Origin of the sequence: Flavobacterium sp. ZB4R12 (genome assembly GCF_048276375.1) — a bacterium.
Lineage (GTDB): Bacteria > Bacteroidota > Bacteroidia > Flavobacteriales > Flavobacteriaceae > Flavobacterium > Flavobacterium gawalongense.
Window position 1 is genome coordinate 57,533 of sequence record NZ_JBLNKS010000016.1, and the last position, 57,671, is coordinate 115,203.

Genomic DNA, 57,671 nt, shown 5'->3' on the forward strand with positions numbered 1-57,671 from the left:
TTATAGAGGGTTTTTATAAACGAACAATTACCCAAATCAACAAGGATCAGGCACTGGTTCCGTCAAAATGCACGGTGCTTCACAATCAGGTAGGTACGGCGCCTGGCATGTGGATGAAAAAAGAAAATACCGTTTTTATTTCGCTTCCCGGAGTCCCTTATGAAATGAAATATTTAGTGGAACATGAAATAATCCCAAAAGTTGTCCGAGAATACAAACGCCCTTATATTATTCACAAAACAATTCTTACCTACGGTCAAGGCGAAAGTCTAGTGGCCGAGCGAATTGAAGATTGGGAAAATAACCTTCCGGAATTCATTAAATTGGCTTATTTACCAAGTCCGGGGAAAGTGCGTTTGCGTCTTTCGGCTCGAGGTACCGATAAAGAAAAATTAGAGGCTGCTATTGAGAAAAATGTAAGTTCGCTGGATGCAATAATCCATGATATTATCGTTGGTTTTGAGGATGATGAAACCTTAGAGGTTGTAGTAGGAAAAATACTGACAAAACAAAATAAAACCATTTCAACTGCCGAAAGTTGCACAGGAGGAAAAATCGCGGAAGTTTTGACTTCGGTTTCAGGTTCTTCCAAATATTTTAAAGGGAGTGTGGTTTCGTACGCGACAGAGGTTAAAATTAACGTTTTGGGTATTCCGGAAAGCATCATAAAAGAGCATTCTGTTGTGAGTAGAGAAGTAGTTTCGGCGATGGCTTTAAGTGTAAAACGAATCATGAAAACGGATTATGCAATTGCTGCAACTGGAAACGCAGGACCGTTAAAAGGGGATTCAAATGCTGAGGTTGGAACAGTTTTTATCGCATTGGCGACACCGAGTGAAGTAATTGTTGAAGAATTTAATTTTGGTCAACCCCGTGAAAAAGTGATAGATAGAGCGGTAATTAAAAGTTTAGAGCTATTACAGAAAGAAATTTTGAAAAATGTGTAATATTTTCTTTGCTTAATAGGTTTATTTTTCTTTTCTTTGCACCCTGATTTTGAATAACGATAAAAGATAAGTATAATGTCAAGAGTTTGTGACCTTACAGGTAAAAGAGCGATGGTAGGAAATAACGTTTCTCACGCTATGAACAAAACTAAGAGAAAATTTTCTGTAAACTTAGTTAAAAAGCGTTTTTATCTTCCAGAAGAAGATAGATGGATTACTCTAAGAGTAGCTGCATCTACGATAAAAACAATTAATAAAAATGGAATCGCTGCGGTTTTGAAAAAAGCGCAGTCAGAAGGATTTATTAAATAATCTCTTCCAAAATAAAAAAATAGCAAGATGGCAAAGAAAGGTAATAGAATCCAGGTAATTTTAGAATGTACTGAACACAAAACATCAGGTGTTGCAGGGACTTCAAGATACATAACAACAAAGAACAAAAAAAATACTCCGGACAGATTAGAGATTAAAAAATTTAATCCAATCTTGAAACGTGTAACTGTTCATAAAGAAATTAAATAATAATTAGTCATGGCAAAGAAAACAGTAGCATCGTTACAGACATCTTCTAAGAGATTATCAAAAGCCATTAAAATGGTGAAATCTCCAGTAACAGGAGCATATACATTCGTAGAATCTATTATGACTCCAGAAGCAGTTGATGAATTCTTGAAAAAGAAGTAATTTACAATAGCATTATATAGAAAAGCTACTTTCATTCGGAAGTAGCTTTTTTATTTTTTATATTTACCGTCAGAAAATAGTATTGAGTTATTTTACTTTATACTTCATTCTTAATACTATTTATAAAATGAGTTTTTTTAAAAGAATATTTTCTTCCGAGAAAAAAGAAACATTAGACAAAGGTCTTGAAAAATCAAAAACAAATTTCTTTTCGAAGTTAACTAAAGCTGTCGCCGGAAAGTCAAAAGTTGATGATGAAGTTTTAGATAATTTAGAGGAAATCCTTGTTGCCTCAGATGTTGGGGTGAATACCACATTGAAAATAATCACCCGAATCGAAAACCGTGTTGCCTCAGATAAATACCTGGGTATTGAGGAACTCAATCAAATACTGCGTGAAGAAATCGCCGCTTTATTATCGGAGACCAACTCAGGTGAAGCAACCGAATTTGTAATTCCGACTCAAACAAAACCTTATGTTTTAATGGTGGTAGGTGTAAATGGAGTTGGGAAAACTACCACTATTGGTAAATTAGCGTATCAATTCAAAAAAGCAGGCTATAAAGTGGTTTTAGGTGCAGCGGATACTTTTCGTGCCGCAGCCATCGATCAACTGCAAATTTGGGCGGATAGAGTGGGTGTTCCTATAGTAAGACAAAATATGGGGAGTGATCCTGCTTCTGTAGCTTTTGATACTTTACAATCGGCGGTGGCACAAGATGCCGATATTGTCATTATTGATACTGCAGGACGTTTGCACAATAAAGTGAATTTAATGAACGAATTGACCAAAGTAAAACGAGTGATGCAAAAAGTGGTTGCTGATGCGCCACACGACGTATTATTGGTTTTGGATGGTTCAACCGGTCAAAATGCTTTTGAACAAGCCAAACAATTTACTGCCGCTACAGAGGTTACTTGTTTAGCAGTTACGAAACTAGACGGAACTGCAAAAGGTGGTGTTGTAATAGGAATCTCAGATCAGTTTCAAATTCCGGTAAAATACATTGGTGTTGGAGAAGGAATTGAGGATCTTCAGGTTTTTAATAAGTATGAGTTTGTAGATAGTTTTTTTAAATAATAATTAGAATGGATTTTTCTTCTTTAAAAAATACACCTCCGATGTATCTCTATCTAGTGAGCATCATTTCTTTTATATTGGCAAATCTTGTCCGAGATAAAAGTCTTGGTTTCTATTATTTTTTGTTGGTAATAGGTTTGGTTTTCTTTGTCTTAGGTTTTATGAAACGTTTGAAAAATAAGTAAATTTATTGATAAAAAGCACTGATTTTTTGCCACAAAACTTCATCAAAATCGGATAAAGCAAAAGTTGGGTTATCTGGATTCGCAGCATCTCCCATTCTGATTATGACCATTTTCTTGCTTGGAATAACATAGATTTTCTGGTCGTTTTTGCCTAAGGCCATATACATATCGGCTGGAGCTGTCGGTATTAAACTACATTGAACTGAAGTTGGCTTTGTGGCAAATGATAACTTGATTTTCCATTCAGCCACCATAAATAGCCATATCCCAGATTTATAGTTTGTGAAGTGTTTGTGGCTTCATTAAGATAATTCTCATTCAATATGGTATTGCTTTCCCATTTTCCTTTGTTGTAGATTAGCAAGCCAAAGCGTGCCATGGAGCGAGTATTACTTCCATAAACGGAATTATTACCTAGTTGAAACCATGCGCCATCCATTCCTATTTTATCTTTCAATTTGGTATTGAAATAGGTATTCCAAGTTTGGCCGCTGACTTGAGCAATCACATCCTGTAATTTTACATATACATTATGATACGCCCAACGTGTTCCTGCATCCGCTTTATATTTTAGGCTTGCTGGATCAACATCATCCGTACTGTCATCTAATCCGGAAGTCATATTGAGTAGATGTTTGTTTGTAATCAAGTTTTCTTTGGCTAAAGGCAAGCTGGTCCAACCAGTTCCTATATATTGCGAAACTTTATTGTTGATGTTGATTAGGTTTTCTTGTTGAGCAATTCCTGTTACAGTTGATGTCAGTGTTTTTCCGGCGCTTGCCCAATACCAAAAAGCATTAGTATCATGACCATTGAAATAATTTTCCATTACGATTCTTCCGTTGACAAGAATAATGAAAGATTTTGAATTTTTGAGTTCCAAATAATCTAATAGCGGTTGCACGGCGGATTGTTTCCAACCTAAACTCGCAATAGATTTTGTTTCCCAAGTTGTACCATTTAATGGTGGGAAATAGATTGTTTCTGCAGGTGTTGGTTCAGTAGTTTCGGAACTGCAGCTACTACAAAATAATACGATGATGAGACTGTAGATTATTTTTGACATCTTGCTAATGATTTATTTCTAATTCCTTTAAGACCAAAAATATAGAAAATAGTTTAATGTGTTTCTACTATTTTTTGTTTTCTTTGAATTTAATAAGAGTAACTTTGTATTTAGAATAAACGTGATTTAACCCGAATTTCCTAGCCCTGATGGAAGCGGCATCCCACGCTTTTTTTGCGTGGATATAGCGGACAGCAGGAAACAGCTCCTAAAAATAATAATTATATGAAAAACACATTTAGCATTCTTTTTATAGCATTCCTTTTTGTAGGATGTCAGCAAAATATTAAGCCCGCAGATATTGCTAAAATAAATGGATATTGGGAAATTGAAAAAGTTGTTTTTGAAAAAGGAAAAGATAAGGAATATGGGATGAATGAAAGTTATGATTTTTTCAAAATAAGCAACAATAAAGGAATTCGGAAGAAAGTGATGCCACAATTGGATGGGACTTTTTTGGTGAATGATGTTTATGAAAACGTAACGGTGCGATTTGCCGATAATAAAGTATTTTTAGATTATTCGACACCGTACATGAAATGGAGTGAGGAATTAATTGCTTTATCAGAGGAAGAATTAGTATTGTTGAACAAGGAAAAAACGGAATATCATTACAAGAAAGCAACATCAATAAATTTACTGGGCGATGGCAAAAAGGCTAAATAATCAGAGTACGATAGGGGATGTTTTGAAACAAATTATCCAAGTGAATAAACTCCAACCTGGAATGGATCAAATTGACGTTAAAGATGCGTGGAAAAATCTGATGGGGAATGGTGTGAATAATTACACTAAAAATGTGGTTTTGAAAGGAAGCACTTTGTATGTGGAATTGAGTTCTTCAGTATTAAGAGAAGAATTAAGTCATGGAAGATCAAAAATCGTTGCCATGATTAACGAGGAACTTCGTCGTGATGTGGTTAAAGATGTTGTTTTGAGATAATGAAGAAGTGTTCAGTATTCAGTTTTTAGTGATCAGTTTCGGTTTTCAGGTTCATAAAAAAATCCCATTCGTCTTGACGAATGGGATTTTTTTATGAAAAGTTGTAAACTGTTTTCAGTGCTATTTTTACTGAACACTAAAAACTGAACACTGAATACTAGAACTGCTCTCTTCCAGCAAAATGGAAAGCACCTTCGATAGCTGCATTTTCATCGCTATCAGAACCGTGAACTGCATTTTCTCCAATAGAAGTAGCGTATGCTTTGCGGATTGTACCTTCAGCAGCTTCAGCAGGGTTTGTAGCACCAATTAAAGTTCTGAAATCTTCAACAGCGTTATCTTTTTCTAAAATAGCAGCAACAATTGGTCCTCTTGACATGAATTCCACTAATTCACCATAAAATGATCTTGCAGCGTGAACTTCATAAAATGCTTGAGCATCAGCTACAGTTAATTGTGTTAATTTCAAAGAAACAATTTTGAAACCTGCATTGGTAATCATCGCCAAAATATTTCCGATGTGTCCGTTAGCAACAGCATCAGGCTTAATCATTGTAAAAGTTCTATTCGTAGCCATTTTTTGTATTTTTATATTTGGGTGCAAAAGTAGACTTTTTTATGTGTTTAATTTAATAAAGCGCCAATTAAAAGGTGTTTATTTATGATTAATACGAATTTTTTGAAATTTAAACGGTAAAGATTAATTTATGTTTATAAAACAGTCCTAAAATGAAAGACCAAATAGTTACATAAATTAAAGCTCCGGTTAAGGATGCCGTCATAGGATTATTGAAAACGGGTGCAATCCAAAAACTATACAGATAGTTTTGAAGATTGATTTGCTCGGAAGGAATTTCTGGATTTTGAAATTGAATCATTTCTAATCCTTGCGGAATGATCTCTGTAAAGAAGAATACAATCATGGGATTTACGCCCCAAATAAGAAATAGCTTTATCCATTTTTTATAGTTTGCGATATCAATAACATAATAAAAAAGAGTCAAGGAAAGTATTGCCAGTCCTGATATATATAAAACAAACGAGCTGGTCCACAGTGATTTGTTAAGTGGAAATGCAATAGACCATAAAAGCGCTACAAGGATAAGGCTGATTCCTGCGATTCCCATTTTTTTTGCAATTTCAATCTTTGGCAAAGGACGATTGAGCAATTGTCCAGTAAGTAGTCCAATTATTCCGGAAGCAATTGCGGGTATAGTGCTTAGAATTCCTTCCGGATCCCAAGTTTTTGTTACTGCCCACACATGATTTTTAGTAAAAAACCGTCAATCCAAGACGCCAAATTAGTGCCTTTTTCAAGGTTTGCTAATCCAATTCCAGGAACTGGCACCAGTGTCATTATTCCCCAATATCCTAATAAAATAGCTGATGCTACTATAACTTGCGTTTTTTGGGTAGTTTTTAAATACAAAAGGGATATTACAAAATATACAATTGCAATGCGTTGTAAAACGCCCGGAAGCCTCACGTCTTGATAGGCTTCAATTCCGCTAAAAGCCAGAAATACATACGCGCCAAGTATTGAAAGCATCAAATAGGTTTTGTTTTTTAAAGAAAAATTACCCATTAGTGCATAGCCCACTCCAATTGTAATGGCTAACCGTCCTATTAATAAAGGAATTCCTTCTAATCCGAATAGTTGTATTTTTCCAAAAAAATTAAAAAATACTCCCAAACAAAACATGCGCAGTGAGCGAACCATTATTTTATTGAAAGTGGTGCTGTCAAAAGTTTTAGTAGGCATTGCAAATGAAACCGCCACGCCCATAATGAAAATAAAGAACGGAAAAACCAAATCGGTGGGAGTGCAGCCATTCCAATCAGAGTGTAATAAAGGAGGGTAAACCGTATCCCAGCTTCCGGGATTGTTGACAATGGTCATTAATAAAATTGTAAATCCTCTGAATACATCAAGTGAAATCAGGCGTTCTTTGGTCATTCTTTTTTTGGTAGTTAAATTTTTTTAAAGCTTTTATGGAAGTATAATAATATCAAAATTACACTCTAAAGGTTTTAATTGATTTATTAATTTAGGAATTAAACGCTCTCCGTTTTCTAAATAGAATTCCGAAAAATTAGCTTGACGTTCCTGTAAACTTTGGTTAGGAAACAATTCGTTTTGCAATTCAGTGATGCGTTGCAATACATCGCTCAATTTTCTTTTTTGTGCTTTCAGCAAACGTTTTTCCAGATTTTCCAATCCTTTTATTTGCTTTACTTCTTGCGCTTTTACAGCTCCAGCGAAAGATTCATCCGTTTGATTTACAATTTCATGAAGTGCTCGGAATTGTTTTTGCAATTGTTCTTTTAAATTGGTTAAATCGATTGGAAATTCAGAAAATTGTTTGGTTTTGCTGTTTACTAAATCTGCTTGTTTTGAAAATAAATCTGCCAAATTAAAGTCTAATTTGTCTGCTTTTTTAGCTTGCTTTTCGGTTGCTAATAGTACAGAGTTTCTAAGTAAAAGTATAGGAAAAGTTACTTTTACGGATTCAAAAAAGGATTTTAGTTCTAACCAATATGCAATTTCTCCGCCTCCGCCAATGTAGCATAAATTAGGCAGAATCACTTCTTGATACAACGGACGCATAATCACGTTGGGACTGAATTTTTCAGGATGATTTTCTAAAAGGGATAAAATTTCTTTTTCTGAAAACTCAATTTTTGTATGATTTACTTTGTAGGTATCGTTTTCAAATATGATGCGTTCTCGTATATCATCTTCAATATAAAACAAATTGATTTCCCGTGGATTAACTTGAACCGTATAGTCTTTTAATTTTTCAGTGGTTTCCAATACCAATTTATGGGATGACTGTTGCAGTAATTCTTCTTTTATAAAAGGAATGAAGTTGCGTTTCAAATCCTGATTATCCGCGTCCAAAATGACTAAACCATACGCACCAAAAAGCGCATTTGCCAAAAATCTTGTAGCGTCGGCTAAATTATCATGATTAAGATAAGAATCTTCAAACAGTTTTTTTAGTGTATTTGCATTTGTACTGGAACCTAATTCCAGTGCGTATACTTCAAGGAAATCAGCTAAACCTTCAGTAGACAATCGACCAACAGGACCAGCGCTTTCTTTGTTCCAACGGAATTTTTTGCCTTTAAAATTAAAATAATTGATTTCTTCAAAATCATGATCTTCAGTTGCCATCCAATAAATAGGAACAAAATTATAAGTTGGATATTTCGCTTTTAATTCAGTTGTTAAATTAATTGTTGAAATGATTTTATATAAGAAATATAAAGGCCCGCTGAATAAATTTAATTGGTGGCCAGTGGTTATCGTAAATGTATTGGAATTGGCTAAAGTTTCAATATTTTGTTTAGTCAAAGTCGAAACTTCCAAATTTGAATATTGTTTTTCTAATGTAAAAACTAATATTTGTCTTTTGAGATTGCCATTGCTATTATCATTGAAATTGTTTTGCTTTTCCTGAATTTGTGCTTCAAAGTTTTCAAGATTAGGAAAACGATGGTATAAAGATTGAAGATTGTTTTTTTCCTCTAAATAATCATTCATTAAAGCAGAAAAATATCCGGAATTCTGATAGCTGATACAGTCGGTTGGCATGGGGAATTGTTTTATGTAAAAGTATAAAAAAAAGAAAAACTATTATTTTAGAAAACCATTGCTTCTAATTTCTTTGTGTATGGCAACAATATTGGTTGGTATTTCGCTTTCTAAAAGCCACTTTAGATCCAATCCGTTGTACATAGCAGTTTTTATTAATAGACGATTCTCTGAAATAAGTAAACCTAGTTTTTCTAAATCATTTTTAAATTCAATCTTATAATCTTCATGTAGCACATTAATAAGCATTAAAATTTTGAATGCACGTGCAATTACATAAATGCAAAAAGTATGCGCATCTTTTGGTTTTGAGTTTAATAGGTGTAATTTATTTAAGGTTAATATTTCGTTCAGCATTTGTATATTCAAACTAATTTCGCCGAATTTATCTTTGGTTATTTTTACATGTTCAGTAATTCGACCGCTTAATTCGCGCATATCCACAAGAAGATAACTCAAAGAATAAAATCGATTACTCGCTCTTTTTACCGCGATTGTCACTTCATTTTGAATTATTTTTCTGCGATCTTCAATACTTTGCGTACTTACCAATTCAAAAAGTAATCTGTTGGCTAAATCTAAATCCCGTTTCAGAAGCCTTAAAATTAATTTATCTTTTTCGGCACTTGGTAAGTTTTGGAGAGCGGTTTTAAATTCTTTTTCAAAAGTCATTTTATATCATTTTAGTTAATTTGAAATTAAATTCCTATATCATTAATTCCCTTTATGATTCTATCGGTTTCGTACAAAGCCATAATTATTTTTATTCTTGAAAGAATATCAAAACTCAATACAACGTCATTATGCTATTTCTGGAATGGTTGGCAACCTATTTAATGAAATAATTCTAGTCAATTTTGCTGACATTAGTTAGATATTATTGAATGGCCATTAGTCGTTTTTTAAGTTTTTAAAAGTAATAATAATATTTCCAAATTAAGAAAATGTGTGGATATATGGGGTATTATTTTTCCAAATTCTAAAATAGGTTACTTTTGCATAAAATAATCCCACTTTGAAAACCAAATTATTCTTAATCACGCCGCCTTTTACCCAACTGAATACACCGTATCCGGCAACCGCTTATATCAAAGGGTTTCTGGATACCAAAAATATTGAGTCTGTTCAGGCGGATTTGGGCATCGAAGTGATTTTGAAATTGTTTTCGAAAGCTGGGTTAGAGAATTTGTTTAAAGTTGCAAGTTTAAAATTTAAAGTTGAAGAAGTTTCAGATAACTCAAAACGTATTTTCGCTTTACAAGATGAATATTTAAAAACGATTGATCCCGTAATTGCTTTCTTGCAAGGGAAAAATCCAACCTTGGCGCTTCAAATTTGTCAGGAAGATTTCTTGCCGGAAGCGTCCCGATTTGCACAATTGGAAGAATTGGATTGGGCTTTTGGAACGATGGGAACACAGGATAAAGCGAAACATTTAGCGACTTTGTATCTGGAAGATATTTCGGATTTTATTGTGGAATGTGTCGATGCTAATTTTGGTTTCAGCCGTTATGCAGAACGTTTAGGGCGAAGTGCGAATTCATTTGATGAATTGTACGAAGCTTTGCAACAAGAACCAACCTATATTGATAGCGTTCTTCTTTCGATTTTAAAAGAAAAAATAGAAACCATTCAACCTACATTATTCTTGATTTCAGTTCCGTTTCCGGGGAATTTGTATTCGGCTTTTCGTTCCGCACAATGGGTGAAAAAGCATTATCCGAATATTAAAATTTCAATGGGTGGCGGTTTCCCGAATACCGAATTGCGTTCCCTTTCGGATGCTCGTGTTTTTGAGTTTTTCGATTTTATTACGTTGGATGATGGCGAAATGCCAATAGAAGAATTAATAAATGCTGTCACTTCGAGCGCAGTCGAGAAGCATTATAAAAGAACTTTTCTTCTGGAAGACGGAAAAGTAGTTTATAAAAATAATTCTATAAAACACGATTACAAACAATCGCAAGTGGGAACGCCTGATTACTCGGATTTGCTTTTGGATAAATACATTTCGGTTATCGAAATTGTGAATCCAATGCACCGCATGTGGAGCGACGGACGCTGGAATAAACTCACCATGGCGCATGGTTGCTATTGGGGGAAATGTACGTTTTGCGATATTTCATTGGATTATATAAAAGTGTACGAGCCCGTTGCAGCTAATTTATTGTGTGATCGAATGGAGGAAATGATTGCTCAAACAGGCGAAAACGGATTTCATTTTGTAGATGAAGCGGCTCCTCCGGCTTTGATGCGCGCTTTGGCTCTCGAAATTCTTCGCAGGAAATTAGCAGTGACCTGGTGGACGAACATTCGATTCGAAAAAAGTTTTACCAAAGACTTGTGTTTTCTACTAAAAGCCTCGGGTTGTATCGCCGTTTCTGGCGGACTCGAAGTCGCTTCCGACAGATTATTAAAACTAATAGATAAAGGGGTTACGGTCGAACAAGTTGCCAAAGTTACCCGAAACTTCACCGAAGCTGGAGTAATGGTTCATGCGTATTTAATGTACGGGTACCCTACACAAACCATTCAGGAAACCGTGGACAGTCTCGAAATGGTAAGACAATTGTTTGAAGTGGGCATATTACAATCGGGATTCTGGCATCAATTTGCCATGACCGCACACAGTCCCGTGGGCTTGTATCCAGAGAAATTTGGCGTGGTAAAAGAAACTGAAGCGATAGGAACTTTCGCCAATAACGATATTAATTATACGGATGCAACAGGAATCGATCATGATAAATTCAGTTTTGGACTTAAGAAATCCTTGTTTAATTTCATGCACGGAATCTGTTTTGATTATGAACTGCAGGATTGGTTTGAGTTTAAAATTCCAAAGACTAAAATTAGTTCTGATTTTATTTTTGACGCCTTACAAGAAGACGATGATTTCAATATCAAACCTACAGCCAAAATCGTTTGGTTAGGCGGGAAGCCATTTGTAGAGCATTTTACTAAATCCAAAAAAGGGAATTCTTGGGAGCTGATGACGTTAACTTTCCATGATAAAAAGGAAAGTTTCAGTATTCAAACAAATAAAAATGAAGGAGAATGGCTGGTTGAAATGCTACAGAAAATCTCGGTTTCGAATGCTAAAATCCAAACGTTTCAAGAAATAAAATTAGATTTCGAAACACAACTGGAAGACTTTGAATTGTTTTGGTACTCAAAACCAGTTAAAACCCTAAGAGAATTTGGATTATTAGTCTTGTAAAAGTGTTGTCGAGTTATTTACATAAAAACTTTAAATATTTAGGTGTTTTAAACCATATAAGAAATTGAAGTTCATATAATTTGAACCGAACATTAGCTTAAATGTAGTTATATTCCTTATATGGTTGTCAGAAAAATGCATGATGGTTTAATTCTCTAGAAAAGTAGTAGAACTATTTAATGCTAGATTTTATATGTTTTTTGTACAGTATACTTAATTTTGTTGTGCTTTTTTATTTAAGTAAGTTTTAATAATTATTTTTATATAACTATATCAAATTAGCATAAAAATTTTATTTTTCGATTACGAAAACGTTTTCTTTACTTATTTTTACAACCAATTAAATAAATACACGTATGAGTATTGGTTATAAAGTAAATGTAAATGATACTTTCCATTTTGATTTGGAAAAGGAAAGTATTTCTCAACTGGATGCAGTTAGTGTGGAAGCTAATAAATTTCATATACTACATCAAAATACCCCTTATAAAGCGGAAATCATAACTTCTGATTTTCTTCAAAAAAACTATACTGTAAAGGTGAATAACAACACTTATGTTGTGGCCATTTCAAATCCTTTGGACATTCTTATTAAAGAAATGGGGTTTGAAGTGGGACTTACCAAACAAGTCAATTTTATCAAAGCACCTATGCCTGGATTGATTTTGGAAATCAGTGTTGTGGTGGGACAAACTGTAAAAGAAAACGACAACCTAATTATTTTGGGTGCCATGAAAATGGAAAACAGTTTTCTTTCTCCGCGAGATGGCGTTATAAAAACGATTTCGGTACTGATGGGAGATGCTGTAGATAAAGGACAGTTGTTAATTGAATTCGAGTAGAGAGAAAAGAAACAAGATAAAAAGAACCAAGAATTTATATTTCTTTGCTCTTGCAGCGAAGCGGTTTTAATTCTTTTAGTCTTATTAAAATATGAAAAAATTATTAGTTGCCAATAGAGGAGAAATTGCCATTAGGGTGATGAAAACCGCACAAAAAATGGGCATTAAAACCGTGGCGGTATATTCTACTGCCGACAGAAATGCACCTCACGTAAAATTTGCAGATGAAGCGGTTTGGATTGGGGAAGCACCTTCGAGTCAATCCTATTTATTGGGAAGTAAAATCATTGAAGTAGCGAAAGCCTTAAATGTGGATGCGATTCATCCCGGTTATGGATTTTTAAGTGAAAATGCTGATTTTGCCGAAGAAGCAGAAAAAAATGACATCATCTTTATAGGTCCCAAGTCGAAAGCGATAAAAATCATGGGAAGTAAATTAGCGGCCAAAGATGCCGTTAAGCAATACAATATCCCAATGGTTCCCGGTTTTGACGAAGCCATAACTGATGTAGAAAAAGCAAAAGTCGTTGCCAAAGAAATCGGTTTTCCTATACTGATTAAAGCTTCGGCTGGTGGTGGCGGAAAAGGAATGCGTGTGGTAGAAAGTGAAGCCGATTTTGAATCCCAAATGGATCGAGCAATCAGTGAAGCGATTTCTGCTTTTGGAGATGGTTCCGTTTTTATCGAAAAATATGTGGGTTCACCAAGACATATTGAAATTCAGGTTATGGCGGACAGTCATGGCAATGTGTTGTATTTATTCGAAAGAGAATGCAGCATCCAGCGTCGTCACCAAAAAGTGATAGAAGAAGCGCCTTCCTCGGTTTTAACACCGGAATTGCGTAAAAAAATGGGCGAAGCAGCTGTTTTGGTAGCTAAATCCTGTGATTATTTAGGAGCCGGAACTGTCGAATTTTTATTGGACGAAAACAATAATTTTTACTTCTTGGAAATGAATACTCGTTTGCAAGTGGAACATCCCGTTACGGAATGGATTACAGGAACCGACTTGGTCGAATTGCAAATCAGAGTGGCAAGAGGAGAAGCATTGACAATCAAGCAAGAAGATTTGAAAATAAAAGGGCACGCCATGGAATTGCGTGTGTATGCCGAGGATCCGATGAATGATTTTCTGCCAAGTGTGGGTCATTTGGATGTGTATCAATTGCCAGAAGGCGAAGGTGTTCGTGTGGATAACGGTTTTGAACAAGGCATGGATATTCCTATTTATTACGATCCCATGTTGGCCAAATTAATCACCTATGGCGAAACCCGTGAAGAGGCGATTCAAATTATGCTCAAAGCCATCGAAGATTATCAGGTGGAAGGTGTGCAGACGACCTTGCCTTTCGGGAAATTTGTTTTTGAACACGAGGCGTTTCGTTCCGGGAAATTTGACACGCATTTCGTAAAGAACTATTACAATGCCGATGTATTGAAAAACCAAATGGCGCAAGAAGCCGAAATCGCTGCTTTGGTAGCGTTGAAACAGTATTTTGAAGATCAAAAAATCGTACGATTACCCAACAGTTAAAACGTCAGTTCGAGTTGAGTAATAATTTGCGATAGAAAATTTTTACGAAGTATCGAGAACCTTACATTTCATAAGGCTTCTCGATACAATTTTAAACATTAAAGCTACCGCATTACTGTTCAAAACCACTCGAAGTGACGAAATTTTAAAAAACAATAGTATCCAATTCAATAAAGTATGGAATCTAAAATAAATACATTAAACGATAAAATTGCCGAAGCTCATTTGGGTGGAGGTAAAAACAGAATTGCAAAACAGCATTCCAATAAAAAACTGACTGCAAGAGAACGCGTCAATTATTTGATGGATGAAGGTTCTTTTGAAGAAATTGGGATGTTGGTAACGCACCGAACATCTGATTTTGGAATGGAAAAAGAGCTGTATTATGGTGACGGAGTCATTACAGGATACGGAACCATAAACGAACGATTGGTTTATATTTTTGCTCAGGATTTTACCGTTTTTGGCGGTTCGTTATCCGAAACACATGCCGAAAAAATCTGTAAAGTCATGGATATGGCAGTCAAAATGGGAGCACCAATGATTGGACTGAATGATTCTGGTGGAGCACGTATTCAGGAAGGTGTTCGTTCTTTGGGCGGTTATGCCGATATTTTTTACCGAAACGTACAAGCTTCGGGAGTAATTCCGCAAATTTCAGCTATTATGGGACCTTGTGCAGGTGGAGCCGTTTATTCTCCTGCTATGACTGATTTTACCATGATGGTCGAAGACACCAGTTATATGTTTGTAACGGGACCGAATGTGGTGAAAACCGTGACCAATGAAACCGTAACTTCAGAGGAATTGGGTGGTGCGAGTACGCATTCTACCAAATCTGGTGTGGCGCATTGCACGTCAGCAAATGATGTGGAATGTCTGGAAGATTTGAAACGTTTGTTGAGTTATTTGCCACAAAGCAATAAAGAAACGCCCCGTAATTTACGGTACGAACTGAATGATGAGGTACGTACTAAATTAGCAACTATTATTCCGGATAATCCCAACAAACCGTACGATATGCACGAAGTCATCGGTGGGATTATTGATGAAGATTCGTTTTTTGAAATTCATAAAAATTATGCCGAAAATATTCTCGTGGGTTTTGCCCGATTGGGAGGAAAAAGCATTGGGATTATAGCCAACCAACCGATGATTTTGGCTGGTTGTCTTGATGTGAACAGTTCGAAAAAAGCGGCTCGATTTACTCGTTTTTGCGATTGTTTTAATATTCCGCTATTGGTTTTGGTAGATGTACCGGGCTTTTTACCGGGAACCGATCAAGAGTGGAGCGGGATTATCGTTCACGGTGCCAAATTGTTGTATGCCTTAAGCGAAGCAACCGTACCAAGAGTGACCGTGATTACGCGTAAAGCCTATGGTGGTGCGTATGATGTGATGAACTCGAAACACATTGGTGCCGACATGAATTTTGCCTGGCCAACTGCTGAAATTGCCGTGATGGGAGCCAAAGGCGCCTCTGAAATTATCTTTAAAAAAGAAATCAACGAAGCCCAGGACCATGAAGCAAAACTGTTGGAAAAAGAAGCAGAATATGCCGATTTGTTTGCGAATCCATATACAGCAGCCCAACGTGGTTTTGTGGATGAGGTAATCCTCCCGCAAGATACCCGACGCAAATTAATAAAAGCGTTTAGTATGTTGGAAAACAAAGTAAGTGTTACTCCTAATAGAAAACACGGAAATATTCCTTTGTAATTGTTGGATAGAATTGAAAAAACCACCTGATGAGGGTGGTTTTTTTATAATGTATCATATTTTGGTAGCTCGGAGATTGGTATAAGGCATTATTTTGTAATTAAGTATGCGTATAGATAATTAACTGCTACACCTAAAACTAGACTTCCAATTAATGTGAACAAATATTTACCCAATTTTCTTTTGTAGCTATTTAGTTTTTTGGTTTTGTTCTTTTCAGATTCGGGTGTTAGTATTATAAAACTTGGAGTGCCATAAAATTCAAATTCTTCCAAAATTATTAGTGTGATTTTTTGTAAAAAATAAATTCCTAAAAAAGAAAGAAATAATTTCCATAATGATGAATCCAATAAGTAGGATTATTTGAGTACTCTCCGGATTTAATTATTGTACTTGTGTTTATTAATGAAATTATTAAAGTTGTTGAAATTAAAAATGCGGATATTAAATGTCCAACTCTTTCATTATTAAATTTAAAAAAGTCAAGAAATTTATTTTCTTTTTGAATCATTGTTTGCAAGTTTTTTGTCAACATTGCTTCAATATCTGCTCCCCAAGTCCTAGCGGTATGAGAAATTCGGAAGTTTATTCCGCTATTAAAATATCTATGATGAACTTCACCATCAAAACTAGGTATTGATCCATTATTGTCTGTTATAAAAGATATCGATATTTCTTGTTTCTCAAATGTATCTTTATCTCTAAACTTTACAAGATATTGCCAAGTTAAGTGTACAGCTCTTGAAACTAAAGGTAATTTTTCATTGAAATGAACTAAATGTTCAAAACCATTTAATGTCACAGTTGTATTATCATTGTAATAAATTGAAGCACGAAATTGAATTAGTTTAGAGTCATTTTGTTGATATATTCTTTGGTTAATTACTTCAAATAAAGTTATAATATTCTCTTTGTTTATTTCGAATGTACCTTCTAAATGCTTTGAAATTGTTTGAGGCTTGCCTAACAAGCTAACTATAAAATCTTTAAATTGTTCATTATTAAACGGTAATGCGACTTGTCCACTAGTTTTAATACTTTGTGTTTCGTGTTTATTATGTTCCATATTTAGGTTTTATTACGTAATCAATTATGCTCTTTGTCAACTTGTATATATCATTAAACATATGCATGTTATTTCTGTAAAAATAGCTAAAACAATGGTAGCTTAAGAATTATCTTATTAACATGATTTTGTTAATTTACAAATTACAGCCACTTTTTTAAACATTCTTTACGGTTTTCCGTAAAAGAGTAAAATTTTTTTAATCAGGGAAGTTCACGTCTTGTGTTTCTTTGATTTATTAAAACACTGGTTGGTGTTTTTTATTACTAATTGACATTTTACTATCTTTCGCAACTGACTAAAAAACCTAAATTAGAATTTGATTAAAAAAACAAATAAATGAAATACAACAGATGTGGAAAAAGTGGCTTATTACTGCCACAAATTTCTTTAGGATTATGGCATAACTTCGGCTCGGTGGATAGTTTTGAAAATGGAGAAAATATTGTCAAAGCCGCTTTTGATAAGGGAATTACCCATTTTGATTTGGCTAACAATTACGGTCCGGTTCCGGGTTCTGCAGAGACCAATTTTGGTAAAATCCTGAAGAATAATTTTCAGGGAAACCTGCGCGATGAAATCGTAATTACGACCAAAGCCGGTTACACCATGTGGGATGGTCCTTATGGCGACTGGGGTTCCCGTAAATATTTATTATCGAGTTTAGACCAGAGTTTGAAGCGAATGAATTTGGATTATGTGGATATTTTTTATTCGCATCGTTTTGACCCGGAAACGCCTTTGGAAGAAACCATGATGGCTTTGGATTATGCCGTGCGAAGCGGAAAAGCGTTGTATGCTGGAATTTCTAATTACAATGCGGAACAAACAAAGGAAGCAACTGAAATTCTTAAACGATTAGGAACACCTTGCCTGATTCATCAAGTAAAATACTCGATGTTTGTTAGAGAACCAGAAGAGGGTTTACTGGACGTTCTGGAAGAAAAAGGAGTGGGATGTATTGCTTTTTCGCCTTTGGCACAAGGACTTTTAACGGATAAATACCTGAAAGGAATTCCGGAAAATTCAAGAGCTTCGAATCCAAATGGACATTTGCAATTAGAAGAAGTTTCTGAAGCAAAAGTGCAAAAGATTATAGCGTTGAACGAAATAGCGAAAGGACGAAATCAGTCTTTGGCACAAATGGCTTTGGCTTGGCTATTAAAAGACAACCGAATCACTTCTGTTTTGATTGGTGCCAGTTCTGTTAGTCAATTAAATAATAATATTGACAGTCTACAAAATCTGGATTTTTCCAAAGAGGAACTAGAGAAGATTGAAGGGGTTTTGGGACAATAAAAAGGGTGAAAGTTAACTTTTACTCTTTTTTTCAATATAATTTTCCAAAATTAATTTTTAGGCTTAATAATCGCAGCGATTCCACCACCAATTGCCAAACGAAAAATCAGCTAAGTCAGAGGGGAATTGGAAAGTGGAAGATCTTAAAGAATCAGGAATAAAGATTCGAGACTATTTGCATAAGTATAATGTGTGGTTTCTTCCATAACGATGTTTTTTGTGTATCGATATTTCAGGATGGGACAATATTGAAAATCCGAAATTTAGTACTGGCAACTGTTTTTTTAGATTTTTTGTCTAATAAATAAGCCCATTTTTCAGTACAAAACATAAGTTATTTTGAATCATATATTCATCTGCAATACTCATTGCTTGTGAAATAATAGCTAAACCGTACTCAATTTGTTCTTCATTTTAATCATTTTAGGAACAATAAAAAATATTTCCCCCCAACGATAAGGCGTATAATTCTAATTCTCTTAATTTAGCGCCAATCTTTTTATAACTTTATTAGTATTCAAAGGAGTCGTCAATTTATGAAAAAAGAAATTTTAGGGAAATACACTTTACAAACTCCTTTACCGGAACATGCAAAACAACAAGCGGAATTGCAAGAAATAGTTTTTCCTACTTTGTCTGCTGAAGAATTAATTACTGAAGAAAAATATAAAAGACATTTGGAGATTTTTCCAGAGGGACAATTTATTGTTTTAGATGGTGATAATGTGATCGCTTCTTGCACGACTTTGCTTCAAAATTACCACAAAGGACATCATACTTTTTTGGAAATTTCAGATGATTTATGGTTGGGAACACACGATCCTAAAGCCGAATGGATTTATGGGTTGGATGTTTCTGTTCATCCGGATTACCAAGGAAAAGGTATTGGAAGGGAAATTTATAATGCGCGTCAGGATGTGGCCAAGGCATTAGGTTGCAAAGGACAAATGACAGCTGGGATGCCTATTGGTTATGACAAAGTAAAAGGTCAAATGACAATTGCAGAATATTGTGATAAATTAATCAAAGGTGAAATCATAGACCCAACTGTTACGGCTCAAACCAAATGCGGATTCATTCCGGTGGAACCATTATTCGATTATTTAGATGATCCTAGAAGCGGAAATTGTTCGATACTGATGTTTTGGCCTTTGGATCCAAACACTAAATTAAGCGAGAACCATTAAATAGTGTTCAATCGTAATGAGGTCTTTCAAGGAATTTTAAACGAACAGCATTAAACTTTAAACAAAAAATAAAATGATATTCAAATCAATAAACCCATTTTCAAGAGCGATTATTGCAGAACACGAAGTGTTGACGAATGCACAATTGAATCAAAAACTGAAATTATCAGAAAGTGCTTTTAAGAATTGGCGGAATGCATCTTTTCAGGAGAGGGCTGATAAAATGAAAAAATTGGCTAATATTCTGAGAGTAAACAAAGAAGAGTTGGGATTACTCATTACCAATGAAATGGGTAAAATTCTATCTGAAGGAATTAGCGAAGTGGAAAAATCAGCCGGAAACTGTGATTTTTATGCGGAGAATGCAGAGAAAATGTTGAAGGATCAGCAGTATGACACGCCTTTCAGAAGCCTGTCTGTTTATGACCCAATGGGAGCCGTTTTTGCGATTATGCCTTGGAATTACCCTTTTTGGCAAGTACTTCGTTATGCCGCACCGGCAATTATGGCGGGCAATGTGACGCTTTTGAAACATGCACCAAATGTTATTGGCTGTGCCAAAGCTATTGAAAGTGCATTTTTGGAAGCTGGTTTTCCAGAAGGTGTTTTTCAACAAATAACCATAGATATTACACAAGTGGAAAGTGTAATCGCTTCGGATATTGTCTGTGGCGTAACTTTGACAGGGAGTGAAATGGCGGGTTCTTCTGTAGCTTCATTGGCTGGAAAGCACATCAAAAAATCAGTTATGGAGTTGGGCGGTTCGGATGCATTTATTGTTTTGAATGATGCCAATCTTGAAAAAGCAGCTACTATCGCCACTCAATCCAGAATGCTTAATGCCGGTCAGGCTTGTATTTGTGCCAAACGTTTTATTGTTACTGAAAAAGTTGCCGATGAATTTGCAGGCCTTCTTGCCCAAAAAATTAACGCATTGCAGCAAGGAAATCCATTGAAGAGCGGAATCAATATGGGGCCTTTGGCTCGATTGGATTTGGCCGAAAAATTGAGTCGTCAATTAGAAAAATCGTTGCAGCAAGGTGCGAAATTAGTGGTAGGAGGGGTGCGTGAAGATTGCAATTTCCAACCTACATTAATTGATTTTGTGGATTCCAATAATATTGCTTTTCAAGAAGAAATTTTTGGCCCATTGGCAACCCTAATTAGAGCTAAAGATGAAAATGATGCTGTTGCGATAGCCAATAATCATAGATATGGATTGGCATCGGCAATTTGGACCGAAGATCGTGAAAATGCATATAGATTGGCACGAAAAATTGAAGCAGGAAATGTTTTTATAAACGCATTGGTGCGTTCTGATTCCAGAATTCCTTTTGGAGGAATAAAAAAATCAGGTTACGGAAGAGAATTATCTGACATTGGAATAAAAGAATTTATGAATATGAAATCGATAATCATCGAATAATTTTAATTAAGAATAGAAATCGAATTTTAAAATTAACAACCAAAATCAAGCATGAAAAAAGCAGGACTTATTTTTGTATTAATGTTGACGAATAGCATACTATTTGCACAAGAAAATGCCATTGACACCGTAAAAGTTAAAAAAAAATGGGATATAAATCTCGATATTGCCAGTCGATATATTTGGAGAGGACAATCTTGGGGAGGTAAATATCCTGTAGCACAATTGTATGGAAATTATAATGTGAGTGATAAATTCTCTGTGGGTTTTTGGGCAACACACAATTTCAAAAAAGAATATTATGATGCAAATGGGGCTTCAAAAGGGTACCAAGAGTTAGATTTTATTTTTAATTATGCCATTACAGATTATTTGACTGTTTCATTGCAGGATTATTATTGGCCATCTACAGACAAACAAGAAGGCGTTTCAAATGATTTTTTCAATTTTGGGAATGATGGATCACAATCAATTGATTTGCAGTTTCTGTTTGGTTTTTCTGAAAAAGGGGTGCCAATTTGGTTTACTTTAAGCACCTTAATTGCAGGAAATGATTTTAGATATAAAGATGAAAAAGGAAAACAAAATTTCACTACTTATATGGAAATTGGATATGATTTTGAAGCTCCCTTAGGATTAAATATCGCTCCTGTTGTGGGAGCTGTTCTTAATAATAAAGCAGAATATTATACTTTTGCTGATTATAATAAACCCTCATTTGTTAACCTAGGATGTACTGTGTCAAAAGACATTCAATTAAGCGAAAGTATTACCATGCCAATTTGGTTAAATTATACTTATAATGCAGCTTCAAATAAAACTAATTTGGAACCATTTGGAAAACAATTTTTAGTAGCGGGTGTGACTTTTACGTATTAAAGAAACTAAATCAGAGTTTATAAAAAGAGGCTGTCTATGTTTTTAGACAGCCTCTTCCAGTATGGATGCAATACTTCTTAAAACGAAGAATTGTTGCTAATTATAATAGTAATAAGTACAAACGATTGCTTTTAGAATTTTAATTGATAAACTTGGTCCAAATCTTTTTCTGAACTGATATTGACATCCAAATCAGTTACGAAACCCGAATTCAATCCGTAAGCCCAACCATGTAAAGTTAAGTCCTGTCCGTTTTTCCAAGCAGATTGCACAATAGAAGTTTTGGCTAAATCAAAAACCTGTTCTTTTACGTTGAGTTCCAAAAACTTATTGAAACGATCCGTTTCATTAATAATGGAATCCAAATAAATATGATGCAAACGGTATACGTCTTTTATGTGACGAATCCAGTTGTCAATAATACCGATAGATTCATTTCCCATCGCAGCTTTTATACCTCCGCAACCATAGTGGCTACAAACAAGTACATGCTTTACTTTTAAAACATTCACGGCATAATCCAGAACACTTAACATATTCATGTCAGTATGGATTACCATATTGGCTATGTTTCTATGGACGAATACTTCTCCTGGTTTTGCTCCTACGATTTCATTAGCAGGAACTCTACTGTCAGAACAGCCAATCCATAATAATGGCGGTGTTTGGCCTTTAGCTAAATCTTCAAAATAATTTGGATCGCTGGCTAAAGAAGTTTCAACCCATTTTTTATTATTGTCTAATATTTTTTTATAAAAATCGCTCATTTTTTTGTTTCGTTAAAAATTATTAAAATCAATTTTTTTACTTAATAAAATAATTGAGATGAAAAAAGAGATTAATTAAAGGCTCGTTATTTATGATTTAATCATAAAATTCTTCAGTGACGATTTCTCTTTTAATTGTTTTTCTTTTTGCAGCATCATAATAGTGCTCAACGGTAACTTTGTTTGTCGTCTCCTCACTATTTTCTAACTGATACGCTTTTTTAAACCCTTTAAGCTTAACTTTTATATTGTCATTTTTGGCTTTTATGGTTTTAAATTCATGGATTAAGTCCAAAATATCATGGGCAATGTAAACCGTATCCTGTGCATTAATAATTACTTTAGAATTTTCAGGAATATGATTTAATGTTAACTTGATTGCTGCTTTATTTAAAAAAGAAACTTCTTGTGCTAAATCGATATGAATGACATCGCCATCTGCATACTCTTCTTTTCTAAAATAGTACGCTCGTTTAAGGTTGCCTTTCAAAATAAATATAATACTGATGACAATCCCTAGAGCCACACCTTTTAATAAATCGGGGAATACAACGGCTGATAAAGTGGCGATAAAAGGCACAAATTGGTATTTTCCTTTTTTCCAAAAATGCTTGAATGTTGATGGTTTAGCCAGTTTATATCCCACTAATAGTAATATGGCTGCTAATGTAGCCAATGGGATTTTATTCAAGATTAGTGGAATTGTAACAACACTTACCAATAACAACACGCCATGAATAATAGCAGACATTTTTGATTTTGCACCAGCATTGTTATTCGCAGAGGAACGAACAACAACCGAAGTCATTGGTAAACCACCTAAAAGGGAGCTGACAATATTTCCAATTCCCTATGCTTTTAACTCTACGTTGGTATCGGTGTAACGCTTTTGAACATCCATTCTATCAGACGCTTCAATACACAATAGCGTTTCTATTGAAGCAACAATGGCAATCGTCAAGCCTACAATCCAGACTTTAGGATTAGTAATTCCAGAAAAATTAGGAGTAACTATAATTTGTTTGAATTCTTCAAAAGTCTTCGGAACCGGTAATGAAACCAAATGTTCTTTGGCTATTGCCAAAGAGCTTCCCGTTGATGTGAAAATTTCATTTAAAACAACACCAACTATAACGGCTATAAGTGCACCCGGAATTAATTTTAATTTTTTCAAAAAAGAAAATTTATCCCAAGCAATCAATATGATTAATGAGATTACAGTAATAATTATGGAGCCCAATTGAACATAGTCAAATATGCCGAATAATGCAGAAAACGTATTGCTTCCATCCGTTTGCATAAAGGATTGATCGCTCTCAAAATCACTGTCGTAGCCAAAAGCATGCGGCAGTTGCTTCATAATTATAATAATTCCGATTCCGGCCAACATTCCTTCAATAACATTTGTAGGGAAATAATTTGAAATAGTTCCTGCTTTGATGAATCCCAATGCCAATTGGATTAAACCTGCAATAAAAACTGCGGTTAAAAAAATATCAAAAGCACCTAAATCAGTAATTGCAGTAAGAATAATAGCTGTTAAACCAGCTGCAGGTTCGGAGACACTTAAATGTGATTTACTCAAATAACCTACAACTATCCCGCCAATAACGCCAGAAATAATTCCCGAAAATAACGGTGCACCAGAAGCCATCGCAATACCTAAACACAATGGAAGCGCCACCAAAAAAACCACTAAACCAGACGCAAAATCAGATTTAAGATTAGCAAAAAGATTGATTTTTTTTGTCATAATACCTTACTAAAAATTAAACACAAAAGACTTGCTCACATTACAAAAATGAGAGAATTAGATTTTAAAATATTAAAATCCACGATGTGTTAAACCTGTTCGGGTGGGGGAATGAATATAGTAGAAGCAATTGTATCGTGTTTGGACAAATTCTCTGACAGAATAAGACTTGAAGTTAGTCCTGATGATTTGATTCCTTCATATATAGTATTATAATGAAAAATTACTTTAATCTGCTTGTGTGCTTGTTTTTCCTCAGAAAAACCATAGAAAATAGAAGTATCGGCACTTTTCTCTATGACACAAACAATCGTAGGTGTTAAAAGGAAAGCGACAAAAACAAACATTAATAAGTAATAGGAACGATATATTGTCGCATATTATAATGTCAAAACCTCAATAAAGACTGAGGTTGAGTTAAAAAACAAATATGACATTATTTCAATCTCATTACTTAATATTTTGAAAAAATTAATAATTGACCTTTTTTAATAAATCTAAAAATGGTTTCAAATGAATCAAAGTGTTTATATGTTTGTGTATTTTTGCAATCTTCTTTTTATTCAACGGGATTGATACAATAACCTGTCATTATTATTTAGGATCTTATATTTCTAATTAAAAAACGAGGTTAATAATAGTGTTGTTTGTTTTTCTATTAAATTTAAAAATAGTAATCAATGTGTTTTTTTAGTGGGGTATTTGTGTTTTTGTATTCAAAATATTGATAAAATGTCTTTTACAATAGATAGTTTTTTGTTTTAATACGTAAAAAAACAGGGGTTATGTAAATAAATGAATTATGAGATTTTTAAAATATATCATTAAAAAGATGGAAATATATATTATTTCCGAATGTTTCTTTGTTATCGATAATTCTTATCAAAAAGAGTCAAAAAAGTAATTATTATTTATTTAAGTAAAATAAAAGTTAATAAATTCGCCTCAGGAAAAAGGGTTTTGCCTACTAAATGAATAACTGTAAAAAAGGTTTTTTGATTTAAAAAAACACAACAAATAGTATAGATAAAAAATAATAACCAAACCAAATTAATAATTAAAACTAAACTTAAAGATGAAAAAAGCAGGACTAATTTTAGCATTAATGCTAACGACGGGCATGACATTTGCACAAGAAACGACACCAGCACCAGCTACAACTTTTGCAGGTTCAGCAGATATGTATTATAAATATGATTTTTCTAATCAACAAGGCAATGGTTTAACAAGTTTTACTGGCTCTCACAATTCATTTGAATTAGGAATGGCATCTATTGAAGCTTCACACAAAATGGGTAAAGCATCTGTTTTTGTAGATTTAGGTTTTGGAAGCAGAGCAAGTGAATTTACTTATAATGATGCCGCTAATACTTTTATGATTAAGCAATTAAACTTTACTTATGAGTTTTCGGATAAATTCAAAATGATAGCGGGTAGTTTTGGAACGCATATTGGATACGAATTATTAGATGCAGTAGACAACAAAAATTATAGTATGTCTTATGCTTTTACTAACGGACCGTTCTTTAATACCGGTGTTAAAGCACAATATACTTCAGGTAAGTTCAGTATCATGGCAGGTGTTACTAATCCAACCGATTTTAAATCAGCACTTGATGCAGGTTCTACTCAAAAAACGTTTATCGGTCAATTAGGATATGTTGGAGATACAGGAAGTGCATACTTTAACGTAACTTCTGGCAGTGTTAATCCTGTTTCTGATAAAAACGTAACTCAATTTGATTTTGTAGGTTCTAAAAAACTAAGTGATGCATTCTCTTTAGGATTTAATGGTACTTATGCAATGGTAGCGGATGATTTTGATAGTAATTTAGACGGAGAATGGTTTTCATTAGTAGGGTATGCCAGTTACGCTGTTAAAGAAAATGTTAGCTTAGCTTACAGATTAGAGTATTTTGATGATAAAGATGTACTTTCAGCAAATGCTATAGGTGGAAATATACTTGGAAATACTTTATCATTAAACTATAAAGTAGGAAACTTGACTATTATTCCTGAGATTAGATATGATAGTTCATCTGTAGATGTTTTCTCTGATAGCGATGCACTTCCGACAGGTTCAAACGCATATGTTTTACTTGCGACAACTTATACATTCTAATTTAAAAACAATATTTTTTTTTTTGCTGTCAAGATACTTTTAAGTGTTTTGGCAGCTTTTTTTTATTGAATATAAGTTAAAATTTTTATATAATGAGTTGGTTTAATAAAGGGTTTAACAACAAAACTGCTTTTTGAGTCTTGTGTAAATTGCTTTGCTTTCATGAAGCTTTTAAGTGCTTTGGCAGCTTTTTATTATTGAATAATAAGAGTGTCTTTATAAAGTAAGTTTGTTGGAAAAGGGGTTTAATAACAGCAAAGCGTCTTTTTGAACAATTCAAAAAGACGCTTTGCTGTTATTACTTTGGAACGAATAAGTTATTGTTTCTTATATATAGAGTAGATAATATTCTTAGTGTTTTCATCTACTATGTCATCAACTTGAGATTGAACATAATGCAATTTAAATGCTGTAATGGCTGCCAAAAGATTCTTTGTGTCGTATCCTATGATTTGCAATCCTTGTTGAACATTAAAATCGAGAGGAGCAGTCTCTAATATTTCATCAGACCAAATTCCAAATCCTTTTTCAGCTAAAATTTTCCAAGGGAACAAAGCGCTTGGATCTTTTTTTCTGGTTGGAGCAATATCAGAATGGCCAATGATGTTTTGGGCAGGAATATTGTAGTCTTTTTTTAATTTAGTCAATAGTGCCAGTAGACTATTCATCTGTAATTCAGTAAAAGGCTCTGTGCCGTTATTATCCAGTTCAATTCCTATAGATGTCGAGTTGATATCAGTATTTTTTCCCCATGAACCAGTTCCGGCATGCCAAGCTCTTAGATAATCATTCAACATTTGAACCACTTTGCCATTATCTGAAATTACATAATGGGCACTTACCTGCGTTTCAGTTTTTGTAAACGTTTTTACAGTTTGTTGTAGGGAATCTTGGGCAGTATGATGGATAATTATAAAGTTAGGCTTCCGCAAATTAAAATTTACAGTGCCTATCCATTCTGTATTGATACCATTTTGCAAAGGAGTAGACCCCATTTTTGAAATAGAATCTTTAAAAATATGCAATTGTTTTGCGTATAAAGTGTCGATACTTATTGCGGTTTCGGTAACAAAAGGCAAAGGCTGTGACTCTTTGGTTGAAATCTGATCCTTTAATGTTTTGAGTTTTTTGTCATATACTTTCTCACTGGCTTTGTAAGGATTAGTGGAGCAAGATGTAATTATAACAGCCGAAATTAGGCAGTAAAAGGATTTTCTCATATTTAAATTGCATTTTTATGTCCCAAAATACGGATTATCTGTTTTTTTTGGATTTTTTTGGATTTTTACTTTCTTGAGAAAATATTTTGTATTTTTCTTTTTGATCGTCGTTCAATAATTCCACAACCTTTCTTTCCGTATTTTCAGAAAGTATTTGGATATTTTTTATTTGATCGCTTTGATTCGTTTCTTGTTTTAATATAACCCCTTGTTGTTTTATGCTTTCTGTAAGTATGTTTGCAATAGCAATTTCCTGAAGTTCGTCAAGAACTAGGGCTGGTTTTAGTCTGACCATAATTTTACCAACAGTTTCTTCAACGGGAATTTCTTTTGGTTTTTCCTGGCTTCTACCTTGATCCATTCCACTATTCATGCGACCACTTCCATAACCGTTTCTACCATAACCTCCTCCGCCATAGCCACTATTTCCATATTGTGCGGAAATGGTATTAATAGATAATAACATAAATGCGCTCACTAATAATGACTGAACTATTTTCATATTAAATGTTTTAAAAAGGTTTTCAAAAACTATATTACAAATCTAAGCGGGCTCACCATACAAATCAAATTCTGTAGCCTCGATAATTTTTATCATCACAAATTCACCAGTTTTCACATAATGCTTTGAAGCATCAATTAAAACTTCGTTATCTACATCTGGACTGTCAAATTCAGTGCGTCCAACAAAATGACCACCTTCTTTTCTGTCGATGATACATTTGAATGTTTGACCTACTTTTTCTTGGTTCAAATCCCAGGAAATTTGAGATTGTAATTCCATAATTTCGTTGGCACGTTCTTGTTTTACTGTATCCGGAACATCGTCTTCCAATAAATACGCATGCGTATTTTCTTCGTGTGAATAAGCAAAACAACCCATTCTGTCAAATTTCATTTCTTGAACGAAATCTTTCAATATGTTGAAATCTTCTTGTGTTTCTCCAGGGTAACCTACAATCAAAGTCGTACGTATAGCCATTCCAGAAACAGCTTCACGGAAATCTTTCAATAATTTTGTTGTTTTCTCTTGAGTTGTTCCGCGACGCATCGATTTCAAAATAGAATCTGAAATGTGTTGCAACGGAATATCAATATAATTACAAATTTTTGGCTCGCGCTTCATGATTTCCAGAACGTCCATTGGGAAACCGGTAGGGAAGGCGTAGTGCAAACGAATCCATTCGATTCCTTCTACTTTTACCAAAGCTTCTAATAATTCACCAAGATTTCTCTTTTTGTAAAGATCCAGACCATAATAAGTCAAATCCTGAGCAATCAAAATCAATTCTTTCACGCCATTTTTAGCTAAACCTTCGGCTTCTTTTACCAATTTTTCAATGGTTTGTGAAACGTTTTTTCCTCGCATTAATGGAATCGCGCAAAAACTGCATGGTCTGTCGCAACCTTCGGAAATTTTTAAATACGCATAATTTTTTGGAGTCGTAGTCAATCGCTCACCCAGTAATTCATGCTTATAATCGGCACCTAAAGCTTTCAATAATTGTGGCAACTCAGTAGTACCAAAAAATTGATCCACATTTGGAATCTCTTTTTCTAAATCAGGTCTGTAACGTTCAGATAAACAGCCTGTAACGAAAACTTTGTCAACTAATCCTCTTTCTTTTTTATCGGCATATTCTAAAATCATGTTTACTGATTCTGCCTTAGCATTATCAATAAATCCACAAGTATTTATCACAATAATATTTCCTTCTTCAGCTTCTGGAGCTTCGTGTGTGACGTCTTTTCCGCTTGCGCGAAGCTGTCCCATAAGCACTTCACTGTCATATACATTTTTCGAACACCCAAGAGTGATTACGTTGATTTTATTCTTTTTTAAAGACTTCGTTCTCATAACATTATAGTCCCGATAATTTGGGAATTTTGCAAAATTACAATTTTTTATTCAAACTGAACTTGTTTCAATTTCTTTTCAATGTTTTTCATGAAGCTATTCCTGCTATACGTTGCAATCTCCCGAAAAAAATCGGGAGGATTTTCACTGCAAACGAAGTTCACTGAACTCAAATGAAAATGAAAATTAAGTGAAGTAATCAGGGCTAAAAAAAATCCGTTCCATAATAACGAAACGGATTTTTAATAGTGTTTTTTTGTGAATTACAATTCAAACAATAAAGTCATAGAAATAGTATTGTTGATAGAATTTATTTTAGCACCGTCTGTAAGTCCTTGACTAAAAAAACCTTGCTGAGAATTTCTTTCCGAAGATGAATACGATAAATCCACTTTGGTAGAACCGAAATTATAACCTAAACCTCCTGAATATCCTTTCAAATTACCAACAGTTGTTTTGTTTTTGTAGGGACTTTGTTCGTAACGGTATCCAGCTCTTAAGCTTAGTTTCTCAATTTTATATTCAGCACCCACTCTTACTTCGTTGGTTTTATCCAAAACTGAATTCATATAGCTGTTTACATCACTGAAATAAGAATCATTTTCTGGTTTGAATTTGGTGTTGCTATAATCTTTCATAGCATAATCAATACTTATCAGCCCTGATTTACCAAAAACATAAGCAAAACTTCCTGTCAGTTTACTTGGTGTTTGTAACTTGTATGGTGCGTAGTAATTTGTAATTTGAGGATCAACAACATCATTGGTGTCAGGTAGATTTGTTGCGCTACTCACGGCAACCAATCGTTGTGAAAACTCATCACTCAAGTGATACCAAGTTGATGATTCGTAGGCTAGTCCTAAACGAACTTCATTAGTGACTTTTGCAATAGCGCCGACTTGAAATGAAAACCCAGTTCCATAAGTATATAAATCATTGTCAAAACGCAATCTTGTTACGGTGTACTCATCAGTTAACGGGGCACTATTGTCTTCATAAAAACTGGTAGATTGTCTGTAATCGGTAAAATGAGAGTTTAAATTCAGTCCTATGTATAATTTATCTTTGTAAGATGTTGCAGCATTAAATGATAGTTTTCCATTATAGCCATTAGTGCTGATGGTGTTTTCTTGATAATAATTTCCACCTGCAGGAACATTTGAAATATATTGTGTGTTATTTGGGTTATTCTCATCTGCTGAATTTATTATATAACCCCAATGTCCTAAATATGCTTGTTGCGCTCCATGATCTAAATTTCCATAGCTTGAGTTTTTCAATACATTTAGGGGAACTCCATCAGCATAACTTAAAAAATAGTTATCAACTGAATTATTTGGATTCGTTCCAGCAGAAAATAGAGAATTATTGTAATTATTTACGTTATCATAATTCACTCCCACTGAAAACTTTTTCCAATTACTATTTGAATTTCTGTTGTTAAAAACAAAAACACCTCCAGCTTGATTTAAATCAAAGGAATTATCTTTCTCGGTGGTTTCAGTGCCAAAATAATTGGAATTGTTTTTCGTATTGTAACTGCTTAATGTCACCGCAATCTGATTATTTGAAAAAACAGCAGCCCCTGCAGGATTTATATTAATAGAAGATAAATCACCTCCTAATGCTCCAAAAGCTCCGCCCATAGCTCTAAAACGTGCTGTGCCATTCAAATTGTCCTGTGCATATCGGATCGCATCTGTTGTCTCTTGTGATTGTGCGGCACTAAAAGTGAAGCCTGTTAATAGTAGGAATAAATATTTTTTCATTTTTATTTCAGGTAAGGTTTAGCTTTTTATTCAAATAGACGTAAAAGTTATCTTCTTCCGCCTCCACCGCCAGATGATCTTCCACCGCCACCACTATTATTAGAATTATTTGAGCTTGGGCTATATGATCTTGAAGAATTACTTTCGCTTCTTGAACTTGGTGTGTAAGATCTTGTAGGAGAATTGCTTTCGCTGCGAGAACTGTTTGTGCTTGTTCTTCGGTTAGAATTACTGAAAGTATTATTCTGATTTTGATTTCTTGTGAAAGTAGGACTTGTTCTAGTACTATTATAAGTAGAATTTCTATTGTTTGTTCCTCTATAACTATTAGTTGGGTTTTGAGAATAATCCCTAGAAGTTCTGGTGCTATAATTTCTATTGCTGTTCACTCTGTTAGAATACGATGAACCTCTTCTGCTTGGATTGTATGAGTAATTGTTATAGTAACCAGATGAGTAACCTCCTCCATAATAAGGGTAATTCCAACCGGGATATCCCCAACCATAATAAGGATAGTTCCACCCGAAGCTAGAATAGCCATAACCATAATAAGGGTAGTTCCAGCCGAAGCCAGAATAACCATATCCGTAGCCATAATAAGGATAACCCAATCCATATCCTAACGAAAGACTCCAGTGATTAGGCGATACATTTATTATGGTTTCATGGGAATTGCTTCCCCATCCGCCATAATTGGAATAGGTTGCCTGAATGCTATCATTATCAGTATTGTAATTGCTGTAATTATCCACATCGGTAAAAATCTCAGCGGATTGATTGTTGTCCTGCAAAGAGCCAAAATAATTTTTGTAGTAATTATTTTGAGTATCTTGATTCTCTCTCACAATAGTTTTTTTAGCGGTATTTCCATAAATTCCATCCCCGTCGTAGTAAGAACTATTTTGGTAAGAACCACAAGAGGTTAACAGAATACTCAAAAACCCAACAACATAATAAATTGATGCGTTTTTAAGGGAAAAAGTACTAGTTTTCATATCTATGGGGTTTTTTATTGTTGGACAATACAAAAATAGTTAGTTTTGCGGAACTATTTAGTTAAAATTATTAAAACAAAATTTGTGCCAAACTATTCAATATGAGTAAGAACTTAACTACAAGATCAGAAGATTATTCAAAATGGTATAACGAGTTGGTTGTAAAAGCCGATTTAGCCGAAAATTCAGGAGTTAGAGGCTGTATGGTGATTAAACCGTACGGTTATGCCATATGGGAAAAAATGCAAGCTGAGTTGGACAGAATGTTTAAAGAAACGGGGCATCAAAATGCCTATTTTCCTTTATTTGTTCCGAAAAGCATGTTTGAGGCAGAAGAAAAAAATGCGGAAGGATTTGCAAAAGAATGTGCTATTGTAACGCATTATAGATTAAAAAACGATCCCGATAGACCAGGGAAACTTATGGTGGACCCTAATGCGAAACTGGAAGAAGAATTAATCGTTCGTCCAACTAGTGAAGCTATTATTTGGTCAACATACAAAGGATGGGTGCAATCCTATAGAGATTTACCTTTGTTGATTAATCAATGGGCAAATGTGGTGCGATGGGAAATGAGAACAAGATTGTTTTTACGAACTGCAGAATTTTTATGGCAAGAAGGACACACGGCTCATGCTACGAAAGCGGAAGCTATTGAAGAATCTGAAAAAATGATGCATGTATATGCTGAGTTTGCAGAGAATTTTATGGCAATACCGGTAATTAAAGGTTTTAAAACTGAAACAGAACGTTTTGCCGGGGCTGAGGAAACCTATTGTATAGAGGCTTTAATGCAAGATGGAAAAGCATTACAGGCAGGAACGTCTCACTTTTTAGGACAAAACTTTGCTAAAGCATTTGATGTTAAATTTGCTAATGCCGAAGGAAAGCAAGAACACGTTTGGGGAACTTCATGGGGGGTTTCTACTCGATTAATGGGAGCTTTGGTGATGACACATTCGGATGATAAAGGATTGGTTTTACCTCCAAGTTTGGCGCCTATTCAGGTGGTAATTGTTCCAATTCACAAAACGGATGAACAATTAGAGGAAATAACAACTGTAGTTACTGATTTAGTTTCTCAATTGAAGAAATTAAAGATTGCGGTTAAATATGATGATAGAACTACGCAAAAACCAGGATTCAAATTCAATGAATATGAATTGAAAGGAGTGCCTATTAGAATTGCTGTTGGTCCAAAAGATTTAGAGAATGGTACTTTTGAAGTTGCAAGAAGAGATACATTGACTAAAGAAATTGTTTCAAAAGATGGAATTGTAACTTATATCAGCGATTTATTAGAGCAAATTCAAATTGATTTGTTTGATAAAGCTTTAAATTATCGCGACACGCATATTACTGAAGTAAATAGTTTTGATGAGTTTAAACAAGTTTTAGACACAAAAGGAGGCTTTGTATCAGCTCATTGGGATGGAACTGCAGCAACTGAAGAGAAGATAAAAGATTTGACCAAAGCTACGATTAGATGTATCCCTTTGGATAGGGTAGAAGAAGCGGGAAGCTGTGTTTTTACTGGGGAAAGTTCAGTAGGAAGAGTGTTGTTTGCGAAGGCATATTAAAAAAAAATAAATTTTTTTGCATCTACTATTGTGCGTTTCAAAAATAGTTGTATTTTTGCATCCGCATTAGAGAAGCAGGGCCCGTTCGTCTATCGGTTAGGACGCATGGTTTTCATCCATGTAAGAGCGGTTCGATTCCGCTACGGGCTACTATTTTTTTTGCAAGTTAAAGTTTTCCTGAACTTAGAGGGAAAAATGGCCCGTTCGTCTATCGGTTAGGACGCATGGTTTTCATCCATGTAAGAGCGGTTCGATTCCGCTACGGGCTACAATTTCAATTTAGATTGATAAAAACTTAGGAGGATAAGGTCCGTTCGTCTAGGGGTTAGGACGCCAAGATTTCGTCTTGGTAACAGGGGTTCGATTCCCTTACGGACTACAAAAAATAGTAAAAGATAAAAAAGCAATAAAATGGCAAATCATAAATCAGCTCTAAAGAGAATTAGAAGTAACGAAAAGAGAAGAGTATTAAATAGATACCAACACAAAACTACTCGTAATGCAATCAAAGCGTTAAGAATAGCTACTGATAAAACAGATGCGACTTCTAAATTATCAAGTGTAATATCTATGATTGATAAATTAGCTAAGAAAAATATCATTCATGATAATAAAGCTTCTAATTTAAAGTCTAAATTAACGAAACATGTTGCTAAATTGTAATTAGTACAATTTTCAAAATAATTATAAAAAAAGCTCTCAATAAAATTGAGAGCTTTTTTTATGACATATAATTTTTATATTTTGTTTTTTAAGTATTCAAGCATTGATGTAGTTATGGGCTTCGATAAAAAATCGATGACCATAGGATATGATCTTGCTTTTTCTAAGTCTTCAGGGTCTATTGTTGAGGAGAGAACAACCACTTTTATGGTGTTGAATTCGGAATAATCATCAGTATTAAAAATATCTAAAAACTCCCATCCTCCCATTACTGGCATATTTAAATCTAAAAAGATTAATTGAGGATGTTTTTTTAATTCACTTTCAGCGTTAGTATGTTTTAGTTTATTAAAGTAATCAAGTGCTTCTTCTCCATTTTGAGAAGTGATTATTTCGTTTGAAAAGGATGCTTTAATGATTACTTTTTTGCATAACATAAGTGTTATGGGGTCGTCATCAACGCATAAAATTTGATCCAACATTATTGTTTGTTTTTAAATGTTAATGTGAATGTAGTTCCTTTGTTTACCTCACTTTCAATGCTAATAGTTCCTCCCATAGTTTCAACCTGAGATTTCACAAGGTATAATCCCAGTCCTTTGCTGTCAGGATAATTATGGAATCTTTGGTAAAGCCCAAAAACTTTGTCTCTATTTCTTTCTAAATCTATTCCTATTCCGTTGTCTTTGAATATTAGATAAACAGTATCATCAACTTCATTAGCGTTAATTGTGATTTTAAGCTTTCTGTTTTCAGATTTGTACTTTATAGCATTTGTTAATAGATTTAACAATATGCTTTCTATGTAGGCTTTATTTGTGTTTAAAACAGAAACTTTTTCAAAATTAAGTTTAATTATAGGTTTGTACAGTTCTATTTGAAAGCTTAATTGATTAAAAACGTTTTCAAATATTTCTTTTAAAAGTACGGCTTCTTTTTGAATAGAAGGATTGTCCTTAATGATAATTACTTTTACTAAGTCATTAATCGTTTCATTCAATAAATGCGTTGATTTATTAAAGCCGTTTAAAATTTCCTTTAATTCCTGATTCTCTATAGGGATATCTTCAATTAGGTTTAAAAGACCGGTGAGGTTTGATAATGGGGCTCTAAGATTATGCGAAGTAATATAGGAAAACTGTTTTAAGTCCTTATTGTTTTGTGTTAATTCTCTAATAAGTTGCTCTTTTTCTTTTTCTTGTTTCTTTTCTTCAGAAACATCTCTTTGTATTGAAATCCAATGTGAAAGTTCATTTTCTGAGTTGTAAATAGGGATCATAGAGAAACGAACCCAATATTCCTCTTTGTTTTTTTTATAGCTGATAGTCTCAATTAAGCACTCTTCTTTATTTTTTAAAGCAGTAATCAATTTTTTATATTCTTGTTTGTCAGAATTTGGTCCTTTGAAAAGATTTGGAGTTTTTCCAATGACTTCCTCAGATTTATATCCGGACATGATAGAAAAAGCGGGATTAACATAAATTATTTTTGGTATCCGGGTATTGTTAGAATTTGCTTCGGTTATGATTATTGAGTCTTTGGATTGTGTAATTACGGTTTCTAATAATTTAAGTCTTTGTTCTTCTTCTTTTTGTTTTGTTATATCCTGTATTGCTCCAATCATTCTTATCGCTTTTCCCTCCTCGTCCTTGAGAAGAAATCCTCTGTCCAGGACATATTTATAAGAGTTGTCTGCACATCTAAATCGATATTGATCTTGCCATTTTTCTGTTTTTTGTTCTATAAACGAGTATAGTTTTATCGACATTTTAATGCTGTCTTCGGGATGAATTTTATCAAACCACCATGTTGAACTACCGCCTACCTGATCTTCTTTATAGCCAAAAACGTTTTCAATTCCTTTATTCCACGATAGATTGTCTTCTTGTATTTTCCAATCCCAAATAGTGTCACTTGTTGCTTTTGCTACAATGTCATATTTTTCATTCGATTCTTTAATTTCGTCATTTGTATTCTTTAATTTTTCAAAAACAGCGATGTTTCTATTGTCGTTTTTTGATAAAATATATTTGTAAGCTATGCCTGTCAAAGAAATAAATACTAAATCTTTTATAAAGTTATAATATTGGTAATTAGTATTGTGGGTGTAATTTTGTAATAATTTATGGCAAATAATGGCCATAAATATGGAGATGAGAATGTAGGTTAGAGTTATTTGATTGGTTTTGTTTTTCATTACTCAAATATAATTAAATAATACTTAATTATTAAACATCATCCAAAACTTATTTTAACAGCTTTTTTGTTGATTTTTTTAGGTCTAAAAGGTTAACAATATGTAAACTATTGCAGAAATATTTTTTATATCAAAATAAAGTGTACCTTTGCACCCATTAAAAATCACAGATGGAATCTATTAGAAACATTGCAATTATTGCCCACGTCGATCACGGTAAAACAACTTTGGTTGATAAAATTATGTATCACTGTCAGTTATTTCGTGACAACGAAAACACAGGTGACTTAATCCTTGATAACAACGACTTAGAGCGTGAAAGAGGTATCACTATTACTTCTAAAAATGTTTCTGTAGTATACAAAGGAACAAAAATCAACATTATTGATACTCCTGGTCACGCCGATTTTGGTGGAGAGGTAGAACGTGTATTGAACATGGCTGATGGAGTTTGTCTGCTTGTAGATGCTTTTGAAGGACCAATGCCACAAACGCGTTTTGTATTACAAAAGGCTCTTGACCTTGGTTTGAAACCATGCGTTGTTATTAATAAAGTAGATAAAGAAAACTGTACTCCTGAAGAAGTTCATGAAAAAGTTTTTGACTTAATGTTTGAATTAGGCGCAACTGAAGAGCAATTGGATTTTCCAACTGTTTACGGTTCTGCAAAAAATAACTGGATGTCAGACGATTTTAACGTTATGACTGAAAACATTGAACCGTTATTAGACATGGTTCTTAAAAATGTACCAGCTCCTAAAGTATCGGAAGGAACTCCTCAAATGTTAATTACATCTTTAGATTTCTCAGCATTTACAGGTCGTATTGCTATTGGTCGTTTGGAAAGAGGTATATTAAATGAAGGAATGCCGATCGCTTTAGTAAAAAGAGATGGTAAAGTAATGAAATCACGTATTAAAGAACTTCATACTTTTGAAGGACTTGGGCGTAAGAAAGTAGAGCAAGTAATTGCTGGAGATATCTGTGCTATTATTGGAGTGGAAGGTTTTGAAATTGGAGATACTATCGCTGATTTTGAAAATCCAGAAGCGCTGAAAACAATTGATATTGACGAGCCTACTATGAGTATGTTGTTTACAATTAATGACTCTCCTTTCTTTGGTAAAGAGGGTAAATTTGTAACTTCTCGTCATATTAGAGACCGTTTGACAAAAGAATTAGAGAAAAACTTAGCAATGAAGTTAGGTGAAACCGATTCAGCTGATAAATTCATGGTTTTTGGTCGTGGTGTACTTCACTTGTCTGTTCTTATCGAAACAATGAGAAGAGAAGGGTATGAGTTACAAATCGGTCAACCACAAGTTATCATCAAAGAAATTGATGGTAAAAAATGTGAACCAATTGAAGAACTAACAATCGACTTACCTGAAAACCTTTCTGGTAGAGCGGTAGAGTTTGTTTCTATCCGTAAAGGAGAAATGTTGAGTATGGAAGGTAAAGGAGAACGTATGATTATAAAATTTAATATTCCATCTCGTGGAATCATCGGATTGCGTAATCAATTGTTGACTGCTACTGCCGGTGAAGCTATTATGTCACACCGTTACATAGGATATGAGCCTTACAAAGGGGAAATTCCTGGACGTAACAATGGTTCATTGATCTCTATGGAAAATGGTAAAGCAATTCCTTATTCTATCGATAAATTGCAAGATCGTGGTAAATTCTTCGTTGACCCTAATGATGAGATTTACGAAGGTCAAGTAATTGGAGAGAACAGTCGTAGCGATGATATGTGTGTAAACGTAACTAAGGCTAAGAAACAGTCTAACGTTCGTTCATCCGGAAATGATGAAAAAGCAAGAATAATCCCTCCTATTCGTTTTTCTCTTGAAGAAGCTTTAGAGTACATTCAAAAAGATGAATACGTTGAGGTTACTCCAAAAAGTATTCGTTTGAGAAAAATATATTTGACAGAAACAGATAGAAAAAGATTTAAATTCTAATTTTCATATTTTACAATAAAAAAAGCCATTCGAAAGAATGGCTTTTTTTATGTATTTACTTTTTCTTCAAAATAAATTGTTGTAAAAAATTTTCTTATATAAAAATTTATGAAATATTACCTTTTCAAACTTAAAATTACCTTTTGCTTCCCTTCTGTCTTCTAATTTTATGGTAAACCAATAATCGTCCGTAGGTAGTTTGTGAAAAGTACCATCCCAACCAAGGCTTGAGGGGAGATAATTGTTTGAGAAGTTTTCCTAAACGATTAAAAACTAAGGTTTATCTTTTTAATGAAAAATGCCCTTTTATTATTCTTCCATCCTCAAAAGTTAAGTTAAACCAATAATCGTCTGAGGGTAATGTATATCCATTGAAAATTCCATTCCATCCGGAACTTGTTGAGCTAAGTTCTTTTAATAATTTACCATAACGGTCAAAAATCGTTATTTTAGATTTTGGCAGCAGATTTAGATTTTTAATTTCCCAAAAATCATTATATCCATCTCCGTTTGGAGTGAAATAACGAGGATAATCGAGCACATAAATTTGGAATGGATTTGATAGACCACAACCATTTTTATCTCGGACATAAACTAAATAATCTCCGGGAGCTACTGCATTGAAAAGCGGGTCGTCTTGAAAAAATGATCCATCAATTGAAAATTCATAATTGCCGACTCCCGTATATTCAATCAAAACTGAATTTCCATTTCCGTCAAAATCATTTATTGTCGCTCCGGTAATAGTTGCAATTCCAGATGCCGATACATTAAAAGTCTTTGTGGCGTTGCAGCCATTTGCATTCGTAACGGTTACCGAATAATTACCTGAAGTGCTAACATTAATTGTATTTGTAGTTTCTCCTGTATCCCATAAATAACTTGAAAATCCAGCATTAACAACTAAGTTAATAGAACTGCCGTTGCACAAAATAGCATTCTCTTCTTGAAAATTTGGTGGATTAAAAGTACTAACTATAAGTGTTTCCGGAGTAATTGCGTAACAATCAGAACCATTTACAATTCTAGCATAAATAATTTGTTGGTTTGCAACAGTGTTATTAAAAATATTAGGTAAAGGATTTTTTTGAGCAATAGCATCAGTGGAGTTTAAATAATATTCAACAATTAATCCGGTAGGTAATCCAGTCAAAACCTGTGGAGTTATCTGTGAATTCAAATCAAAAAGATACAAACCATCTTGAACGGTATCCCCATCACAAGTTGTGATGGGGTTTTGAGGAGCAATACTATTATTTGAGATTTGGAGTTGAACTTCCGCATAATTTGCACAACCATAAGGATTTGTAGTATCGGCAAAGACAATTTGGTTTGCTGTTTTGTTTTGATAATTTGTAGGATTCGCAATTGGATTGATTTGTGCTTGTGCATCAGCTAAAGATTCATAATATACAATGTTGCTTAAACCAGAAGCATTGTTTTTTACCAACGCATCAGCTCGCGTTAAATCAAAAACAGTGATTCCATCAGCATTATCATCGCATTGTGAAAGTGTTGTGTCGTTCAAAATGATTTTTGGAGCATATTCTACTTTTATTTCATCAGTGGTCGTGCAAGTCGCAGGTGTCAAAGTAATTTCAACTTTGTAATTGCCAGTATCAATAACCGTGAGCGCTGGACTAGTTTCTCCGATTATTTCTATTGAATCTTTAAACCATTTATAACTATAACTTACGGGTAATTTAGTGTCAATAGTATAGCTTTCGCCAAAACAAATAGGATTATTCGTTGTTAATAATCGATCCGCACCTAAATCTATTTTTGGAGAAAAACTACCCGCTTTTAGAAAAACAGCGGAATCATAATATTGAAAAGAGTCATCAGCAATTACTAATTTTATATGATAAGTTGTTCCGGCTATAACATTTGTTTGTGCATTCATCACCACAGTTTGGGCACTATAATTAGTAGGACTGGTAGCGGAACTATAGCCTGCAAAATAGTTTTCATTTTTTGCAGGGCATCCACCGCCTACACCAAATGGTGGAATTAATGGATGAATATTTAGTGATGAAACGGGTGTAGAAGTGCCAGGAATTACTGCTAAATTTTGATAATTGGCAGCGCTGCCTTTTTCCTTTATTAAAAATGCAAAACCGTCAGAAAACCGACACGGAAAATCATCTTGGTATTCATTGGAAGCGAAGATATAATCAAAACTTATGAAATTAGTTAGAGGAGTGAAATCAAATTCTAAGAAGGTAGCATTTATTGTTTTAAAGCCTAATTCCTTATCCAAATCGGCATCACCTAACCAAGAAGTGCCACCTCCTCCTTGATTTCTTACAAATGGTCCAATAGAATTTTGGCTACTCCAAGTACTTAAAAGCACGCCTTCAGTAAAAGGGAAACTACCTGCCTGATTATTAAAATAGGCATAACTATTTTTTCCGGCAGTAAATGTATCTCCTGTTGCAATTGGGTTCGAAATAGTAACACAAGAACTATTTACTAAAACATTTTCAACAAGTTGTTGTGCTGTATAAGAGTCATTTACTGAAATAGATTGAGCCGTTGCACTAAATGAGGCGCAACAAATGAAGATATAAAATAAGATTGTTTTTATACATTTCATAGCTCCGTAAAGATACTACAAATCTCTATTTTTTAATAAGCGATACGATAAGAATGTAAAAATGAAAGTCCAACATAAAACGATTAGAATAGATAAAAAATGTACACTGTAATCTTTACTGTTTTCCATTCCGATTTGGTTTCCAATAGACTTAATAATTGATAATCTGGAGAAAGGCTCCACAATTAAATTAGACATAGATTCTAATGGGAAAAATTGTGTAATATAGGATGCGTTATTACTGTCCGGAAATATTTTAAAAGTTAAAATTCCTTTGAGAATTCCTTCAATAATATTCCAAACTAAAAGAAATCCAAGTGCAAATGCCGAACGTTTTACCAATATTCCTAAAAATAAACAGAAAGAGAAAAATCCAACCAATTTTACGAAATAAGCCAAAATATATTCTAAATTAGAGAAAACGATACCAATTTCAGTATAGGAAGAAAAGCTAAACCCCAGAATTAATGACATTATAAACACAAAAAGAGTTGATACCGCAGCAAATAAGATGATTGTCAGAAATTTAGAAAGAATAAATTCTTTTTTACTCATTCCGTCTATCAAATTTTGTTTCAATGTACCGTAACTATATTCGTTAGCCATCATTGAAACGATAACAATCGCCAGGAATAATTTTAAAATTGCCGCAATGTAGGTATTAAAATGCCAAATGAAAGGGAAATTAAAAATTCCCATTTCGGCAAGGTGAAGTTTGAAAATTCCAAGGTCAAATTTGATTGAGGCAATTAAAGCAATAAAGGTTAAGAGAATAAAATAAGTCAAAGTCAATACTCGGCTTGCTTTATTTTTCCATATTTTTTGTAGTTCTATTGAGAGAAGTCGTTTCATTTTTTTAGTTTTTGATGGTTGGTTTTGTGTTATTTGTTAATTCCAAAAATTGCTCTTCTAGGCTATTTTTGCGTTTAACCAAATGACTTAATACAATGTTTTTTTCAAAAAGAAACTGATTCAACTCCTTCGCTTCCAAATCATTTTTTAAATAAACCAAAACTTTTCCTTCCTCATTTACAACATTTTTTACAGCAGGATGCGTTTTTAAAATTAATATCAAATTTTCAATATCATCCGCTTGCAGCTCAAAGAATCCTTCGTTTGTTGACATGCCATCAACTAATCCTGAATACAAAATTTCGCCTTTTCTTAAAACCAATGCATGTGTACATACTTTTTCTACTTCGTCCAATAAATGAGAGGCGAGTAAAATAGTAGTTCCTTTTGCGGCTATTTGTTTGATTATATCTCGAATTTGATGAATCCCTTGTGGGTCTAAACCGTTAGTAGGTTCGTCCAGAATTAAAATTTCCGGATCATTCAGTAGGGCTGAAGCTATCGCTAATCGCTGTTTCATCCCAAGTGAAAAAGTACTGAATTTACTGTTTTGTCTGTCTGTTAAACCAACTAATTCCAGCTTTTCGTTTACTTTAGTATAATTGATGCCTTTGATTTTGCAGACTAATTCTAAGTTTTCTTTTGCCGTCATGTACGGATAGAAATTAGGTCTTTCTATAATAGCTCCCACTTTTTTTAGCGCTTCGTGCGTTTGCATTGTACCACCAAACCAGCTGTATTCACCTGAAGTTTTATTTACCACATTCAAAACAATCCCTAATGTTGTCGATTTTCCGCTACCGTTGGGACCAAGAATCCCGTAAACATTACCTTTATATATTTCGAATGAAACGTCTTTCAAGGCTTGTAAACTGCCATAACGTTTGTTGATATTTTTAATAGAGAGTATGATTTCCAAAGTGTTCGTTTTTTATATTTTGTATAGGACGAACAAGGTAAGGATTTGTTACTATTAAACAGGAATTAGTTTTTTGCACAGATTAACATGGAAGCAGCTTCTAGTTTTTCAGCGGTAATTGGCTTTATAATGTAGTTTTTTACCACATCATATTTTTTTGACATTTCTATGTCAGCAGGATCAATTGAAGAAGTGACAATAAAAACTGAAATTTCTTTTTTTATTGGCAAAAGAATAAACTCATCCAGAAATTGCCAACCGTCCATGACAGGCATATTTAAATCAAGCAAAATCGCATCGGGCAAATTTTCTATATTTGAATAATTCTTTTTTAATTCGTCTAACGCATATTGGGCATTAAAAAATGAGTTGATTTCTTCGCAAAACTCATTTTTGGAAATAAGCATGCTTGTTAATTTTACTGTTAGTTTATCGTCATCAATAATATAAGTTAGCTTATTTTTCATTTAAATAGATTTTAAAAACTGAGCCAAAACCTACTTCACTTTCTACTTCGATTTTTCCACCCATGGCCTCAAGTTGGTTTTTGGTAATAAATAATCCAATGCCTTTAGCATCTTCATTGCCATGAAACGTTTTATACATGCCAAAAAGTTTATGGCCGTTTTGCTTTAAATTTAGTCCTAAACCATTATCACTAAAAGTTATAATGGTGAAATTTTCATTAACTTCATAACCAATTTCTAAAATAGCTTCACGTTTAGGGGATTTATATTTTATTGCATTTGTAAATAAATTAAGTAAAATACTGTCTAAGTAAGCGGGGATCGCATTCACTATTAATTCATTGGGAATAGTATGGGTTATTGTTATCTGACTTTCTTTAATAACCAAACTCAATGCCTTTTTTGTTTTTTCGATTTCGTCTTTTAAACGAATCTTAGTTTTTTCAATATTTGTTTTTTGCTGGATAGTTATAATTTCATTTAAATATTCAATTGTTTCTGACAGTTTTTCGGTTCCTTCTTTAAATAGATTAAAGTAGGATAGTTTTTCTGTTGTATTTTCTGTGTTTTCTATAGCATTTGCAATCATATCTAATTTGCTGGTGTGTGAACGAATATTATGAGAAACAATGTGTGCAAAGTTAAACAGTTTGTTGTTTTGTTGACTGGTGACTTCTAATAGACGCTTAAGCTCAATCTCTTTCTCAATTCTGGGTGTAACATCCCGACCTACACCAATAAAATTGATTAAATTATTTTGACTATCAAATACTGTGGTAATATTTAATTCAAACCAGTATTTTTCTTTTTGCTTGTTGTAATTCAGAATAGTAATTTTTATACTTTTTTTATCCTGAATTGCTTTTCTCATTATTGCTGTAGTCTGTAAATCTGTTTCAGGACCTTCAGATAAATATCCTGGCTTTTGTCCTATTACTTCTTCTATACTTAAACCTGTCAGATTTAAATAAGCATTGTTTGCCCATATTGCTTCACCTTGTGGATTTGCAATTACGATAGTGTCAGTAGTTTCAGAAGCAGCAAGCGAGAGTAAATTTAGCTTTCCCTCAACATTTTTTCTCTCACTAATATTTCTAAAGAAACAGACCAAATACGTTTTATCATTGACCATGAATTTTTTACCCGAGGCTACTTCTACAGGTATTATATCTGCGGATTTGGTTATTATATAGGTCTCGTTAACAGTGTAATCATCTCTTATTGAATGATTTGAAATAAAAGCATCACCTTTTTCTCTGTGTTTTGTTGGAAATAATTCTGAATTGTTCAAGCCTATTAACTCAGAATAATTGTAACCGGTAAGTTCTGATGCCCTTGTATTACAATCAGATATGATTCCATTTAAAGAATCAATAATAATAATAGCATCATTGGCACTGGAGAAAATTGATGAAAACTTCTCAACATTTAATTGAAGTTCGTTGATTAGATTTTGCTCTTTTGTGATGTCTTGAAAAGTGCCCAATAATTGGGTAGGTTTTCCATTTTTCATTTCCACCTGACAAATACATTCTACATGCTTGATATTATTTTTAGCCGTGGTGATTTGAAATTTGTCTTCAAAAGAAATCCCTTCATTAATCGCTTTCTCAATGAGGTATTCGATTTTGTCTTTATTTTCTCCTTCTGTATAAAAATTAATTCCACTTCCATGTATAGGAATGAAATCTTCAGGTACTTCAAGAATACATTTTGTAACAGCATCCCAAAATACTTGATTGGTTTTTAAGTTCAATTTCCAAATCCCTATTTTAGCTGATTGTGCGGCTTTGTAATAGAGTTCAAGTTTATTTGTCATAGTAGGTATTAAATAGATTTTAATGTCTTGGGGACAATCAAATATTTTGTGATTATTTTCTTTTTATATTTTATTTAACGTTAAAAAATGGTTTTGTTTGTTTGTATAAAAACATACTTTTTTCTAAACCTGCTTTAAACTGATGTACTTTTTTAATAAAAGTCCAATTTAACACAATAATTTTCTTACAGGGTAAAATAACTAAATTATAAGGCATGTTTTTTTCAATAATTCAATAAATTATAATTGACAAACAAATCACCTATCTTTTTTTGAAATAATTTTGAAAAACACACAAATATTTTGAAAAACACACAAATTTAGAATTTACTCAATGTCAAGAGAAATGTCTAAAATAATAAAAATATTTAATAATTCGATAAAAATCAAATTAAGTCGACTAAAAACTTTTTTTTCATTTTTTTGTAATATAATTTTTACAAAAAAATCTTACAAATTCCTCATATTATTAAATAGAGAATGTGCTTTTTAACAAGTCTTACGATTTCTATTTGAATAAAAAAAAGCCGAATAACAACACATTTGTTTTCCGTATTCCAAGCTTTTTTAGATATTTTCCAATTGAAAAAAATCATATTTGAATGTATTTATTAATTTAATCACGTTTGGTAAAAGTTTGTAAAAAGTCAAATTATTAAGGAGGTTTTTTCAAGGTAATTTGGATTTAACGGAATGTTATAATTTATTGTAATTTTGCATTAAATATATTTCGAATGAGTGAGCCAATAATGCTTTTTAAAAAACCATCTTATCCTATAAACAATTCACTCTTGGATTATCTGGAACGTTTTGACAGAATCTCTAAAGTGCCCATTTTTTATGATGATTTGTTGCGTTTTTCCGGTTCCATAAATGTGTATGACAAATACGATCAGGACACTTTATGGATTCGAGTGTATTATAATGAATTTGAACGAAAAGAGATTGATCTTACTTTGATGAAAATCTATTCTCTTTTACACTCCGATGGTAATCTGGGAATTATTAAATTTCTGAATGTTGATTCAATCGATTATTGCACTTTTGGAAATTCGAAGCCTTTTCGAATCAAAGTCAGAAATATCCTGAACGATAATTACACCCATTTTTATATCAAGAAAGCTGATGCTTCCCGAGTATATGGACTTGAATTGGAGCACATTTTGTCCCCGGATAAAATAAATTTTTTAGTGTACAAAGACACTTTAATTGAAGAACATATTATGGGAATTCCTGGAGATGTATTTATGAAAACACTTCTGAATGATTGTACCGAAATCGAGAAATCACAAATAGCAAAAGAATTTGTCAAGTTCAATGAACGCAGTATGATTCGATTGCTGGGCGATATGCGCTCTTATAATTATGTAATTGTACCAACGCATGATTTTGACCATGTTGTTTATAAAATACGGGCTATTGATTTTGACCAACAATGCTTCGAAGGAAATTTTAAAGTTTATCGTCCCCAGTTTTTTAAAGAAAATTATCCAATGGTAAAGTTGGTTAAAGAAAAACTGCAAAATAGTTCGATTGAACAGTATAAAGATGAAGAACGAGCAGTTTTAGCCAAAAGAATACATTCTGCCGAAAACCGTATCAAAAGATTATTGCAAATCATGGGTTCTGACGTTATTTCTACCGATGAACATTTGAATCAATTGAAATTAGAACTGTATAATTATACCAATGATTTAAATTTTAAAAAAGCAAAATCCATGGGAAATGTAATGAGTGCTGCTTTTGAATTTATAACCAGAAACTTTAAAAACACAAATTTATTTAATACCGGATTTTAGTCTTTTTATAAATTTACATTTACACTACAATGAGTTTGAAAAACTATATTTCTATCCTATTTGCAGTTGTTTTTTTATCTTGTCAACAAGATTCAGATTCATTGGAAACGCTTTATTCTTTGCCTAATAAGCTAAAAGAAGTTTCAGGAATTATTTATTTTCCAAATACCAATCTACTTTGGACACTCGAAGACAGCGGTAATGCAAATGCGATTTATGCTCTAAATTTAGAAAATGGCAAAATCGAAAAAACGATAACTATTGAAAATACGGAGAATATAGATTGGGAAGACATTACAAAAGACAAGGAAGGAAATCTGTATATTGGCGATTTTGGTAACAATGATAATGAAAGAAAGGATTTGTGCATTTATAAAATCGACAAGAATTTATTAAATATTGAAAGTGTCGTTCCAGCTTATAAAGTCTCATTTGCTTATCCGGAACAAAAAGATTTTCCACCAAAAAAAACTGAAATGTTCTATGATGTTGAAGGTTTTTTTGAGTTTAAAAATAATTTCTATCTCTTTACCAAAAACCGAAGTAAAGGATTTGAAGGCACTGCTTTTTTATATAAAATCCCCAATACTCCCGGCTTTCATCAAGCGGTTTTAATGGGAGAATTCCAAACTTGTGACAACTATAATCATTGTGTAATTACCAGTGCTACTATAAGTCCGGATGAATCCAAAGTTGCCATTTTAACCCATGACAAAATCTGGTTATTCGAAAATTTTAAAGGTGATAATTTTTTGAATGGAACAAAAACGATACTCGAATTAGACCATTTTTCCCAAAAGGAAGCGGTTAGTTTCAATGATAATGATAGATTATTCATAGCCGATGAAAGAACCAAAAGTATTGGTGGAAATGTATATAATGTCAGTATCAAAAAGCTAAAATCCAAATCCTAAACCAAAAGCGATTCGGGCTTCCTCATCCACATTTTTAAAATAGGTGATTCTCGCCGTAAGTGCATTGAGTCCGTTGAGCCACAATCCTCCACCAAATGATTGATGCCATTTATCGGAGTCTTCTCCTTTTTGCCAGACTCTGCCGTAATCAAAACCGCCTAAGATTCCGTAAGACATTGGCAAAAGGCTTCTTTTTATTTTTCCTAAATTCCAACGTAAATCACTGCTTTGATAAAAAGATTGATTCCCTAAAAAACGTTCGTTTCTAAAACCTCTCAAATCATAATCACCCCCTAAAGTAGCACCTTGATAAAAATCAAAATTGTTATTCAATAGTATTTTTGCTTTCAAAATTGTAGCCAATACGATTTTGCCATTGGTATCAATTTTATGGTTGAAATTAAGTTTACTTTCTAATGTTGGGAAATTTCTTTTAGTATCATTCAAATTCATTTTCCAACTTCCAGCTATGGAAAATCCCATTCCCATGGCGGGGAATGATGGAATGTCGTAATTCTCAAAACTGTATTTTAATGCCACTCCTGCAAATTGTTGGCTCTCAAAAACGTCAGGATTTACGATTCCGGGAATGTTTATAAAACGATCACTGGTTTCTTCTACACTGATTCTTTCAAAGGAGGTTTGGAAATGGATTGCGCTGCCATATCTTCCCATTTTTTTGATGGATGGCATAACTTTCATCGTTCTAAGACGTACCCGATTGTAATCCATTCCGAAAGTTTCATCATTATTTACGGTCTCATTTCCATAACCAAAATAATTAATCGTGAAATTCGGACTCGTGAATTGGGCTTCCAAATCCAAATCCCATTTACCGACTGATTTAGGAAAATGGGCGTTGTAAATTAGTTCATATCCACTTGTGGCAAAAAAGTAATTGGCTTTTAAGATGTGTTTTTGTGTGTACGGATTTTGATTGAATTTATTTACGGTATAGTTAGTAATGAAACCTAATTTTATTCCATTATCAGGATTATAACCAATATTTGGTAATCCTGAAAAAGCATTGTATTTGGGCTTTTTATAATCATAAAAACTTGTTTCATAGTCATCAGTTAAAACGACTTTGGTTTTAGAATCTAAAGTATAAGTATTTGTCTTTGATTTGAAATCATGAATTTTTACCTTTTTTCCGTTTTCAATCACATAGGAATCGTTGTTTTGTCCTCCAATTAATCGAATGTTTATGTCTGATTTTGAGTTTCCTTTTACCTCAAAAACATCATCGTCATCTAAACCATAAATCCAAATATTTTTTGTTTTTCCGGCAACAAAATCTTTTGTGTACAGTAATTCATCTCCTTCGTTTTTTAATCGATAGACTTCGATTTCAAGCTTGTTCTTATCCTTGTGTTGAATTATAAATTTGTCTTTTTTATCCGTTCCAACAATTAAAACCGTTTTCTGGAGCACTTTGTAGTAATCTGATGCATAGTGCTGTAGTTGGTTTTTTCTTATTTTTAATTTATGTTTAATGTCCTCGATAGTTTCATCCTGAACTTCTTTTGGTAAATTATCAAAAGCAACATCTATATCGGAATCCGAAAGATTTTCCTGAATGTATTTTGCTTGTTTTAACCATTCGTTTTCATCAGCAGTTCTAAGAAAAGCGAGGTCTAACGGATAGGGTTCCCGATTCAGCCATTTTACATTTTTAATTTTCTCTTTAAAAGTTTGCATGTGGCGTAATGCTGGCATATTCATCAAAATGGAAAGAAAGGCACCGTCGTATTTCGTAAAAGCTTGATCTCTGTCACGCGGAATAGACTTGTAAATTATTTTTTTGCCCTGTTTATATTCTCCCCAACGCCACTGATCTTCATGTCTGTCCCAATCGCCAATGAGCATGTCAAATAATCGTGCTTTAATATAGGCGCTTTCATCAACGGTATAGTTGTAATCTTTGTGTAGGTTTTTCAACAAATCATCGGTACCAATAATTGAAGTTGGTTTGCCAAAGCTTTTGACTCCTATTTGGCTATCGGTTGGGCGTTCTTCGACCATATACAATTCATCACCAAAATTGGCATTGTAATCTTTTAGAGCTTTATGTTTTGGAATATAATACAATACTGGATTGGTATGTGAAATGCCGATTTTTTCTGCTAAATTACCCACTGCAAAAGGAGTATATGGATGCGCAGTGGTGTAAAAATCAAACAGAAAATTCTCAGCATAGGTGTCTTCAAATTCGTTTTCGATAAATTGGTCTTTAAATGCAACCGATTGTAGAAAACGAGTAGCACTTTTTTTCAGGGCACGCATTACATATTCTTTGCCATTTTTGTCAAAGAGTTGTAATGATTTAGACTGATGACCACCGCCGGCACGTTTCGGCTTTAAACCTCCAAAAAGGGTGTCAATAGTTGTTGTTCGCACTTCTATTGGGAAACTGTAATATTTTCGATAATGCTTTCCAAAGAGAAATTTATAAAATCCGCTTTTTTTGGTTTGTTTCTCCGAATAGATGGTTGCAATGGTAGTTTTAGGAAAAGATGTTGGAAAATTTTTGGTGCTGTAATCGTCTTTTTCATCTAACACAGATTGTTCAAAAATCAGTTTTTCTTTATTGTTTTCTTTGCCATAAAAAGAAACTTTTGCAGCTCCATTTTCATAAACAGACAATGCGGCATAACCATTTCCACCATAAGAAAAATCATCAGGAAAAACGGCTTTTGCTGCTTCCGATTTTGAACCGGCACCACTAATGATTTGCTTGATGTTGTCTTTTTCAATGTATTGCAAATTGTGGTCATGACCTGAAACCACAACAACATTATCCTGACTGTGTAATAGTGTTTTTACCCGTTTGATAAAAAATGTATACTGTTTATTATGAATATCTTGCGGACTTATTCCAGATGTTTTTCTGATTAGATTAATAACAGAACCTAAGACTGGAAGCATAATTTTTTGTTCCAATGGAAAGAGTTGTTTTTCCAATGAAAATTGGCCACCATGCGATCCGTTGCTCATCAACGGGTGATGAAGCGCCAGAATTACTATTTTTTCCTGATTTTTATTCAGAACGTTTTCTAATTCGTCAAAAAAAGCTTCCCGTGTTTTGATATCACAGTCATCGTTTATGGTTGGGCTTTTATCCCAATCCTCCAGAAACCATTGACTGTCTAAGATGACAAGTGTTAGATTTTTATTTATTTCCAAATCATCAATACCACAGCTTTTTCTTGGCAAAAATGATTTTTTATCGTTGAGATATTCGGTTACAAATTTAGCTTGGCGATCTAATCCTTTGATTCCGCTATACCAATCATGATTTCCAGGAATGTAAATGGTTTGGCCTTTGAAGTTTTTAGATAATTTTAGTTGACTTGTTAACTTATTTTCGGCAATAATTCGCTCACTTGGATGGTCAGTAGTGGGCAATCCTTTTGGATAAATATTATCGCCAAGAAATAAAAGAGTAGAGTTTTTGGTTGCTTTTTTTAATCGATCTTCCAGTAAACCAATTGTTTGTTGTGCTTTTTCTTCATTGGCATTTCCTGCATCTCCAATTAAATAAAAGGTGTGTGCAATTTTTGAACTATCTGTAGCGTTTTGTGATACCGGAGTTTTGATGTTTTTGCCAAATTGTGCGTGATATGTCGTACACGATTGAAAAATGAATCCAGTTGCAAATAATATAAAAACTGCTTTATTTGAAGTTATAAAACAATTATCCGAAAACAATTTCATAATTTAGTAGTATAAAAATTTATTTATGACTCTTATCGATCAAGCCCAAGATTTTGTTAGTAATTTACTCAAAGATAAACTTTCTGTTTTATATACCTATCATAATTTTAATCATACACTTGGCGTAGTTGATGCAGTTAATACATTGTCCGACAGTGAAAATTTAAATCCTTCTGACAAAGAAATGCTACTAATCGCAGCTTGGTTTCACGATACCGGATATATAAATGGTTGTGCAAACCACGAAGATTTAAGTAGTGCTATTGCTGCCGATTTTTTAAAAGAAAAAGGAAAATCTGATGATTATATAAAGAAAGTTTCTAGCTTAATCAAAGCAACTAGAAAGGATAGTGTACCTCAAACCCTTTTTGAAAAAATAATAAAAGACGCAGATTATTACCATCTTTTTAGTGAAGATTATGCTTTGGCTTGTGAATTTTTGAGAACTGAATGGGAAAACACAGAGCAGAAATTATTTACGGATAAAGATTGGGCAATAGAAAACAGGGATTTTTTGGTGAATAAGCATCATTTTTATACTGATTATGCTTTAAAAAATTGGCAGCCTTTAAAGGAAAAAAATATTAAAAAAGTACAGAAAAAAATCAAAAAAGTTGAAGAAGAAGCGAAAGAAAAGCTAGAAAAAGAAATCAAAAAGAGAGAGAAAGAAGAAAAACCCGACCGGGGGATTGATACTTTGTTCCGAATCACATTGAGTAATCACACTCGTTTGAGTGGCATTGCCGACAGCAAAGCCAATATTTTGCTTTCAGTAAATGCGATTATTATCTCGATTGCACTTTCTACGATTATTCCAAAATTAGACAGTCCAAAAAATGCTCATTTGGTTATTCCTGTTTTCTTTATGTTGATATCCAGTGTAATTACCATCATTTTTGCCATACTTTCTACACGTCCCAAAGTGACTAAGGGTGTTTTTACAAAGCAAGACATTGAAGATAAAAAAGTGAACCTGCTTTTCTTTGGGAACTTCTACAAAATGCCTTTGGACGAGTATCAATGAGTTTATGAAACGAAATTAAAGTTTTGAATGGGCTGTCTTTAAAAAAATTATGATTCATTTTTTTTGCTTTACTAAGAAACAAATTTACGAATAAATCGAAATTAATACTTCAGAAGTAGTTTTTAATTCGATTTTGAAAATTTATACTTTAATAAAATTACACAGGAACCTATAAATTAGTTTGAATTTTTATGTCCTACATAATGATTTGAATGGTTAATGAACCTTTTCTACCAAGTAATTTATTTTTACAAAAAAGCACAAATATTTCTAATTAGGACTTTAAGTAACTGATTTTATTTTAAATCAATTATGATTTGTTAATTAAGGAAATGTTTGAATTCAAGAGACTTTTTTTTAATTTATTTTTTTGTCTCAACACGATTATAGATTGGATTAATAGAAGGATTAGCATCTTTTCAAGGTTTTTAGTAAGTTGGTAATATGTTGTAATTTAATTCTTGAAAACTTTTATTTAATGAAATTGACTTCAATAAAAAGCTAATAATTTACAGCTTTGAAATAAAAAATAACTGTGTTAAACGGAAACCGGTTTTAAACAGTATGAACCCTTTTTTTATAAAACCCAATCAATGTTTCGTTTATTTCTTTTAGTTCTGGTGTGAGAAATGTTTTTTGACCATTTTCATCGTTAGTTAATTCCAGATGGCAAACCGTGCATTTATATTCCTTGAAATGATTTGTTACATTCCTAGTTGTGATAATTCTATGTCCAAATAGTGAACAGAAGATTTTTTTACTCAGAAATTTTTCTTTGATTTCGATTGGGTTCATATTAGGTTATTTAGATTTGGGGACTTAAACGTAACTAATAATCGCTTAAATATCAAATAAAACCGACTAAATGTATTTTACGGCAATAAAAACAAGAAAATACTTATAATAATATTAATACTATTGTTTGCTGTGTTTAATTTAGAGCTATTATAAAGTCAAAAAAAATCCCCTATCACTTTCGCCATTGGGGATTGAATATAAGTATGAGAAATGTAAACTGAGACTGAACGCTGTAAACTAACTCTTCTCTTCTTTATTAAAATAAACTAAGTAATAATACATTTGTTTTTCTTCATCCCAACCTTTTTCTACAAATTTCTCTGCACTTTCAGGATTGATGAAATCCATTTTTATTTGGATATGCGTATCTAAATTGATTACGTTTTTAATAGACTTTCTAGCGTCAGAAACCGCTGCATTCGCAATAGGAAATGAGGTTACATCTTCAATGCTGTATTTTTCCCCTTTGTCTATTTTGTAATTCTTGAATTCTGGAATCAAATCAGGATTGTCTAAAACTTCATTTAAGAAATTGGTTTCTTCGAACTGATCATTTTTTGCAAAATAATTTACAGAACGGTTCATGAACATCACTTCTTCTTTTTTGTCTTCTGCAGGGAAAACAACGTCTTTGGCGAAGTTCTGACAGAATTTTAAATACTTTTTGGTAATGAAATTTTCATCCTCAAAAGCATCAACAGAAAGGAAATGTTCCAGCCAATATCTGGCATCGTAACGGTTGCTGTCAACAGTTAGGATTTTGTATCCTTCTTCTTTTTTGTAATTAAAGATTAAACAACCTTTATCTAATTTATTTAAACTGACTCCTTGTTGTAAAATCATTTCCAAGTGCGTTTCTTTTTCCTCAAATTGTAAAAAGTCAGCTTGTATCTCGCTTTTGAAAATTCCTATGGCATCCACGACATTGTTATCAATGCTTACGTTAGTCAAATAAGTAACATATACCTCGCCATTCTTGATGTGCGGATGATTTGATTGTTCAAATAAATGCTTTGTTATCTTTTTAGAAATTTCGTGAATGTTACTTGGATTCTCAAAAACTTCCGTTGCAAATTTGAACATGTCGTTGTAATCCAAATCAATTTCATGAGCAAATTGAAAATAATTTTCTTCTTTTTCTCTAAAAGGTTTAAAGAAAAACTCCTTCATCAACGGAACGATTTCGTCATTCAAATTAAAGAGTTGCTCCGATAAGAATATTGCTTCATTCCTACTTTTATTGCCAACTCTGTGAATTGATAAGGTTTCGATGTGGGTGTTATATAAGTTGATCATTAGAAATGTTTAAAAGGTTTCCTCCCCCCAGCCCCCTCCGAAGGAGGGGGAGACGAGACGTGATTTTGTATTTGTTAAATCTTTTTATAATTGTCTGGAATCATACCTAACAAAGAAATCTGTGTAAAAAAAATATCCTTTGAGTATCAATACGGACATTCATTTTATTTTTATGTGGTTTGTCTCCCTCTCCTTTGGAGAGGGTTGAGGAGAGGATTAATTCCAGTTCTCCTCAAACCCGTAGTCTTCAAAACTATCATCGCCTTCAAACATGTCTAGATCTTCTTCGTCAATATCATCTTCAAATTCACCATAGATATCATCATGCATATCGGCTTCAAAGCTTTTTTCCATTGCTTCATCTGGCATTTCACCGTGAGAAAAAATGGTTTCAGGATATAAATTTCCAACAACTTGCTCTTCTACTGCAGCTAATTCTACAAGGAAAGTCCACATATTGATGAAATCATAAACATAGATAATTTTGGTATTTTGCTTGTCTAAAATATCCGATAACAGATAATCACTCATTATTTTTTGCTCACCTGGAATGTCTCCGCTATCAAAAAGCGAAATTTCATCTTCTTGATTCCAAGTTTCATCGCAAGTATAGAATGAAGCCACTTCCATCCCGTCAAAACCAAAGGAATTAAAGATAGCATTGTGTAAGTCTTCTAAAGTATCGTCTTCAAGTATTGCAATGTCTCTAAAAACATCTTCTTCCGCGTCTAGAATTACTCTAAATTTATAAACCATAATCTTTGTTTTTATTGAAAGCTCAAAGGTAAAATATAATTTTAGATTTTAATTTCAGATTTCAGATTTGTTGATAATATTTTTACGTATGAATCTGTAAATCGAATAAATGATTGCCATTTATTATAAAACAGAAACAATATGTAAATTATAAAATATTGATGTTTGTTTCAAAAATCTGTTTCGATTCGGGTTTGTCGTAACTATAATTTAGGAGATGCTTTTTTTAATTTTACTGGTCAGCCTTTTTCTAATGATGTGATACTTTTTATGATTTGGATAGCATCTGTTCGGGGTCATGTTATTGAAAATTAAAGCTATAATCAGTAGGATAAGGACTCCACTTAGAACAGGGTAAAGTACATACCAATAACCAAGAGTTTTAATTTTTGGCGAACCTATTACAGCAATTAAAGCAGTTGCTCCGCCGGGAGGATGCAGTGTTTTGGTTATTTGCATCAAAACAATTGAAAGCGATACTGCAAGGGGCGCTGTCAGCCATAAAATTTCAGGCACAAATTTAGCGACCGTAACTCCCACAATTGCAGAAACCAGATGTCCACCAACCAGATTTCTGGGTTGCGCCATCGGACTTTGAATTATGCCATACACTAAAACGCTTGAAGCGCCAAAAGAACCAATCAAATAGACCACATCAGAATGAAGTAATGATTTAGATTGCATGTAAGCTATTAATCCAATGCCAATAAATGAACCTAAAAAAGCCCAGAAATGTTCTTTAAAATCAACTAAAGTTTCTTTGTATAGAATGTACTTTGTTTTGCGATAATTCCTTTTTATTTTTTCAAAAGGCATAAACTATTATTTTGATAAACTTGTAGAGTAGGAATATACTGTAAACGGATAAATCATTTTCGCTGTGTATTTTGAAATTAGACAAACAACCAAAATGGGAAGAAATAAAGTATAATCATTCGTTAATCCACAAACTAAGAAAATCGCGGTAAAAGGTGCGTGAATACTGGCACTTAAAACTGCGGCCATTCCAATAACCATAAAGTTTACAGGAATTACATTAGCATTCAAATAGGTGTTTAAAAGCAAAGCAACAAGTAATCCTAAAAAGGCACCAATGAAAAGGCTTGGCGCAAAAACTCCTCCATCACCTCCCGAAGTAAGCGTTGCCGAAGTTACTATTGGTTTTAAAAGGATGATTCCAATAAATGTCAGTACCAATGAAAATGATAGTGTCACCTCATTCGAATGAACAAAAATTGTTTTAATAGCATGATATCCTTCTCCATAAAGTTGTGGAAAAAAGAATAAGGAAGTACTCAGGATTAGTGAGCCTATTAGAATCTTATAATAATGAATTTTTATTTTTGAAAATTGGGATTTAAAAAATAAAACACAGCGTGTGAGATAAACTGAATTGATACCGGCTAAAATCCCCAAAAGAATAAAATACGGAATCGCTCTTAAATGCCAAGTTGTAATAGTTACGGCAAACAAAGGTTTTTCATCCAATAAAAAAACAAGTCCAAAAGCTATAGCAACCGCAATCAAATTACTGATTAAAAATGCTTGAGTTACTTTTCCGGAAATAACTTCAATCGCAAAAAGAATTCCGGCAATAGGACTGCTGAACAAAGCGGTAACTCCTGCCGCAACCCCTGCACATATCAATTCAGTTTTATATTGTCTGAATACGTTTTGTTTTCTTTGGGCCACAGAACCAATCGTAGCCGAAGCAACAACGGTCGAAACTTCAATTCCTGTGGATCCTCCAAAAATAACGGTCAATAATCCGTTGATGAAATGAGATGGAATTTTATAATTGGGTAAGTTTTTGGATTTGGAATTTGTGCTTTCAAAAATTTCTTTAATCCCTTTGTTTTCTTTTTTTCTAAAAAGATATTCTCTGAGGAAATAAATGATGGATAGACCAAAAACTGGAAAAACGACAATGAATATGAGGTTTAAAGTAGCTTGATGAAAAAAGATTTCCTCGTAATATTCGGTTATCTTTTTTAATGAAATTCCTAAAAATGCAGAAAGAAAACCAATTAAAACAGAAACAATAACTAATTTTTGAAATTTGATTAATTGATAATTTTTTTAATTCGAGCGGTATTATTCATCTAAAAAATGTTTTACAAACCTTGTTTTTTAAATAAAATAAAAATGAT

The 57,671-nt window shown here is 33.3% G+C and carries 48 protein-coding genes, 3 tRNA genes and 3 pseudogenes (1 of these 54 cut by a window edge); 25 read left to right on the forward strand and 29 right to left on the reverse strand.

Annotation, left to right across the window (positions count from 1 at the left end; translation table 11 throughout):
• The 5 genes from ACNO7W_RS12665 to ftsY form a co-directional block, all read left to right on the forward strand.
• A protein-coding gene (locus tag ACNO7W_RS12665) for a CinA family nicotinamide mononucleotide deamidase-related protein (protein WP_417938415.1) crosses the window boundary here: on the forward strand, positions 1-947 show its 3' portion. It extends 304 nt beyond the left edge of the window; only the last 947 of its 1,251 coding nucleotides appear in the window; the start codon falls outside the window, past its left edge; it ends in the stop codon at positions 945-947.
• A gap of 75 nt (positions 948-1,022) precedes the next feature.
• Entirely contained in the window at positions 1,023-1,259 is a 237-nt protein-coding gene (gene rpmB, locus ACNO7W_RS12670) for a 50S ribosomal protein L28 (RefSeq protein ID WP_024980263.1), read from the forward strand.
• Between the two features lie 27 nt (positions 1,260-1,286).
• Positions 1,287-1,469, forward strand: a complete 183-nt coding sequence (gene rpmG / locus ACNO7W_RS12675; RefSeq protein ID WP_017495179.1) for a 50S ribosomal protein L33 — start codon at positions 1,287-1,289, stop codon at positions 1,467-1,469.
• A gap of 9 nt (positions 1,470-1,478) precedes the next feature.
• The gene (locus tag ACNO7W_RS12680; protein WP_143386768.1) at positions 1,479-1,631 is read left to right on the forward strand and encodes a DUF4295 domain-containing protein; all 153 of its coding nucleotides are present in this window, start codon (positions 1,479-1,481) and stop codon (positions 1,629-1,631) included.
• Positions 1,632-1,758: 127 nt separating this feature from the next.
• Entirely contained in the window at positions 1,759-2,712 is a 954-nt protein-coding gene (ftsY, locus tag ACNO7W_RS12685) for a signal recognition particle-docking protein FtsY (protein WP_143386767.1), read from the forward strand.
• A 187-nt stretch (positions 2,713-2,899) separates the two neighbouring features.
• Here the strand turns inward: ftsY and ACNO7W_RS12690 are convergent.
• Positions 2,900-3,963: pseudogene (locus ACNO7W_RS12690) on the reverse strand (serine hydrolase domain-containing protein).
• Between the two features lie 225 nt (positions 3,964-4,188).
• On the opposite strand from ACNO7W_RS12690, the gene ACNO7W_RS12695 reads away from it, so the two are divergent.
• Positions 4,189-4,629, forward strand: a complete 441-nt coding sequence (locus ACNO7W_RS12695; RefSeq protein WP_417938416.1) for a lipocalin family protein — start codon at positions 4,189-4,191, stop codon at positions 4,627-4,629.
• Complete coding sequence (locus ACNO7W_RS12700) at positions 4,610-4,906, forward strand: DUF721 domain-containing protein (RefSeq protein ID WP_099715934.1); 297 nt, start codon at positions 4,610-4,612, stop codon at positions 4,904-4,906. Before ACNO7W_RS12695 ends, ACNO7W_RS12700 begins: the two co-directional genes overlap by 20 nt.
• Positions 4,907-5,063: 157 nt before the next feature.
• On the opposite strand, the gene ACNO7W_RS12705 is transcribed toward ACNO7W_RS12700, so the two are convergent.
• From ACNO7W_RS12705 to ACNO7W_RS12725, 5 genes are all read right to left on the reverse strand, one after another.
• Positions 5,064-5,483, reverse strand: a complete 420-nt coding sequence (locus ACNO7W_RS12705; protein ID WP_417938417.1) for a nucleoside-diphosphate kinase — start codon at positions 5,481-5,483, stop codon at positions 5,064-5,066.
• 109 nt (positions 5,484-5,592) lie between these two features.
• Entirely contained in the window at positions 5,593-6,168 is a 576-nt protein-coding gene (locus tag ACNO7W_RS12710) for a hypothetical protein (protein WP_417938418.1), read from the reverse strand.
• Positions 6,156-6,863 carry a DUF5009 domain-containing protein gene (locus tag ACNO7W_RS12715; protein ID WP_417938419.1) on the reverse strand — a complete coding sequence of 236 codons (708 nt, stop codon included), beginning with the start codon at positions 6,861-6,863 and terminating at the stop codon, positions 6,156-6,158. The genes ACNO7W_RS12710 and ACNO7W_RS12715 overlap by 13 nt, the downstream gene beginning before the upstream one ends.
• A 33-nt stretch (positions 6,864-6,896) precedes the next feature.
• Positions 6,897-8,504, reverse strand: a complete 1,608-nt coding sequence (gene bshC / locus ACNO7W_RS12720; protein WP_417938420.1) for a bacillithiol biosynthesis cysteine-adding enzyme BshC — start codon at positions 8,502-8,504, stop codon at positions 6,897-6,899.
• Between the two features lie 42 nt (positions 8,505-8,546).
• Positions 8,547-9,176 carry a hypothetical protein gene (locus tag ACNO7W_RS12725; protein WP_417938421.1) on the reverse strand — a complete coding sequence of 210 codons (630 nt, stop codon included), beginning with the start codon at positions 9,174-9,176 and terminating at the stop codon, positions 8,547-8,549.
• A gap of 343 nt (positions 9,177-9,519) precedes the next feature.
• Between ACNO7W_RS12725 and ACNO7W_RS12730 the strand changes: the two genes are divergently transcribed.
• From ACNO7W_RS12730 to ACNO7W_RS12745, 4 genes are all read left to right on the forward strand, one after another.
• Complete coding sequence (locus tag ACNO7W_RS12730) at positions 9,520-11,721, forward strand: B12-binding domain-containing radical SAM protein (RefSeq protein ID WP_417938422.1); 2,202 nt, start codon at positions 9,520-9,522, stop codon at positions 11,719-11,721.
• 356 nt (positions 11,722-12,077) lie between these two features.
• Positions 12,078-12,563: an acetyl-CoA carboxylase biotin carboxyl carrier protein subunit gene (locus ACNO7W_RS12735; RefSeq protein ID WP_417938424.1), complete on the forward strand. Its 486-nt coding sequence runs from the start codon at positions 12,078-12,080 to the stop codon at positions 12,561-12,563.
• A 91-nt stretch (positions 12,564-12,654) separates the two neighbouring features.
• Entirely contained in the window at positions 12,655-14,097 is a 1,443-nt protein-coding gene (accC, locus tag ACNO7W_RS12740) for an acetyl-CoA carboxylase biotin carboxylase subunit (RefSeq protein WP_417938425.1), read from the forward strand.
• A gap of 177 nt (positions 14,098-14,274) precedes the next feature.
• On the forward strand, positions 14,275-15,816 hold the full coding sequence (locus ACNO7W_RS12745) for an acyl-CoA carboxylase subunit beta (RefSeq protein ID WP_417938426.1): 1,542 nt from the start codon (positions 14,275-14,277) through the stop codon (positions 15,814-15,816).
• Between the two features lie 310 nt (positions 15,817-16,126).
• Here ACNO7W_RS12745 and ACNO7W_RS12750 read toward each other — a convergent pair whose 3' ends face one another.
• Entirely contained in the window at positions 16,127-16,882 is a 756-nt protein-coding gene (locus tag ACNO7W_RS12750) for a hypothetical protein (protein ID WP_417938427.1), read from the reverse strand.
• Positions 16,883-17,221: 339 nt separating this feature from the next.
• Between ACNO7W_RS12750 and ACNO7W_RS12755 the strand changes: the two genes are divergently transcribed.
• The 4 genes from ACNO7W_RS12755 (at position 17,222) to ACNO7W_RS12770 (ending at position 21,673) form a co-directional block, all read left to right on the forward strand.
• Entirely contained in the window at positions 17,222-18,181 is a 960-nt protein-coding gene (locus ACNO7W_RS12755) for an aldo/keto reductase (protein ID WP_417938428.1), read from the forward strand.
• Positions 18,182-18,717: 536 nt separating this feature from the next.
• A complete protein-coding gene (locus ACNO7W_RS12760) occupies positions 18,718-19,368 on the forward strand; it encodes a GNAT family N-acetyltransferase (protein ID WP_417938429.1) in 651 nt (216 codons plus the stop codon).
• A 73-nt stretch (positions 19,369-19,441) separates the two neighbouring features.
• On the forward strand, positions 19,442-20,794 hold the full coding sequence (locus ACNO7W_RS12765; RefSeq protein WP_143386755.1) for an NAD-dependent succinate-semialdehyde dehydrogenase: 1,353 nt from the start codon (positions 19,442-19,444) through the stop codon (positions 20,792-20,794).
• 51 nt (positions 20,795-20,845) lie between these two features.
• Positions 20,846-21,673: a hypothetical protein gene (locus ACNO7W_RS12770; protein WP_417938430.1), complete on the forward strand. Its 828-nt coding sequence runs from the start codon at positions 20,846-20,848 to the stop codon at positions 21,671-21,673.
• A gap of 131 nt (positions 21,674-21,804) precedes the next feature.
• On the opposite strand, the gene can is transcribed toward ACNO7W_RS12770, so the two are convergent.
• The 3 genes and pseudogenes from can to ACNO7W_RS12785 all read right to left on the reverse strand — a co-directional run bounded on the left by can (position 21,805) and on the right by ACNO7W_RS12785 (position 24,540).
• Positions 21,805-22,440 carry a carbonate dehydratase gene (gene can, locus ACNO7W_RS12775; RefSeq protein ID WP_417938432.1) on the reverse strand — a complete coding sequence of 212 codons (636 nt, stop codon included), beginning with the start codon at positions 22,438-22,440 and terminating at the stop codon, positions 21,805-21,807.
• A 97-nt stretch (positions 22,441-22,537) separates the two neighbouring features.
• A pseudogene (locus tag ACNO7W_RS12780) lies at positions 22,538-24,193 on the reverse strand (SulP family inorganic anion transporter).
• 89 nt (positions 24,194-24,282) lie between these two features.
• On the reverse strand, positions 24,283-24,540 hold the full coding sequence (locus ACNO7W_RS12785) for a hypothetical protein (RefSeq protein WP_417938433.1): 258 nt from the start codon (positions 24,538-24,540) through the stop codon (positions 24,283-24,285).
• Between the two features lie 728 nt (positions 24,541-25,268).
• On the opposite strand from ACNO7W_RS12785, the gene ACNO7W_RS12790 reads away from it, so the two are divergent.
• The gene (locus ACNO7W_RS12790) at positions 25,269-26,315 is read left to right on the forward strand and encodes an outer membrane beta-barrel protein (RefSeq protein ID WP_417938434.1); all 1,047 of its coding nucleotides are present in this window, start codon (positions 25,269-25,271) and stop codon (positions 26,313-26,315) included.
• A gap of 317 nt (positions 26,316-26,632) precedes the next feature.
• Here ACNO7W_RS12790 and ACNO7W_RS12795 read toward each other — a convergent pair whose 3' ends face one another.
• The 5 genes from ACNO7W_RS12795 to ACNO7W_RS12815 form a co-directional block, all read right to left on the reverse strand.
• Entirely contained in the window at positions 26,633-27,535 is a 903-nt protein-coding gene (locus tag ACNO7W_RS12795) for an N-acetylmuramoyl-L-alanine amidase (RefSeq protein WP_143386749.1), read from the reverse strand.
• A gap of 34 nt (positions 27,536-27,569) precedes the next feature.
• A complete protein-coding gene (locus ACNO7W_RS12800; protein WP_143386748.1) occupies positions 27,570-28,037 on the reverse strand; it encodes a hypothetical protein in 468 nt (155 codons plus the stop codon).
• 42 nt (positions 28,038-28,079) lie between these two features.
• Positions 28,080-29,393, reverse strand: a complete 1,314-nt coding sequence (gene rimO, locus ACNO7W_RS12805) for a 30S ribosomal protein S12 methylthiotransferase RimO (protein WP_417938435.1) — start codon at positions 29,391-29,393, stop codon at positions 28,080-28,082.
• Between the two features lie 263 nt (positions 29,394-29,656).
• Positions 29,657-31,162, reverse strand: coding sequence for an OmpP1/FadL family transporter (locus ACNO7W_RS12810; protein WP_417938436.1), 1,506 nt, complete (start codon positions 31,160-31,162; stop codon positions 29,657-29,659).
• Positions 31,163-31,209: 47 nt separating this feature from the next.
• The gene (locus tag ACNO7W_RS12815) at positions 31,210-32,157 is read right to left on the reverse strand and encodes a hypothetical protein (protein WP_417938437.1); all 948 of its coding nucleotides are present in this window, start codon (positions 32,155-32,157) and stop codon (positions 31,210-31,212) included.
• Positions 32,158-32,258: 101 nt separating this feature from the next.
• On the opposite strand from ACNO7W_RS12815, the gene proS reads away from it, so the two are divergent.
• The 5 genes from proS to rpsT all read left to right on the forward strand — a co-directional run bounded on the left by proS (position 32,259) and on the right by rpsT (position 34,400).
• Entirely contained in the window at positions 32,259-33,737 is a 1,479-nt protein-coding gene (gene proS / locus ACNO7W_RS12820; protein ID WP_417938438.1) for a proline--tRNA ligase, read from the forward strand.
• A gap of 78 nt (positions 33,738-33,815) precedes the next feature.
• Positions 33,816-33,887, forward strand: a tRNA-Glu gene (locus ACNO7W_RS12825).
• A 47-nt stretch (positions 33,888-33,934) separates the two neighbouring features.
• Positions 33,935-34,006 (forward strand) — tRNA-Glu (locus ACNO7W_RS12830).
• Between the two features lie 38 nt (positions 34,007-34,044).
• Positions 34,045-34,116: transfer RNA gene (locus ACNO7W_RS12835), tRNA-Glu, on the forward strand.
• A 32-nt stretch (positions 34,117-34,148) separates the two neighbouring features.
• Entirely contained in the window at positions 34,149-34,400 is a 252-nt protein-coding gene (gene rpsT, locus ACNO7W_RS12840; RefSeq protein WP_035673520.1) for a 30S ribosomal protein S20, read from the forward strand.
• Positions 34,401-34,474: 74 nt separating this feature from the next.
• Here rpsT and ACNO7W_RS12845 read toward each other — a convergent pair whose 3' ends face one another.
• Positions 34,475-34,882, reverse strand: a complete 408-nt coding sequence (locus ACNO7W_RS12845) for a response regulator (protein ID WP_417938439.1) — start codon at positions 34,880-34,882, stop codon at positions 34,475-34,477.
• Positions 34,882-36,597 carry a PAS domain S-box protein gene (locus ACNO7W_RS12850; RefSeq protein WP_417938440.1) on the reverse strand — a complete coding sequence of 572 codons (1,716 nt, stop codon included), beginning with the start codon at positions 36,595-36,597 and terminating at the stop codon, positions 34,882-34,884. The genes ACNO7W_RS12845 and ACNO7W_RS12850 overlap by 1 nt, the downstream gene beginning before the upstream one ends.
• A gap of 170 nt (positions 36,598-36,767) precedes the next feature.
• Between ACNO7W_RS12850 and typA the strand changes: the two genes are divergently transcribed.
• A complete protein-coding gene (gene typA, locus ACNO7W_RS12855) occupies positions 36,768-38,564 on the forward strand; it encodes a translational GTPase TypA (protein ID WP_143386741.1) in 1,797 nt (598 codons plus the stop codon).
• A 66-nt stretch (positions 38,565-38,630) separates the two neighbouring features.
• Here typA and ACNO7W_RS12860 read toward each other — a convergent pair.
• The 6 genes and pseudogenes from ACNO7W_RS12860 to ACNO7W_RS12885 all read right to left on the reverse strand — a co-directional run.
• Positions 38,631-38,786, reverse strand: a pseudogene (locus ACNO7W_RS12860) (hypothetical protein); the annotation flags it as partial.
• Positions 38,787-38,844: 58 nt separating this feature from the next.
• On the reverse strand, positions 38,845-41,160 hold the full coding sequence (locus ACNO7W_RS12865; protein WP_417938441.1) for a choice-of-anchor L domain-containing protein: 2,316 nt from the start codon (positions 41,158-41,160) through the stop codon (positions 38,845-38,847).
• 15 nt (positions 41,161-41,175) lie between these two features.
• Complete coding sequence (locus tag ACNO7W_RS12870; RefSeq protein ID WP_143386739.1) at positions 41,176-42,012, reverse strand: ABC transporter permease; 837 nt, start codon at positions 42,010-42,012, stop codon at positions 41,176-41,178.
• A 4-nt stretch (positions 42,013-42,016) separates the two neighbouring features.
• Positions 42,017-42,931 carry an ABC transporter ATP-binding protein gene (locus ACNO7W_RS12875; protein ID WP_143386738.1) on the reverse strand — a complete coding sequence of 305 codons (915 nt, stop codon included), beginning with the start codon at positions 42,929-42,931 and terminating at the stop codon, positions 42,017-42,019.
• Between the two features lie 65 nt (positions 42,932-42,996).
• Positions 42,997-43,398 (reverse strand): response regulator, encoded by a 402-nt coding sequence (locus ACNO7W_RS12880; RefSeq protein WP_417938442.1) that lies wholly within the window; start codon positions 43,396-43,398, stop codon positions 42,997-42,999.
• Entirely contained in the window at positions 43,388-45,217 is a 1,830-nt protein-coding gene (locus tag ACNO7W_RS12885) for a PAS domain S-box protein (protein ID WP_417938443.1), read from the reverse strand. Before ACNO7W_RS12885 ends, ACNO7W_RS12880 begins: the two co-directional genes overlap by 11 nt.
• A 734-nt stretch (positions 45,218-45,951) precedes the next feature.
• Between ACNO7W_RS12885 and ACNO7W_RS12890 the strand changes: the two genes are divergently transcribed.
• Together ACNO7W_RS12890 and ACNO7W_RS12895 are read left to right on the forward strand one after the other, a co-directional pair.
• Complete coding sequence (locus ACNO7W_RS12890) at positions 45,952-47,016, forward strand: hypothetical protein (protein ID WP_417938444.1); 1,065 nt, start codon at positions 45,952-45,954, stop codon at positions 47,014-47,016.
• Positions 47,017-47,045: 29 nt separating this feature from the next.
• Positions 47,046-47,930, forward strand: coding sequence for a hypothetical protein (locus ACNO7W_RS12895; RefSeq protein WP_143386734.1), 885 nt, complete (start codon positions 47,046-47,048; stop codon positions 47,928-47,930).
• Here the strand turns inward: ACNO7W_RS12895 and ACNO7W_RS12900 are convergent.
• Positions 47,913-51,647, reverse strand: a complete 3,735-nt coding sequence (locus ACNO7W_RS12900) for a metallophosphoesterase (protein ID WP_417938445.1) — start codon at positions 51,645-51,647, stop codon at positions 47,913-47,915. The genes ACNO7W_RS12895 and ACNO7W_RS12900 overlap by 18 nt on opposite strands.
• Positions 51,648-51,672: 25 nt before the next feature.
• Here ACNO7W_RS12900 and ACNO7W_RS12905 point away from each other — a divergent pair, with 25 nt between their 5' ends.
• The gene (locus ACNO7W_RS12905) at positions 51,673-52,671 is read left to right on the forward strand and encodes a Pycsar system effector family protein (RefSeq protein ID WP_417938446.1); all 999 of its coding nucleotides are present in this window, start codon (positions 51,673-51,675) and stop codon (positions 52,669-52,671) included.
• 555 nt (positions 52,672-53,226) lie between these two features.
• Here ACNO7W_RS12905 and ACNO7W_RS12910 read toward each other — a convergent pair.
• The 5 genes from ACNO7W_RS12910 to ACNO7W_RS12930 form a co-directional block, all read right to left on the reverse strand.
• Positions 53,227-53,466, reverse strand: a complete 240-nt coding sequence (locus ACNO7W_RS12910; RefSeq protein WP_417938447.1) for a hypothetical protein — start codon at positions 53,464-53,466, stop codon at positions 53,227-53,229.
• Positions 53,467-53,706: 240 nt separating this feature from the next.
• On the reverse strand, positions 53,707-54,765 hold the full coding sequence (locus tag ACNO7W_RS12915; RefSeq protein WP_143386729.1) for a nucleoid-associated protein: 1,059 nt from the start codon (positions 54,763-54,765) through the stop codon (positions 53,707-53,709).
• A gap of 216 nt (positions 54,766-54,981) precedes the next feature.
• The gene (locus tag ACNO7W_RS12920; protein ID WP_417938448.1) at positions 54,982-55,521 is read right to left on the reverse strand and encodes an IS1096 element passenger TnpR family protein; all 540 of its coding nucleotides are present in this window, start codon (positions 55,519-55,521) and stop codon (positions 54,982-54,984) included.
• 210 nt (positions 55,522-55,731) lie between these two features.
• Entirely contained in the window at positions 55,732-56,337 is a 606-nt protein-coding gene (locus tag ACNO7W_RS12925) for an HPP family protein (RefSeq protein WP_143386727.1), read from the reverse strand.
• A gap of 6 nt (positions 56,338-56,343) precedes the next feature.
• Complete coding sequence (locus tag ACNO7W_RS12930) at positions 56,344-57,585, reverse strand: chloride channel protein (protein WP_417938453.1); 1,242 nt, start codon at positions 57,583-57,585, stop codon at positions 56,344-56,346.
• Positions 57,586-57,671: the final 86 nt, after the last annotated feature.

Excerpts from the sequence above, each read along its gene's own strand:
- rpmB (WP_024980263.1), top strand. The coding sequence starts at position 1,023 with ATGTCAAGAGTTTGTGACCTTACAGGTAAAAGAGCGATGGTAGGAAAT.
- rpmG (WP_017495179.1), top strand. The coding sequence starts at position 1,287 with ATGGCAAAGAAAGGTAATAGAATCCAGGTAATTTTAGAATGTACTGAA.
- ACNO7W_RS12680 (WP_143386768.1), top strand. The coding sequence starts at position 1,479 with ATGGCAAAGAAAACAGTAGCATCGTTACAGACATCTTCTAAGAGATTA.
- ftsY (WP_143386767.1), top strand. The coding sequence starts at position 1,759 with ATGAGTTTTTTTAAAAGAATATTTTCTTCCGAGAAAAAAGAAACATTA.
- ACNO7W_RS12695 (WP_417938416.1), top strand. The coding sequence starts at position 4,189 with ATGAAAAACACATTTAGCATTCTTTTTATAGCATTCCTTTTTGTAGGA.
- ACNO7W_RS12700 (WP_099715934.1), top strand. The coding sequence starts at position 4,610 with ATGGCAAAAAGGCTAAATAATCAGAGTACGATAGGGGATGTTTTGAAA.
- ACNO7W_RS12705 (WP_417938417.1), bottom strand. The coding sequence starts at position 5,483 with ATGGCTACGAATAGAACTTTTACAATGATTAAGCCTGATGCTGTTGCT.
- ACNO7W_RS12715 (WP_417938419.1), bottom strand. The coding sequence starts at position 6,863 with ATGACCAAAGAACGCCTGATTTCACTTGATGTATTCAGAGGATTTACA.
- bshC (WP_417938420.1), bottom strand. The coding sequence starts at position 8,504 with ATGCCAACCGACTGTATCAGCTATCAGAATTCCGGATATTTTTCTGCT.
- ACNO7W_RS12725 (WP_417938421.1), bottom strand. The coding sequence starts at position 9,176 with ATGACTTTTGAAAAAGAATTTAAAACCGCTCTCCAAAACTTACCAAGT.
- ACNO7W_RS12735 (WP_417938424.1), top strand. The coding sequence starts at position 12,078 with ATGAGTATTGGTTATAAAGTAAATGTAAATGATACTTTCCATTTTGAT.
- accC (WP_417938425.1), top strand. The coding sequence starts at position 12,655 with ATGAAAAAATTATTAGTTGCCAATAGAGGAGAAATTGCCATTAGGGTG.
- ACNO7W_RS12745 (WP_417938426.1), top strand. The coding sequence starts at position 14,275 with ATGGAATCTAAAATAAATACATTAAACGATAAAATTGCCGAAGCTCAT.
- ACNO7W_RS12750 (WP_417938427.1), bottom strand. The coding sequence starts at position 16,882 with ATGGAACATAATAAACACGAAACACAAAGTATTAAAACTAGTGGACAA.
- ACNO7W_RS12755 (WP_417938428.1), top strand. The coding sequence starts at position 17,222 with ATGAAATACAACAGATGTGGAAAAAGTGGCTTATTACTGCCACAAATT.
- ACNO7W_RS12760 (WP_417938429.1), top strand. The coding sequence starts at position 18,718 with ATGAAAAAAGAAATTTTAGGGAAATACACTTTACAAACTCCTTTACCG.
- ACNO7W_RS12765 (WP_143386755.1), top strand. The coding sequence starts at position 19,442 with ATGATATTCAAATCAATAAACCCATTTTCAAGAGCGATTATTGCAGAA.
- ACNO7W_RS12770 (WP_417938430.1), top strand. The coding sequence starts at position 20,846 with ATGAAAAAAGCAGGACTTATTTTTGTATTAATGTTGACGAATAGCATA.
- can (WP_417938432.1), bottom strand. The coding sequence starts at position 22,440 with ATGAGCGATTTTTATAAAAAAATATTAGACAATAATAAAAAATGGGTT.
- ACNO7W_RS12785 (WP_417938433.1), bottom strand. The coding sequence starts at position 24,540 with ATGTTTGTTTTTGTCGCTTTCCTTTTAACACCTACGATTGTTTGTGTC.
- ACNO7W_RS12790 (WP_417938434.1), top strand. The coding sequence starts at position 25,269 with ATGAAAAAAGCAGGACTAATTTTAGCATTAATGCTAACGACGGGCATG.
- ACNO7W_RS12795 (WP_143386749.1), bottom strand. The coding sequence starts at position 27,535 with ATGAGAAAATCCTTTTACTGCCTAATTTCGGCTGTTATAATTACATCT.
- ACNO7W_RS12800 (WP_143386748.1), bottom strand. The coding sequence starts at position 28,037 with ATGAAAATAGTTCAGTCATTATTAGTGAGCGCATTTATGTTATTATCT.
- rimO (WP_417938435.1), bottom strand. The coding sequence starts at position 29,393 with ATGAGAACGAAGTCTTTAAAAAAGAATAAAATCAACGTAATCACTCTT.
- ACNO7W_RS12810 (WP_417938436.1), bottom strand. The coding sequence starts at position 31,162 with ATGAAAAAATATTTATTCCTACTATTAACAGGCTTCACTTTTAGTGCC.
- ACNO7W_RS12815 (WP_417938437.1), bottom strand. The coding sequence starts at position 32,157 with ATGAAAACTAGTACTTTTTCCCTTAAAAACGCATCAATTTATTATGTT.
- proS (WP_417938438.1), top strand. The coding sequence starts at position 32,259 with ATGAGTAAGAACTTAACTACAAGATCAGAAGATTATTCAAAATGGTAT.
- rpsT (WP_035673520.1), top strand. The coding sequence starts at position 34,149 with ATGGCAAATCATAAATCAGCTCTAAAGAGAATTAGAAGTAACGAAAAG.
- ACNO7W_RS12845 (WP_417938439.1), bottom strand. The coding sequence starts at position 34,882 with ATGTTGGATCAAATTTTATGCGTTGATGACGACCCCATAACACTTATG.
- ACNO7W_RS12850 (WP_417938440.1), bottom strand. The coding sequence starts at position 36,597 with ATGAAAAACAAAACCAATCAAATAACTCTAACCTACATTCTCATCTCC.
- typA (WP_143386741.1), top strand. The coding sequence starts at position 36,768 with ATGGAATCTATTAGAAACATTGCAATTATTGCCCACGTCGATCACGGT.
- ACNO7W_RS12865 (WP_417938441.1), bottom strand. The coding sequence starts at position 41,160 with ATGAAATGTATAAAAACAATCTTATTTTATATCTTCATTTGTTGCGCC.
- ACNO7W_RS12870 (WP_143386739.1), bottom strand. The coding sequence starts at position 42,012 with ATGAAACGACTTCTCTCAATAGAACTACAAAAAATATGGAAAAATAAA.
- ACNO7W_RS12880 (WP_417938442.1), bottom strand. The coding sequence starts at position 43,398 with ATGAAAAATAAGCTAACTTATATTATTGATGACGATAAACTAACAGTA.
- ACNO7W_RS12885 (WP_417938443.1), bottom strand. The coding sequence starts at position 45,217 with ATGACAAATAAACTTGAACTCTATTACAAAGCCGCACAATCAGCTAAA.
- ACNO7W_RS12890 (WP_417938444.1), top strand. The coding sequence starts at position 45,952 with ATGAGTGAGCCAATAATGCTTTTTAAAAAACCATCTTATCCTATAAAC.
- ACNO7W_RS12895 (WP_143386734.1), top strand. The coding sequence starts at position 47,046 with ATGAGTTTGAAAAACTATATTTCTATCCTATTTGCAGTTGTTTTTTTA.
- ACNO7W_RS12900 (WP_417938445.1), bottom strand. The coding sequence starts at position 51,647 with ATGAAATTGTTTTCGGATAATTGTTTTATAACTTCAAATAAAGCAGTT.
- ACNO7W_RS12905 (WP_417938446.1), top strand. The coding sequence starts at position 51,673 with ATGACTCTTATCGATCAAGCCCAAGATTTTGTTAGTAATTTACTCAAA.
- ACNO7W_RS12910 (WP_417938447.1), bottom strand. The coding sequence starts at position 53,466 with ATGAACCCAATCGAAATCAAAGAAAAATTTCTGAGTAAAAAAATCTTC.
- ACNO7W_RS12915 (WP_143386729.1), bottom strand. The coding sequence starts at position 54,765 with ATGATCAACTTATATAACACCCACATCGAAACCTTATCAATTCACAGA.
- ACNO7W_RS12920 (WP_417938448.1), bottom strand. The coding sequence starts at position 55,521 with ATGGTTTATAAATTTAGAGTAATTCTAGACGCGGAAGAAGATGTTTTT.
- ACNO7W_RS12925 (WP_143386727.1), bottom strand. The coding sequence starts at position 56,337 with ATGCCTTTTGAAAAAATAAAAAGGAATTATCGCAAAACAAAGTACATT.